54 protein-coding genes and 1 tRNA gene (1 of these 55 running past the window's edge) are annotated in these 57539 nt (G+C 57.6%); 16 read left to right on the forward strand and 39 right to left on the reverse strand.

The features are described from left to right. Positions 1–599 precede the first annotated feature (599 nt). The 10 genes from F0155_RS13920 to F0155_RS13965 all read right to left on the reverse strand — a co-directional run bounded on the left by F0155_RS13920 (position 600) and on the right by F0155_RS13965 (position 9543). Positions 600–1610 (reverse strand): Ldh family oxidoreductase, encoded by a 1011-nt coding sequence (locus F0155_RS13920; protein ID WP_150525142.1) that lies wholly within the window; start codon positions 1608–1610, stop codon positions 600–602. A 48-nt stretch (positions 1611–1658) separates the two neighbouring features. Continuing rightward, the gene (locus F0155_RS13925) at positions 1659–2837 is read right to left on the reverse strand and encodes a UxaA family hydrolase (protein WP_150525143.1); all 1179 of its coding nucleotides are present in this window, start codon (positions 2835–2837) and stop codon (positions 1659–1661) included. Between the two features lie 12 nt (positions 2838–2849). Further along, complete coding sequence (locus F0155_RS13930) at positions 2850–3140, reverse strand: UxaA family hydrolase (protein WP_150525144.1); 291 nt, start codon at positions 3138–3140, stop codon at positions 2850–2852. Next, positions 3133–4146: a zinc-dependent alcohol dehydrogenase gene (locus tag F0155_RS13935; protein WP_150525145.1), complete on the reverse strand. Its 1014-nt coding sequence runs from the start codon at positions 4144–4146 to the stop codon at positions 3133–3135. Before F0155_RS13935 ends, F0155_RS13930 begins: the two co-directional genes overlap by 8 nt. Then, positions 4143–4904 carry an SDR family NAD(P)-dependent oxidoreductase gene (locus F0155_RS13940; RefSeq protein WP_150525146.1) on the reverse strand — a complete coding sequence of 254 codons (762 nt, stop codon included), beginning with the start codon at positions 4902–4904 and terminating at the stop codon, positions 4143–4145. Before F0155_RS13940 ends, F0155_RS13935 begins: the two co-directional genes overlap by 4 nt. 1 nt (position 4905) lies before the next feature. Next, positions 4906–6213 (reverse strand): histidinol dehydrogenase, encoded by a 1308-nt coding sequence (hisD, locus tag F0155_RS13945; protein WP_150525147.1) that lies wholly within the window; start codon positions 6211–6213, stop codon positions 4906–4908. Positions 6214–6222: 9 nt separating this feature from the next. Further along, positions 6223–7554: a TRAP transporter large permease gene (locus F0155_RS13950; protein WP_150525148.1), complete on the reverse strand. Its 1332-nt coding sequence runs from the start codon at positions 7552–7554 to the stop codon at positions 6223–6225. Between the two features lie 13 nt (positions 7555–7567). Continuing rightward, positions 7568–8083: a TRAP transporter small permease gene (locus F0155_RS13955; protein ID WP_150525149.1), complete on the reverse strand. Its 516-nt coding sequence runs from the start codon at positions 8081–8083 to the stop codon at positions 7568–7570. A gap of 108 nt (positions 8084–8191) precedes the next feature. Then, positions 8192–9334: a TRAP transporter substrate-binding protein gene (locus F0155_RS13960; protein ID WP_150525150.1), complete on the reverse strand. Its 1143-nt coding sequence runs from the start codon at positions 9332–9334 to the stop codon at positions 8192–8194. 26 nt (positions 9335–9360) lie between these two features. Beyond that, the gene (locus F0155_RS13965; RefSeq protein ID WP_150525151.1) at positions 9361–9543 is read right to left on the reverse strand and encodes a hypothetical protein; all 183 of its coding nucleotides are present in this window, start codon (positions 9541–9543) and stop codon (positions 9361–9363) included. A gap of 152 nt (positions 9544–9695) precedes the next feature. Here F0155_RS13965 and F0155_RS13970 point away from each other — a divergent pair, with 152 nt between their 5' ends. Continuing rightward, positions 9696–10733, forward strand: a complete 1038-nt coding sequence (locus F0155_RS13970) for a LacI family DNA-binding transcriptional regulator (protein WP_244303517.1) — start codon at positions 9696–9698, stop codon at positions 10731–10733. A 22-nt stretch (positions 10734–10755) separates the two neighbouring features. Here F0155_RS13970 and F0155_RS13975 read toward each other — a convergent pair whose 3' ends face one another. The 11 genes from F0155_RS13975 to F0155_RS14025 form a co-directional block, all read right to left on the reverse strand. Continuing rightward, positions 10756–13197 (reverse strand): GcvT family protein, encoded by a 2442-nt coding sequence (locus tag F0155_RS13975; RefSeq protein ID WP_150525152.1) that lies wholly within the window; start codon positions 13195–13197, stop codon positions 10756–10758. A gap of 22 nt (positions 13198–13219) precedes the next feature. After that, a complete protein-coding gene (locus F0155_RS13980) occupies positions 13220–14788 on the reverse strand; it encodes a trimethylamine methyltransferase family protein (RefSeq protein WP_150525153.1) in 1569 nt (522 codons plus the stop codon). A gap of 33 nt (positions 14789–14821) precedes the next feature. Beyond that, entirely contained in the window at positions 14822–17263 is a 2442-nt protein-coding gene (locus F0155_RS13985; protein WP_150525154.1) for a GcvT family protein, read from the reverse strand. Positions 17264–17287: 24 nt separating this feature from the next. Further along, on the reverse strand, positions 17288–17845 hold the full coding sequence (locus tag F0155_RS13990) for a helix-turn-helix domain-containing protein (RefSeq protein WP_150525155.1): 558 nt from the start codon (positions 17843–17845) through the stop codon (positions 17288–17290). 263 nt (positions 17846–18108) lie between these two features. After that, the gene (locus F0155_RS13995) at positions 18109–19503 is read right to left on the reverse strand and encodes a glutamine synthetase family protein (RefSeq protein WP_150525156.1); all 1395 of its coding nucleotides are present in this window, start codon (positions 19501–19503) and stop codon (positions 18109–18111) included. Then, positions 19500–20876 carry an aspartate aminotransferase family protein gene (locus tag F0155_RS14000; protein ID WP_425299941.1) on the reverse strand — a complete coding sequence of 459 codons (1377 nt, stop codon included), beginning with the start codon at positions 20874–20876 and terminating at the stop codon, positions 19500–19502. Before F0155_RS14000 ends, F0155_RS13995 begins: the two co-directional genes overlap by 4 nt. Before the next feature lie 712 nt (positions 20877–21588). Further along, positions 21589–22899, reverse strand: a complete 1311-nt coding sequence (locus tag F0155_RS14005; RefSeq protein WP_150525157.1) for a TRAP transporter large permease — start codon at positions 22897–22899, stop codon at positions 21589–21591. A gap of 5 nt (positions 22900–22904) precedes the next feature. Next, a complete protein-coding gene (locus F0155_RS14010) occupies positions 22905–23438 on the reverse strand; it encodes a TRAP transporter small permease (RefSeq protein WP_150525158.1) in 534 nt (177 codons plus the stop codon). A gap of 140 nt (positions 23439–23578) precedes the next feature. Then, entirely contained in the window at positions 23579–24559 is a 981-nt protein-coding gene (locus tag F0155_RS14015) for a TRAP transporter substrate-binding protein (RefSeq protein WP_150525159.1), read from the reverse strand. A 48-nt stretch (positions 24560–24607) separates the two neighbouring features. Further along, positions 24608–25852 carry an NAD(P)/FAD-dependent oxidoreductase gene (locus tag F0155_RS14020; protein WP_150525160.1) on the reverse strand — a complete coding sequence of 415 codons (1245 nt, stop codon included), beginning with the start codon at positions 25850–25852 and terminating at the stop codon, positions 24608–24610. Then, positions 25849–26976 carry an enolase C-terminal domain-like protein gene (locus F0155_RS14025; protein ID WP_150525161.1) on the reverse strand — a complete coding sequence of 376 codons (1128 nt, stop codon included), beginning with the start codon at positions 26974–26976 and terminating at the stop codon, positions 25849–25851. The genes F0155_RS14020 and F0155_RS14025 overlap by 4 nt, the downstream gene beginning before the upstream one ends. Before the next feature lie 108 nt (positions 26977–27084). On the opposite strand from F0155_RS14025, the gene F0155_RS14030 reads away from it, so the two are divergent. After that, entirely contained in the window at positions 27085–27984 is a 900-nt protein-coding gene (locus F0155_RS14030) for a LysR substrate-binding domain-containing protein (RefSeq protein ID WP_150525162.1), read from the forward strand. Between the two features lie 21 nt (positions 27985–28005). Here F0155_RS14030 and F0155_RS14035 read toward each other — a convergent pair whose 3' ends face one another. Then, positions 28006–29694: a thiamine pyrophosphate-binding protein gene (locus tag F0155_RS14035; RefSeq protein ID WP_150525163.1), complete on the reverse strand. Its 1689-nt coding sequence runs from the start codon at positions 29692–29694 to the stop codon at positions 28006–28008. A gap of 128 nt (positions 29695–29822) precedes the next feature. Here F0155_RS14035 and F0155_RS14040 point away from each other — a divergent pair, with 128 nt between their 5' ends. Together F0155_RS14040 and F0155_RS14045 are read left to right on the forward strand one after the other, a co-directional pair. After that, a complete protein-coding gene (locus F0155_RS14040; RefSeq protein ID WP_150525164.1) occupies positions 29823–30515 on the forward strand; it encodes a GntR family transcriptional regulator in 693 nt (230 codons plus the stop codon). Further along, positions 30512–31234 carry an aspartate/glutamate racemase family protein gene (locus F0155_RS14045; RefSeq protein ID WP_150525165.1) on the forward strand — a complete coding sequence of 241 codons (723 nt, stop codon included), beginning with the start codon at positions 30512–30514 and terminating at the stop codon, positions 31232–31234. Before F0155_RS14040 ends, F0155_RS14045 begins: the two co-directional genes overlap by 4 nt. A 373-nt stretch (positions 31235–31607) precedes the next feature. Here F0155_RS14045 and F0155_RS14050 read toward each other — a convergent pair. The 4 genes from F0155_RS14050 to F0155_RS14065 form a co-directional block, all read right to left on the reverse strand. After that, positions 31608–31684, reverse strand: a tRNA-Arg gene (locus F0155_RS14050). Positions 31685–31901: 217 nt separating this feature from the next. After that, entirely contained in the window at positions 31902–33380 is a 1479-nt protein-coding gene (locus tag F0155_RS14055) for a sensor histidine kinase (RefSeq protein ID WP_150525166.1), read from the reverse strand. A gap of 38 nt (positions 33381–33418) precedes the next feature. Then, positions 33419–34849: a dihydrolipoyl dehydrogenase family protein gene (locus tag F0155_RS14060; RefSeq protein WP_150525167.1), complete on the reverse strand. Its 1431-nt coding sequence runs from the start codon at positions 34847–34849 to the stop codon at positions 33419–33421. A 44-nt stretch (positions 34850–34893) separates the two neighbouring features. Continuing rightward, positions 34894–35715: a TVP38/TMEM64 family protein gene (locus F0155_RS14065; protein ID WP_150525168.1), complete on the reverse strand. Its 822-nt coding sequence runs from the start codon at positions 35713–35715 to the stop codon at positions 34894–34896. A 335-nt stretch (positions 35716–36050) separates the two neighbouring features. On the opposite strand from F0155_RS14065, the gene rpmH reads away from it, so the two are divergent. The 9 genes from rpmH (at position 36051) to F0155_RS14110 (ending at position 44974) form a co-directional block, all read left to right on the forward strand. Then, a complete protein-coding gene (rpmH, locus tag F0155_RS14070) occupies positions 36051–36185 on the forward strand; it encodes a 50S ribosomal protein L34 (RefSeq protein ID WP_068311851.1) in 135 nt (44 codons plus the stop codon). Positions 36186–36251: 66 nt separating this feature from the next. Beyond that, complete coding sequence (gene rnpA / locus F0155_RS14075; protein ID WP_150525169.1) at positions 36252–36647, forward strand: ribonuclease P protein component; 396 nt, start codon at positions 36252–36254, stop codon at positions 36645–36647. A 6-nt stretch (positions 36648–36653) separates the two neighbouring features. After that, positions 36654–38462, forward strand: a complete 1809-nt coding sequence (yidC, locus tag F0155_RS14080; protein ID WP_150525170.1) for a membrane protein insertase YidC — start codon at positions 36654–36656, stop codon at positions 38460–38462. A gap of 181 nt (positions 38463–38643) precedes the next feature. After that, positions 38644–39324 carry a CatB-related O-acetyltransferase gene (locus F0155_RS14085; protein WP_150525267.1) on the forward strand — a complete coding sequence of 227 codons (681 nt, stop codon included), beginning with the start codon at positions 38644–38646 and terminating at the stop codon, positions 39322–39324. A 9-nt stretch (positions 39325–39333) separates the two neighbouring features. After that, positions 39334–39981 carry a ribosome biogenesis GTP-binding protein YihA/YsxC gene (yihA, locus tag F0155_RS14090; protein ID WP_150525171.1) on the forward strand — a complete coding sequence of 216 codons (648 nt, stop codon included), beginning with the start codon at positions 39334–39336 and terminating at the stop codon, positions 39979–39981. A 76-nt stretch (positions 39982–40057) separates the two neighbouring features. Further along, positions 40058–42220, forward strand: a complete 2163-nt coding sequence (locus tag F0155_RS14095; protein ID WP_150525172.1) for a diguanylate cyclase domain-containing protein — start codon at positions 40058–40060, stop codon at positions 42218–42220. Positions 42221–42345: 125 nt separating this feature from the next. Next, positions 42346–43233 carry an acetylglutamate kinase gene (gene argB, locus F0155_RS14100; RefSeq protein WP_150525173.1) on the forward strand — a complete coding sequence of 296 codons (888 nt, stop codon included), beginning with the start codon at positions 42346–42348 and terminating at the stop codon, positions 43231–43233. Beyond that, on the forward strand, positions 43230–43970 hold the full coding sequence (locus F0155_RS14105) for a pyrimidine 5'-nucleotidase (protein WP_150525174.1): 741 nt from the start codon (positions 43230–43232) through the stop codon (positions 43968–43970). Before argB ends, F0155_RS14105 begins: the two co-directional genes overlap by 4 nt. A 140-nt stretch (positions 43971–44110) precedes the next feature. Beyond that, complete coding sequence (locus tag F0155_RS14110) at positions 44111–44974, forward strand: LysR substrate-binding domain-containing protein (protein ID WP_150525175.1); 864 nt, start codon at positions 44111–44113, stop codon at positions 44972–44974. Positions 44975–44988: 14 nt separating this feature from the next. On the opposite strand, the gene F0155_RS14115 is transcribed toward F0155_RS14110, so the two are convergent. Further along, entirely contained in the window at positions 44989–45897 is a 909-nt protein-coding gene (locus F0155_RS14115; protein ID WP_342212477.1) for an EamA family transporter, read from the reverse strand. Positions 45898–46132: 235 nt separating this feature from the next. Here F0155_RS14115 and dapD point away from each other — a divergent pair, with 235 nt between their 5' ends. After that, on the forward strand, positions 46133–46981 hold the full coding sequence (dapD, locus tag F0155_RS14120) for a 2,3,4,5-tetrahydropyridine-2,6-dicarboxylate N-succinyltransferase (RefSeq protein WP_150525176.1): 849 nt from the start codon (positions 46133–46135) through the stop codon (positions 46979–46981). A 151-nt stretch (positions 46982–47132) separates the two neighbouring features. On the opposite strand, the gene F0155_RS14125 is transcribed toward dapD, so the two are convergent. The 4 genes from F0155_RS14125 to F0155_RS14140 all read right to left on the reverse strand — a co-directional run bounded on the left by F0155_RS14125 (position 47133) and on the right by F0155_RS14140 (position 50243). Next, positions 47133–47831, reverse strand: a complete 699-nt coding sequence (locus tag F0155_RS14125) for a class I SAM-dependent methyltransferase (RefSeq protein ID WP_208999280.1) — start codon at positions 47829–47831, stop codon at positions 47133–47135. A gap of 193 nt (positions 47832–48024) precedes the next feature. Next, positions 48025–48618 carry a hypothetical protein gene (locus F0155_RS14130; RefSeq protein ID WP_150525178.1) on the reverse strand — a complete coding sequence of 198 codons (594 nt, stop codon included), beginning with the start codon at positions 48616–48618 and terminating at the stop codon, positions 48025–48027. A 2-nt stretch (positions 48619–48620) separates the two neighbouring features. Continuing rightward, positions 48621–49799, reverse strand: a complete 1179-nt coding sequence (dapE, locus tag F0155_RS14135) for a succinyl-diaminopimelate desuccinylase (RefSeq protein WP_150525179.1) — start codon at positions 49797–49799, stop codon at positions 48621–48623. Positions 49800–49811: 12 nt separating this feature from the next. Continuing rightward, the gene (locus F0155_RS14140; RefSeq protein ID WP_150525180.1) at positions 49812–50243 is read right to left on the reverse strand and encodes a DUF805 domain-containing protein; all 432 of its coding nucleotides are present in this window, start codon (positions 50241–50243) and stop codon (positions 49812–49814) included. Positions 50244–50494: 251 nt separating this feature from the next. Between F0155_RS14140 and F0155_RS14145 the strand changes: the two genes are divergently transcribed. Beyond that, complete coding sequence (locus F0155_RS14145; RefSeq protein ID WP_150525181.1) at positions 50495–51310, forward strand: DUF2189 domain-containing protein; 816 nt, start codon at positions 50495–50497, stop codon at positions 51308–51310. Here F0155_RS14145 and truA read toward each other — a convergent pair. From truA to def, 5 genes are read right to left on the reverse strand one after another with little or no spacing between them, the layout of a single operon-like run. Further along, on the reverse strand, positions 51307–52134 hold the full coding sequence (gene truA / locus F0155_RS14150; protein ID WP_150525182.1) for a tRNA pseudouridine(38-40) synthase TruA: 828 nt from the start codon (positions 52132–52134) through the stop codon (positions 51307–51309). The two genes, F0155_RS14145 and truA, sit on opposite strands and share 4 nt — an antisense overlap. Positions 52135–52140: 6 nt before the next feature. Then, complete coding sequence (locus tag F0155_RS14155; protein WP_150525183.1) at positions 52141–52680, reverse strand: GNAT family N-acetyltransferase; 540 nt, start codon at positions 52678–52680, stop codon at positions 52141–52143. A gap of 21 nt (positions 52681–52701) precedes the next feature. Then, positions 52702–53637, reverse strand: a complete 936-nt coding sequence (gene fmt / locus F0155_RS14160; RefSeq protein WP_192913820.1) for a methionyl-tRNA formyltransferase — start codon at positions 53635–53637, stop codon at positions 52702–52704. 54 nt (positions 53638–53691) lie between these two features. Then, the gene (locus F0155_RS14165) at positions 53692–54324 is read right to left on the reverse strand and encodes a MarC family protein (protein ID WP_150525185.1); all 633 of its coding nucleotides are present in this window, start codon (positions 54322–54324) and stop codon (positions 53692–53694) included. Positions 54325–54356: 32 nt separating this feature from the next. Beyond that, complete coding sequence (gene def / locus F0155_RS14170) at positions 54357–54881, reverse strand: peptide deformylase (protein ID WP_150525186.1); 525 nt, start codon at positions 54879–54881, stop codon at positions 54357–54359. A 127-nt stretch (positions 54882–55008) separates the two neighbouring features. On the opposite strand from def, the gene F0155_RS14175 reads away from it, so the two are divergent. Beyond that, positions 55009–56193, forward strand: coding sequence for a DNA recombination protein RmuC (locus F0155_RS14175; protein ID WP_425299953.1), 1185 nt, complete (start codon positions 55009–55011; stop codon positions 56191–56193). Here the strand turns inward: F0155_RS14175 and F0155_RS14180 are convergent. The 3 genes in view from F0155_RS14180 to F0155_RS14190 are tightly spaced (at most 60 nt apart) and all read right to left on the reverse strand, a layout consistent with a single transcriptional unit that may run on beyond the window. Then, the gene (locus tag F0155_RS14180) at positions 56190–57059 is read right to left on the reverse strand and encodes a C40 family peptidase (RefSeq protein ID WP_150525188.1); all 870 of its coding nucleotides are present in this window, start codon (positions 57057–57059) and stop codon (positions 56190–56192) included. The two genes, F0155_RS14175 and F0155_RS14180, sit on opposite strands and share 4 nt — an antisense overlap. 39 nt (positions 57060–57098) lie before the next feature. Continuing rightward, complete coding sequence (locus tag F0155_RS14185; protein ID WP_150525189.1) at positions 57099–57449, reverse strand: MarR family transcriptional regulator; 351 nt, start codon at positions 57447–57449, stop codon at positions 57099–57101. A 60-nt stretch (positions 57450–57509) separates the two neighbouring features. Beyond that, positions 57510–57539 carry the 3' end of a leucyl aminopeptidase family protein gene (locus tag F0155_RS14190; RefSeq protein ID WP_150525190.1) on the reverse strand. Its footprint extends 1365 nt past the window's final position, so only the last 30 of its 1395 coding nucleotides appear in the window; its start codon lies off the right edge, out of view — the gene reads right to left on this strand; its stop codon occupies positions 57510–57512.

Below are 57539 nucleotides of genomic sequence, written 5' to 3' on the forward strand. Positions count from 1 at the left end.
CAATCGGCTTCCTTGTCTGAAAGATCAGCGTACCTGCGTAACTCTTAAAACGTCCTAGCCTAAGCCAGAACCGCAAGACCCACGCCGCCTACGCTTCCCTTCCTTCAAATATCAAATTGTCAATGAACATGAGACACAAATCTCACCAGGCTTACATCTCGTAAACTCAACAAAACCTATCAACCACCCAACCTTGCGATCAGGCCAATCAATCCGATTTTCCAGAATTTAGAGCGCAGCGCCCTGTCGCCAGCGACGTTGCCGCCGTCGATGAACCGGGTTATAGGCCCACCAACTCACCCAGTCAACAACCAAATCCAAAAAAATCAAACTTTCTCAAAAACAAACAAAAATACCCTGTGAACAACACGGGACAAAAGCAAGAAAATTTAATTGATTCAATAGTTTAATCAAAGAAATGGGGGGGGTTTTTGACAGTGTGTGCCAGCTCAGAATGTGCGCTTTTGGGCCCTTATACGAGGCCGCCGCTGGGGCACTTGCATCCGGGGTGTTTTTAGCCAGCGCTCGGCTTGGTCGAGGTACGGAGTTCTACCTGTTCAGAAGGCTTATGCCCTGGTTCGAGGGCGGCTCTTATTGGCTCAGGTCCCATCGGCAATGATGGCTCGGATTGCCTGAATGTAGTGAAGAGGGACATCGAGACCGCCCTTTTCAGCCATCTTTCTGGTGGCAATTCGCCGGGTTCCGGGCACGCGTGCGCCCTCCATCGCGGCGATTTCCTCCAGCATCTGCTGCAAACGGCCTTCAAAGCCGCTTTGGTCCATGGGTTTCATGGCGATCAGGAACTGACCAACAGCTGGTGGAGGTCCGTCCGCTGAGAAAAACGACGACGCCTCAGTGCTGCGGGCTGCACCGACCATGACCGTAGAGAGGATCTCGACCATCAGGGCCAAGGCAGTTCCTTTGGCCTCGCCGATCGGGACCATCGTGCCTTCAAGCGCGGCGACGGGGTCCGTTGTTGGTTGCCCGTTCCGATCAAGTGCCCATCCTTCGGGGATCGGCTTGCCGCTCTTGCGGGCATTCATGATCTTGCCTCGCGCCACTTTAGACAAGGACAGGTCAATCACGAGAGGATCTGTCTCTCCGCGCGGCGCGGCAAAGGCAATGGGGTTCGTTCCGAAGATCGGCTCGTTGCCGCCCCATGGCGCCATTGAGGCCGGAGCGTTTGCAACCATGATGGCGACCAGCCCCTTTCGAGCGAGCCTCTCCACCTGAATGGAAAGTGCTCCACAATGATGCGAGCGATAGATGCCCATCGTTGCGCAGCCATGCTTAAGCGCGAGATGCCCACCTTCTTCGATAGCGCGATCAAGGGCCGGGTAGGCAAAGCCATGTCCGGCGTCGACCAGAAGGCTCGTGGTTCCAGCCAGATGCGTGGATACCTCGGCATTCGCCGCAATCTTCCCCGAACGGACCTGCGCTATATAATCCTCGACACGGGAAAATCCGTGCCCCACCTGACCTTCTGCCTCCGCCGTCACGAGTGCAACAGCGACGGACCGCGCTACGGGAGCGGGCACGGAGGCGGCACGGAAAGCGGCGTCCACAAGATCCGTTGCTTGTTGCACGCTCAGGTGTTCAGTGTCTGACATAATCAGGAATCCTTACGGGTGGTCAGGTCATGACCACCCATCTCAGGATTATGCGCTTCGGTAAAGCTTGGTCATCGAGAATTCACGGTGACCAAGTGCTTCGGCAGCCGTGTGACGCCCGTTGGCCGTGCGGCGGATCATGTCGATCAGCTCGTCACCAGCCTGGTCAATGGTCATTTCGCGGCGCAGGATGCCGGAAACGTCCACGTCAACATGCTCTGCCATCGTGCGGACAGTTCGCGGATTGGCGGTGATCTTGATCACCGGCACGATCGGGTTGCCGATCACGTTGCCCTGCCCGGTCGGGAAGGTGTGGATCACCGCACCACCAGCTGCCATCAGCGTCACGCATTCAGCTGCAGCTGAAGAGCTGTCCATGAAATAGAGCCCCTTGCCGGATTGCGGCGCTTCCGCCGGACCCAAGATGTCGATGTACTGGGACGTGCGGCCGATCTTTTCCAGATTGCCGAGAGCCTTTTCCTCAATGGTGGTCAGGCCACCTTCGATGTTGCCCTTGGTCGGCTGGCTGTCGGAAAGGTCGTCTGTCTGGTGGGCGAAGATCACCTCGTCCTGATAGGCCTTCCACATCTTGTACCAGCGCTCGCCAACTTCCTCGTTGATCGCCCGCTTCTGACAAATGTGCTCTGCACCGGTGATTTCCGATGTTTCCCCGAAGAAGCCATAGATGCCTTCGGGAAGCAGTTTGTCGTACATGTTGCCGACGGTCGGGCAGGAACCGAGACCGGTGGTGGTGTCACTTTCTCCGCATTTGGTGGAAACCCAAAGCTCGGAGATGTTGCACTCTTCGCGCTGAAGTTCAGATGCCCAATGGACGTATTCCTTGGCTTTCCAGCTCGCCTGACGGATGGTTTCCAGATCGCCCTTCTGTTCGATAGAAATGCCCCAAACCGGCTTGCCGGTCTTGGCGATGCCATCAACGACGCGCTGGGTCCAGCCCGGCTCGATGCCGATCACGACGACAGCGGCTACGTTCGGGTTCGCACCGGTGCCAATGATGGTGCGGAAATGAAGGTCCAGATCCTCACCAAACTGCAGGCGGCCATAGGCATGCGGAATGGCCATGGTGCCCTTGATGTTGTTGGCAACCGCCTCGCAGGCCGCGTTGGAAATATCATCCAGCGGCAGGATCACAACGTGATTACGGACACCGACACGACCATTTTCGCGCCGGTAACCCATGAAGGTCATGTTTGAATATTTCGACATGGCAGCAGCTCCTTACCAGCGCTTCGTCTTGCAGTTATGGGTATGCACGTGGCTGCCTTTCGGAATGTCGGCGATGATCTTGCCGATGTCCTCGCCATACTTGATCGCCGTATCGCCGTCTTTCAGGTCCTTGAGGGCAATCTTGTGCCCAATCGGCACATCAGCACCTGCGGTCAGGCGGAACGTCGAGTTGTCATGGGTGACACAGCACAGCATATCCGTGCCGGCTGTCAGCCCCTCGACAACGACCACACCGACATTATCGGCGTGTTCATGCACGAGAAGGTGCGGGATTTCAGACATCTTTGTCTCCTGTCATGTCTGGCTTGAGCAGTATTTTCGGAGAGGCAACGCGGCCGGACCGCAAATCGGCAAAGGCCGCTGCCCCTTCTGAAAGGAATCGGGTTTCAACCCAGTCGAGAGGCCCGAGGCGGCCATCGAAGATGGCTTTCGCCGTGGCCCGGAAATCCTCGACGGTGTAGGTGTAGGTTCCGATGAACGTGATTTCCTGAAGGGTCATGCGGCGGATATCGAGGCCGCCCTCCCCTGATCCGAGACCGATGTGGCTGATCACTCCGCCCGGACGGGTAACCGCCGAGGCAAGTTCGCGCGTCGGCGCATATCCAACGGCATCGATTACGAAATCAAAATGTCCCTCGGTCTTGACCTGTTCAGGTGTCAGGACACGCAGGCCGCACTTTCTTTGAAGGAAGGCGGAGCGGAGCGTATTCGGCTCTACGACGGTGATGTTGTCGATCCCTTGCGCCCCAAGGCAAAGAGCTGCCCCCAGACCGATGGCACCGCCACCGATTACAAGCGCGCGGGCTCCATCAGCATGGTCTCCCAACGCCCGTTTCCCAAGGCGCACGGCATGCCAACCGCAGGCCAGCGGCTCGACCAGCGCTGCCGCATCATCGGATGCATGGTCCGGCACCTCTTCCAGATTGGATACCGGCATGGCGAGGAATTCGGCAAATCCCCCCTCGCGCGGCGGCATGGAGATGATCTGCCGATTTGGACAGAGATTCTCCTGCTTGCGCAAACAGGCCGCGCAGGTACCGCAAGCAACGAGCGGATTGACCGTGACCCTTTGCCCGGCGTTCGGGCCTGATAGGACCGTTCCGGTAACTTCGTGGCCGAGGATCAACGGGGCAGGCCTGCGTTCGTCATGCCCGAGATAGGCATGCATGTCCGATCCACAGATACCGGTTGCGGCGACCTTGATCAGAACCTCACCTTCGCGAGGCACCGGATCTGCGGCATCCTGATATCCGAGCTGTTCCGGACCGTTGTAAACCAGTGCTTTCATTTTGCGGTGAACCCTCCGTCGACCATGAGAACCTGCCCTGTCACGTAGTCTGAGGCAGGAGAGCATAGAAACAGAAGTGGGCCATCAATGTCTTCCAACCGCCCGTTGCGCCCGATGCAGGTCTGTGCCGCATTGCGAGCAGCCCGGTCCGCATCGCCGAAGACGGCTGCGGTCAATTCTGTCGGAAAAAAACCCGGTCCGATGGCATTGGCCGTGATGCCATGCGCGGACCAGGCCTCGGCCATGGCCCGTGTCATCTGACCGACACCACCCTTGGAAGCGCCATAGGCGATCCCGCCGGGAAAGGCCCTTGTGGTTTGAAGCGAAGCAAAGTTGACGATACGGCCCCATCCTCTTTCTTTCATGGCAGGCACCAGTGCCTGAGACAGGAAGAAGGGGACCGTCAGATTGAGGGACAAGGTGATGTCCCATCCCTCTTCAGTCACGTCATCGGCTGCTTGCCGCGTGTTGATGCCCGCCGCATGCACAATGATGTCAGGCGCTCCGAAAGGAGCTGCGATGTCCGCTGCCAGCTTGCCAAGACCAGTGCGGTCAGACAGGTCCGCGACCACGGCCGCAGTCTCTCCCCCCGCCTCCGCTCGCCAGCTTTCCAGATCCGGCGCGCGTCTAGCGACGCCCACGACCTTGGCACCGCTACGCGCCAGGACGGTGGCCGCACGTCGCCCCAGTCCGGAGCTTGCTCCGGTCACACAGGCGATCCGGCCTGAAACATCAAAGAGGCTGGCGGATTGGCTCATGTCACGCGCCCGCGGTCAGGTCGAATTGCTCGTCTGGAAAATACTTCTTCAGACGAATATCTGCCGTGCGCGCATGCCCTTCCATGCCTTCAAGACGAGAGATGCGAGCCGTTGCAACAGCAACAGGCTTTGCACCTTCACGGGTTGCCCGCTGCCAGGTCACGATCTTCATGAACTTGTGAACGGACAGACCGCCGGTATAGGTGGCTGCGCCCGAGGTCGGCAGAACGTGGTTTGTGCCGGAAGCCTTGTCGCCGAATGCAACTGTCGTTTCCTCGCCAAGGAACAAGGACCCGTAGCAAGACAGGCGCCCCAACCACCAATCGAGATCCCTGGCCTGAACCGTCAGATGCTCCGGGGCATACTGGTCCGATGTTGCGGCCATGATTTCGCGATCAGCGCACAGGATCACTTCTGCATAATCCCGCCATGCTGCGGCAGCGTTCTCCCGGTTGACGTCCGGAAGGTCTGCGATCAGCTCGGGAACAAGACGCATGACCTCTTCCGCCAGCGCGCGGTTATCGGTAACCAGCCAGACCGGCGAGTTGTAGCCATGCTCTGCCTGTCCGACGAGATCGGCAGCGACTACCTCAGCATCGGCTGTTTCATCTGCAAGGATCAGACTGTCGGTCGGTCCAGCGAACATGTCGATACCGACGCGGCCAAACAGGATACGCTTGGCTTCGGCAACGAACTGGTTGCCGGGACCGGCAAGGATATTTGCCTTGGGCAGGCCAAAGAGACCGAAGGCCATGGCAGCAACACCCTGCACACCGCCCATGGCGAGGATCTGATCCGCACCACACACCTTTGCGGCATAGACAATGGCCGGGTTGATACCGACGCCCGGCCGCGGCGGTGAACAGGCGATGATGTTCTTGCAGCCGGCGACCTTGGCGGTCGTGACGGTCATGATTGCCGACGCGATATGGCTGTAACGACCACCCGGGATGTAACAGCCGGCGGTATCGACCGGGATGCATTTTTGACCGGCAATCAGGCCCGGAACCACTTCGATTTCGGTATCGTGGCAGCTTGCCCGCTGTGCTTCGGCAAAGCGCTTCACATTGGCAGCGGAAAACTCGATGTCACGCTTGAGTTTTTCCGGTACCAGAGCTGCGGCCGCCTCGATTTCGGCATCCGTCAGAAGGACGTTGCCTTCATACTTGTCGAACTTGGCGGCATATTCCTTTGCCGCCGCGTCGCCACCGGCCTCGATTGCTGTCAGGATTTCCTGCACGATCCGGGTCGTATCCGAAGCATCGCTTCGTGATGTCATGTTTGCTTTTTTCAAATACTCGACAGACATGGGCCGGTCCTACTTGTAAGCGTCAGGGAGAAGGGTCGTGGAGATCTCGGGCACATAGGCGATGAGCAGCGTGACCCCGAGCATGAAGAACACGAAGGGCACGGCCCGCGCGGCGATCTTGAGGATGGATTCCCCAGTCAGGCCCGAGACGACGAAGAGATTGAGACCAAGCGGCGGTGTGATGAAACCAACACCCAGGGCAGTGATCATCATGATGCAGAACTGGATCTCGTTCATGCCGATATTATCCGCCAGCGGCTTCAGGATCGGCGCGAGGATCACAATGTTCGGCGTTGTCTCCATGACACAACCGGCTGCAATCAGGATCGCGATCATCAGGAAGATCAGGATGGCCGGATTGTCGGTCAACGACGTCACGGAGTAGACGAAGCCCTGCGGCACGCCCAAAATTGCCAGTGCCTGAGCAAGCGGCAGAGAGAAGGCGATGATCGGCAGGATAACCCCATTGACCTTGGCCGAGCTGACCAGCATCGCCGGAAAGTGAGCCAGCTTGAGCGTGCCGAGCAGGAAACCCATGGCAATGGTCACGACCACAGCGACCGCACCGGCTTCTGTCGGCGTCAGGCGTCCTGAGAAGATGCCGTAGAAGATAATCCCGGGGACGATGAACGCATACCAACCGGACTTCAGCGCCTTGGTGACATTTGCCCACCATTCACCAACGCTCATGCGCCCGCTGTCCTCATAGGAGTGAATGCGGTTCATGACGATGTTGGTGACAAGGATCGATACAAGGATCGCAATGCCGGGAATGAGTGCCGCCTGAAACAGGGTGGAGGCAGATATCCCGAGCACGAGGCCGATAATAATGTAAGCGATCGACGGTGGAATAAGGATACCGGTACAGGCACCCGCCGCCACCAGCGCACAGGCATAGGGGCGCGGGTATCCGCTTTCGACTAGACGGGCGATGGTCATGCGGCCAACGGCAGCAGCGCCCGCAGCGTCCGATCCGGAAATCGCCGAGAACATTCCGCAGACAAGAACTGTGGCCGAGCCAAAACCGCCCTTCGTCCAGCATGTCAGGGCTTCCGCGACATCCAGAAATTTGCGGCTGAGACCGGTGCGTACGAGCACGTCTCCGGTCAGGATGAACAGCGGAACCGCGGTCAGGGCAAAGTGATCGATGCCGTGAAACAGGCTCTCGCCGATCAGTGAGAGGGGAAGTGCGCCGGAGATGACCAGCATCGCGATTGCAGCGGCGCCAATGGCGGCCCAGACCGGGACGGCCAGTGCCACGAGCCCGACGAAGATCAGAACCGGGCCATAGAAATCCCAGCCGAGTTCCACCGATTGGTCCTGAAGGTGTTGCCAAAGCATGTTTCAGCCCCCCTCAGTCAAACAGCTTGTCGCCTTCATAAACGGCATTGCCGTTTCGAAGGTCGCGCAAGTCACGAAGAAGGGACTGGATCAGCCGGATGATAACCAGCGTGAAACCAACGGGAACAGCCAGCAGGAACCAGACTTGCGAAATGCGCAGGCCGTGGGTCACCGATCCGAACTTGGCAGAGACGAGCACCGTTTCCATTGAGTAGTAAACGGCGACAACAGCCACGGCGAGCATCACGAGATCGCCAAAGATATAGAGAAGTGCCTTCGCCTGCGGCCCTGCATAGTGCATCAGCACGTCGATGCGAATGTGGCCACGCTCCTTGACGGCTGCGGCCGCGCCGATCCACGCAAGATAGATGAAGCTGTAGCGGACGATTTCCTCTCCCCAGATGGAGGAGTAGGCAAACACTTCACGCCGAACCACTTCTATGAACATGGTCAGCACAATCATGACGTAGAACACGAGCAGCGCCCATCGCTCGGCGTTCTGATCCAGGGCATGCAGAATTCTTGACATAGCCTCTCCCCCTTCGGCACGGCGTAATTGACCGCCCACCGAAGCCCGTGGCTCTCAAAAAAGGAATGAATGGGCCGAAGACGAAGCTCCGGCCCGAATAGATGCCGATCAGGCGTCGTGGACGTAGTAGCGACCACGGGTGTTTGCGGCGTCTTCCAAACGTGCGAATGCTTCCATGGACCCGGCCAGATCGACCTTGAACTGGTCCCACTCGGAACGCTGGTAGCCACCGGTGTCCTGCCATTCGGCCAACTGGTCCTCGGACAGGGAATGGAACTCCACGCCTGCCTTGGTAAGTTCGGACATTGCGTAGGAACGGGCGGCCGGAACCTTGGCAAGGTTCTGCTGCGAGGTCACTTCGCCGGCAAACTCGATACCTTCCTGCACGTCTGCAGGCAGGCTGTTGAACCACTCGAGGTTCATCGAATAGACCTGACTGTCCGGAACAGCCTGAGTGAAGGTGACGTGGCTCAGGATATCCTTGAAGCCAAAGACATACAGCGCGCCAACGGACGGATCGAGCGCATCTGCAACACCCTGCTTGATCGCGGATGGTGTTTCACCCCAGGCAACCGGCGTCGGGTTCGCGCCGACCATGCGGTAGTATTGCTGCAGCATGGCAGAGCCCGGTACGCGGAACTTCACCCCATCCAGATCTTTCGGCGTGATGACAGCATTGCCACCCTTGCGAACGGCGACAACACGCGGGTCGATCACGACATAGAACAGGGCCTTGAAGCCGGAGGCTTCCACCTTCGGGTGGACTTCCTTTTTCCAGGCGTCGGAAGTTACAAGATTCGTGAAGCGCTGGTTGGAACCGCAGAAATACGGCATGTTGATCAAGTCAACAGCAGATGCGAACGGCGCAAAGTTGGACAGCGAGTGCTGAGCTGCCTGAATGGTACCGCTCTGCACGGCCTGAGCCAGAGCACCACCGGCGCCGAGCTGACCGCCTGGAGCGAGCTTTACATAAACTTTGCCGTTGGTCGCGTTCTGGATATTTTCCTTCAGGTCCAGCTGCATGATCGGGTAGCTGCGGGACGCGCCGAGCACGTAGGCGGTCGCAATTGTCATTACATGAGCAGCAGCTGCCTCACGCTCACGCTCTTCCTTGGCGGTCTGCGCAGCAGCTTCATCTGACCAGAGAACTCCTCCAGCTCCTGCCACCAAGGCAGCCGTGAACCCGCCGGTTCCGGCAAGTTTCATAAAATTACGACGCTCGGCCGACTTCAGCTCGTTTCTATCGGTCATTACATTCCTCCCAGTTTCACTCGCATTCAGTTGCTCGCTTCGTGCTCGTCCTCCTCCTTCTTAAGAACGGCCACCACAAAGGCGATCGACGTCGCAAACAACAAAATCATTTCGCCAACGCTACCCAGGAAGGGAGAGCCTCCGAATGAACCAATCGTGACGTTGACCAGGAAAACGGCAAAGAATGCCATTGACAACAAGAGCAACATAAACACCTCCCAGCACCCGCATAACCTCGCGGCAATTGCCAATGTAAGCGCTTACATTTCGATTGGCAAGCGGGAAATTGCTTGCCCATCACACCAAGCAATGTATTCAAGGACCATGCGGTGCATGGCGACACCGGACGAAGCAGGTTTGAATGATGACAACGGGACCAACAAAGAGGGAAACCTCCATTCCGACGCTGGCGGACGTGGCGCGTGAAGCAAACGTATCCACGGCGACCGTTTCGCGTTGTCTCAACACACCAAGTCAGGTGTCCAAGCAAACGCTTGACCATGTGATGGCAGCAGTTGATCGACTGGGGTATGCGCCGAACTTCAGTGCACGTGCGCTTGCCGCCCGACAAACCAAGACCATCGGCGCCATCATTCCGACCATGGAAAACGCGATTTTTGCCCGCGGCATTCAGGCATTTCAGGAACGGCTGCGCGATCACGGCTTCACTCTGTTGGTTGCCAGCTCGTCCTACCAGACTGACATTGAAGACGAACAAATCCGCACGTTGACGGCGCGCGGGGCCGATGCCTTGTTGCTGATCGGCTATCATCGGAATGAGGCCCTCTACGAGTTTTTGGAAAAGCGGAACGTGCCTGCGCTGATTGCATGGGCATGCGACCCCTCCTCGCAGCGCCCGGCCATCGGCTTCAACAACCGCCATGCGATGAAGCTGCTGGCAGACGAAGTTCTGAAGAAGGGCCATCGACGACTTGCCTTCATCTCTGCACCAACTGCCTCCAACGACCGTGCATTGAACCGTGTCGAAGGTGTCCGCAATGCGCTGGTGGCCTTTGGCCTTGATCCGGCCGGGATGCCGATCATCGAGACGCCCTACTCCATCGAGAACGGCGAACGGGCCTGCGCGACGTTCCTTGATCTTGATCCAAGGCCCACAGCGATCATGTGTGGTAACGACGTTCTGGCCGTCGGCGCCCTGCGCGCTGCCATTCAACGCGGGTTGCGTGTTCCCGAGGACATCTCGATTACCGGCTTTGATGATATCGAACTGGCAAGTGTTGCACCGGTTCCCTTGACAACCGTGCATGTTCCGCACCGACGGATGGGCAAGCAGGCAGCCGATATCCTTGTGCAGATGCTCAAGGGCGAAGCGCCCCATCCGCATACGGAACTCGATACGGAAATCTGTTATCGCGGGACACTTGGCCCCGCGATCTGATCCGCCAGACATTTGTCGATTGTCAGACCTTTACCCGCTCGGACTTCGGATCGTACATGGGCTTCAAGGACGCCTCGGCCTTCACCCGCACGCCCGCGATCTCGATCTCGTAGCTGGATGCCAGAAGCTCTTCGGCACTCTCGCCCTTGCATGGCAGATATCCCATGCCGACCGCGCCGCCCAGCGCGTGACCATAACTTCCGCTGCTCAGAAAGCTGACGACCTCGCCGTCCCGAATGATGGGTTCGGCGTGATAGAGCATCGGTTCGGGGTCTATCAGCAGGAACTGCACGAGCCGCTTTTCCAGTCCGTCATCCTGCTTGCGCAGTACAGCGTCGCGTCCGAGAAAATCCGGTTTTGATTTCTTGACCGCAAAACCGAGACCCGCTTCCAAAACGTGGTCCTCGCAAGTGATGTCATGACCAAAATGGCGGAACGCCTTTTCGATGCGGCAAGAGTCCATCATGTGCATGCCGCAGAGCCTTGCATTCATTTCCTGTCCGGCTTCCCACAACGTTTCGAACACGTGCGCGGCCATATCTGAGGACACGTAGATCTCCCAGCCGAGTTCCCCGACATACGTCACCCGGTGTGCCCGGGCGAGACCCATGCCGATCTCGATTGGTTGCGCGGTCCCGAACGGATTTGTCTCATTGCTAAAGTCATTTGGCGAGATGGCCTGAAGAAGCCTGCGGGAATTGGGGCCCATGACAGCCATCACGGCCTCTCCGGCCGTCACATCGGTGATCACGACGCGATGGTCTCCGGCATGGCGTCGCAGCCAGGTTTCATCTGCCAGTCGGGTCGCGGCCGGAGTGACCACGAGGTATGCGGTTTCCGACAAGCGGGTCACCGTCACATCGGCCTCTATACCGCCACGCGAGTTCAGGAATTGGGTGTAGACGATCTTGCCGACAGGAACGGAGTAATCTCCGCCGCCGACATAGTTGAGAAACGCCTCCGCATCCGGCCCCTCTACCCTGATCTTGCCGAAGGAGGACATATCGTAGATACCGATATTCTCGCGGATGGCCATGTGCTCGCGAGCTGCGTTATCAAACCAGTTCTGGCGCTTCCAGGAGTAGCGATATTCGCGCTCCTGACCTTGGTCCGCGTACCAGTTGGCGCGCTCCCATCCCGCCAGCTCTCCGAAAACCGCTCCGCGCGCTTTCAGATGTTCATGCAAGGGCGTCCGCCGAACGCCTCTGGCCGTTGCCTTCTGGCGATAGGGGAAGTGATCAGCATAGAGCAACCCCAGCGTTTCCTTTGAGCGTTCGAACAGATAGTGCTTGTTGCCCTGAAACGGTTGCATGCGGGAGATATCAACGTCGCCGAGATCAAACGGCTTCTGCCCGCTGTCCATCCATTCCGCCAAAGCCATGCCGGCGCCGCCAGCCGACTGGATGCCGATCGAGTTGAACCCCGCAGCCACCCAGACATTATCCATTTCCGGTGCGAGCCCGAGGAGATAGGCATCGTCGGGTGTGAAGCTCTCCGGGCCATTGAAGAAGGTATGAATACCCACCTCGCCCAGCAACGGCATGCGATTGATCGCAGCCTCCAGAATGGGTTCGAAATGATCGAAGTCCTCAGGAAGCTGATCAAACTCGAAACTGTCAGGAATGCCGTCCATCCCCCATGGCTTTGCGTTGGGCTCAAAAGCCCCCAGCAGCATCTTGCCTGCGTCTTCCTTATAGTAGGCGCATTCGTCCGGCACCCGCAGAACCGGCAGGCGCCCCAGACCCGGAATACCATCGGTGACAATATAGAAGTGCTCGCACGCATGAAGCGGCACATTGACGCCCGCCATCCGGCCCACCTCGTGCCCCCACATGCCGCCGCAATTGACAACGTAGTCGCACTCGGTGAACCCGTTTTCGCCCTCTGCCTGCCAATCGACACCCAGGACGCGCCGACCTTCCTTGCGAATGCCGGTAACCTTGACCCGCTCCAGCACCTTGGCCCCGCCCATGCGAGCACCCTTTGCCAGCGCATGGGCGATATTGGCCGGGTCACCCTGACCATCCAGCGGCAGGAACACCCCGGCCACAACATCGCCGGTGTTCAGATGCGGGTATTTTTCCTTCACTTCGGCGGGAGTGATTTCCCCCACCTCCACCCCGAAGGCCCTCGCCATGGACGCTTGGCGGAAGATTTCCTCCTTGCGCTCTTCTGTAAGAGCCACGGTAATTGACCCGCAACGGCGGAACCCGGTCGCAACGCCGGTTTCCTCTTCAAGCCGCCCATAGAGTTCCTGGCTGTATTTCGCCAGCCGGGTCATGTTCTGGGTCGCCCGAAGCTGGGCAATCAGACCTGCCGCATGCCAGGTCGTCCCCGCTGTCAGCTGCTTACGTTCCAGCAGCACAACATCGGTCCATCCCTTTTTTGTCAGGTGATAGGCGACAGAGCAGCCAACAACACCGCCGCCAATGATGACGACACGGGCTTTGGAAGGAGGCGTCATGACGAGGTCTTTCCTGTCTTGATTAGATCGCAGCGCTTTCGGGACGTTTCAGTTCGGCAAGGGGAAGGCCTGACGCTCTCAGCGCGGCTTCGGTCGCCGGGTCAATCTGGTGCCCGTCCTCGCTCAGGATTGCCTTGAGACGCGCGTTGGCTGTGTCCAGCAATCGCGGTTGGCCGCGTTCCACCCATTCCTTCGGGCTGAAGCGGTCGGCAACTTCCGGATAGACGTACTCCGTCTGCATCAACTCCAGCGTCTGCGCGTGGCCGAGATAGTGACCGGGCCCCTGAAGAACGACCTGCTTCATGACGCTGATATCGACGAACTCGTCCCGCACCTCGACGCCGCGCACGCAGCGCTGAACCTGACCCAGCATGTCATTGCCCAGAACAAGGGATTCAAGACAGAATCCCAGGAGCGAGGCATGCATTCCCACGGCCTCATAGACCATATTGAGGCCTGACAAACCGGTCATCACATTGCTGATCGCCTGCTCCCAACCCGCCTGCATATCGGGTAGTTTGGAATCGGCGATCCCCGCCGCCGCTCCGCCCGGAAGGCCGTAGAACTGGTGCATTTGCGCGCAAGCTGCACTCAACAGAGCCTGTTCGCCGCTGCCTCCGGACATGGCCCCGGTTCGAAGATCGCTGACAAAAGGCCATGTTCCGAAGATTGCCGGGTGGCCCGGCTTCATGGCGTTGACATAGACAACGCCAGCCAGACACTCGGCAACCGCCTGAACAACCGCCGTTGCAATCGGCGCTGGTGCCGTTGCTCCCGCTTGCCCGGCGGAAAGCAGCAGAACAGGCATGCCGCCGCGAATACAGGCTTCCATCACTTCGCAGCTTTCCTCCGCAAAAGTCAGCGGCGGCACAACGAAACAGTTGGAATTGGAGACAAACGGACGCTCTCGCCACGCTTGCTCACTTCCGGCGAGGATATGGAGCATTTCCATGGCCTTGCCGACATTATGGGTGTTGATGAAGGATACGCCGACATGTTTCGTCGTTCCGGCACAGGCGCCATAAAGCGTGTTCAGGTCCAACTCGATCGATGACTCGAACTCCCGGCACACGACAGGCCGTTGGTAGAAATGGACGTTGCCGAGCTTTTGCACGACCCGCGCCGCATCATACATGTCCTGAACGGTCGGATTTCGATAGTCACCGGTGAAGGGATCGACGATATGCACCGCCGCCCCCGCCGTTCCATAGTGAACATTGGTTCCGTGCAGGTGCAGATCAAATTTGGGATCGCGGCCATGCAGTGTGATGTTGCGCGCGGCCTTGCCCAACATGTCCTCCACCAGAGACCGGGAGAACCGGATACGGCCATCCTCCCCTTCCGTCGCACCGGCCTCGGTCAGGATCTTGCGCCCGGATGCAGGAGCCTTGCCCATACCGATGACCTCGAGAGCCTGAAGCGCGGCCTCGTTGATCCGTTTGACATCGGCTTCCGACAAGGGCCGGTATTGCCCGCCCGGCAAACCGGGGCGAACGGGACGAACGGCCTCGTCCAATGGACGGGCCCGTGCAGCCGTCCGGGCAGCTCGCCCACCGGACCGGCGTCTTTGCTTTACATCACCTTCGGACATGAATAGCCCTCCAACCCCTCAGCCAAATGCATTTCAAGCCCTGAGGCGCTCGTTTTCCGGATCCCACAGAGGTTGATCCGGTTGGACGACGGCCTTGTGGCGTTTCCCGTAAATTTCGATTTCCAGTTCCGTCCCCGGCGCCGCACACTCGGTGCGGACGACGCCGAGCGCGATGGATGCGTTGACGCGGTATCCCCAGTCGCCTGATGTCGACTCCCCGACCAGCTTGTCGCCGTTCCAGATGTTGGCCATGTAGGGGGCATCGCAGTTGTCTGCGTCGACAACCAATGTGACAAACCGTTTGCTGAGACCGTTTTCGAACTCCGCTTGCAAGGCCGCCTTGCCGGGAAAGTTCTGTGGCTTGTTGAGGTTCACAAATCTGCCAAGCCCACCCTGAAACAGGGTGTAGTCCGTCGACAGATCGCCCTTCCATGCACGGTAACCCTTTTCGATGCGAAGAGAGTTGAGCGCATACATGCCAAACGGCACCGCGCCGCCGCCGAGAACCGCGTCATAAATGGTCGGCATGCCCTCGAAGCTGGCGTGGACTTCCCAGCCAAGTTCGCCGGCAAAGGAGACGCGCACCAGCATGGCGGGTTTCCCGGCAACCGTTGCCTGCTGATGGGTGAGCCATGGAAGCGACAAGTCAGCTTCTGCAATTTGGTCAAACAGTGCGCGCGACTTTGGCCCGGTCACGATCAGCGTGGTGAATTCCCGTGTCCGGTCGACAAGGCTGAGCCCCTCGGGAAGGGCAGAATTCAACAGCTCGAAATCATGCCATTGGGCGACACCCGCGGTGATCAAGGTGAAATCGTCCTCGCCATGGCGAAGGACCGACATCTCGGTCAGGATACGTCCGCGGTCATCCGCAAAATAGGCCAGATTGATGCGTCCGGCTTTCGGCAGCCCGCCTGTGATCTGCCCCCGAAGCCACTCTGCAGCCCCGTCGCCGCTCAAGTTGAAACGGGAGAAGCCCGGGAGATCCAGAACGCCTACGCCATCGCGAACCGCTTCACACTCTTCCCGGATTCGCTGGGCCCACGGGCCAGACCGAGCCCAGGTTTGAGTTGCTTCTTCGGACAGATCATCTCCGGGTTTTGCAAACCAGTTGGCCCGCTCCCAGCCATTGTATGGCGCCATCTGGCCGCCCAGCGCCTTGACCTTGTCATGCATCGGCGAAACCTTGCGATCGCGCCCTGTCGGCCAGACATGCTTGGTGAAATGCATCGCATATTCATGGCCGTAAACTTCCATGGCCTTGTCGATGCAATATTGCCGGTCGGTATAGTCCGTGTAGCGGCGGGGATCGACGGACCACATGTCCCATTCGGTCCGGCCATGCATGACCCATTCTGCCGCAACCTTGCCGCCGCCTCCGCCCTGCGCGATCCCGAAGGTAAAGGAGTGGGCGTCAAAGGCATTGGGAACGCCGGGCATCGGCCCGATCATCGGGAGACCGTCCGGTGCATAGGGGATCGGGCCATTGATGTTCTTGCTCACGCCCTGCGTACCCAACAGCGGCACACGGGCCATCGCGTCCTCAATGTACCATTCAAGCCGGTCCAGATCGTCCGGATAGAGCTGGAAACTGAAGTCATCCGGCATCGGATCGCTGGCTGATATCCATTCGGCCCGGCAGCCCCGTTCATAGGGCCCAAGGTTGAGACCGGATGTTTCCTGCCGCAGATAATAGGACGTGTCGACATCGCGTAGCAGCGGCAACTTGCGCCCGTTGGCCTTGCTCCAGGCCTCGATTTCCGGGATCGGTTCGGTCAGGAAATACTGGTGGCTCATGACAATCGCCGGGACCGGCCGCCCGCCAAAGGGGATGAACCACTCACCGACCCGAGGCGCATAATAGCCTGCGGCGTTGACCACATATTCGCAGCGAATGCTGCCCTGCTCGGTGTGAACGATCCACTCGCCGTTTTGACGGTCGACGCCAGTCGCCGGTGCAAATCGGACGATCTTTGCCCCAAGGTTCCGGGCGCGGCGGGCAAGCGCCTGCGTCACCTGTGCCGGGTCAATATCGCCGTCGAGCGGGTCCCAGAGACCGCCTTCCAGTTCGTGGATTTCCATGAAGGGATGGCGCGCCTGCAGTTCTTCGGGCGTACACATTTCCATAGTAAGGCCCATGTGCCGCGCCATTCCGGCAACACGCTCGAATTCCATCATGCGCTCGTGGCTGTGGGCGAGACGAACAGACCCGGAGACATGATAGTTGATCGGATAATCGGGATCGGCAGCCAGCTCGCGATACAGCTCAAGGCCATAGCGCTGCATGTTCATGACACCATAGCCGGTCGAAAAAGTCGGACAATTCCCGGCTGCATGCCATGTCGACCCTGCGGTGAGCTCGTTCTTTTCCAGAAGGACGCAGTCGGTCCAGCCTTCCTTGGCCAGATGATACAAGGTGGAAACACCGACGATCCCGCCGCCGATGATGACGACCCGTGCAGTAGATGGAAGAGACATGTAGGCTCCCTCTCCAGAGCTTTGTCAGTATACCGGCGGCGAAATGACCCAGATCGCCACAGCCGGTTCCGAATATGGATTTTCCCAGCGAAACGAAGCATCGCGAATGCGAAAGCTGTCTCCCGCCTCGATGGTGAAGACATCATCGTTCAGCCAGATATCGAGCTTGCCCGAGACCAGATAGGCCACTTCCTGCGTGGGCCGGCGCGTCATTTCCCTTCGCGCAGATCCTGGCTGGAAAGTGGAATGGATCATCTCGAAACTGTCTGTCAGGTCCGGCGAGATCAGGGTTTCCACGAGCCCCCGGTCGCGCTCGCCGATCACCCGCCTCGCGCTGGCGCGCACCACGCGTCCACGTTCGTTTTCCGGCGCGACTGCGTTCCCGAAGAAAAGCGAAAGGGGAACCTCGAAGACATCGGCGATCAGGCGCAGATCCGACATGCGGGGAATGGAAATGTCCCGTTCGACCTGTGACAACCAGCCGACAGACCGACCCAGTCTTTGTGCCAATTCCTCAAGCGTGACCTTTCGCGCTGTTCTGAGCGCGCGCAGGTCTTCGCCAAGGCTGTTGGTTTCTGTCATGAATGGCCGCCATGAAATTTTGGCCATTTTTTTCACGTATGATGAAAATCACAAGATGATTTTCATCAATGTCGTTTTTCAAACAGTTTTCGACGCTTTCATAAAGAAAATCGTCCGGTGCACAAAAGTGTCTCCGTGACACTCCGCTGCGGGATTTTGTGGTGGAACCACCGCGCATGATTGCACAAAAAAGCGGGGCGACAGTTCCTGCCACCCCGCATTCTATCCGGCTTCACCCAATTGATGGTCAGCGATCGCGCCCGTCAGACCGTATGCATGTAGAGATCATAATCAAGCTCGGACACTGTTCTTGCAACGCGCGCATATTCGGCGGCTTTCACGGCCGTGAAGGTGCGGTGCATGTCCTCGCCCAAAGCATCTTTCAGGAAAGATGATGCCTTGGCGGCCTCGATGGCAGAACGCCAGTCACGCGGCATGTCCGCATCCTGGCCCTCAGCATATCCGTTCCCGGTCGTTTCTTCCCCGGGATCAATCTGATGCTTCAGACCATGGCGGATGGCAGCCAAAATGGTTGCCCCGACAAGATAGGGATTGGCGTCCACACCCGCCGGCCTGTGTTCGATCCGCCGGGCCGTAATGGAACCAGCGGGAATGCGCAGGGCGACAGATCGGTTGTTGACACCCCAGCTTGTTGAGACCGGGGCATAGGACTGGCTGGTAAAGCGGCGCCAGCTGTTTGCATGGGGAGCAAAGACCAGCATGGATTCAGCCATGGTCGCCTTCATGCCGCCGAGGGCATTCAGCAGGCGGGGATTCCATGTGCCCGGTTCGGCTTCGATGAACAGGTTTTCGCCCGCCTTGTTTTGAAGCGAGACATGAAAATGCATGCCCGACCCCGCATAGCGCTCGATCGGCTTGGCCATGAAACAAGCCGTGACGCCAAAGCGACGGGCGGTCAGCCGCACGATGCGCTTCAGCCGAACGAGATCATCCGCAGCTTCCAGAACGTTGGTGCGATAGTGCAGTGTCAGCTCGTACTGGCCCGGCGCGTATTCGGAAATCACGGTCTCCGCGCGGATGCCCGCTTTAGCTGCGGCAGCATAAACCTCGGAGAACAACGGCTCCATGCCGTGCAGGTGATCAACGGAATAGACTTCGGTCTTGGAAGACCGGCGACCGTCCAGAACGGCATCCGCCGGACGAACCCGGCCTTCTGCGCCCCTGTCGTTGGCCAGCAGAAAGAATTCCAGCTCAAATGCGCCGGCCGGATAGAGCCCTTCCGCCGCCATGGCCTCGACCTGTCTCACCAGCGCATGACGCGGGTCAGACGTCATCGGAGCACCTTCCAGCGTGTAGAGCGACAGGAAGACTTCCCCCCGTGGCGGGTTAGTGCCGTGGAGCGGCACAAGCGATCCGGGGATCGGCCACGCGCGAAGGTCTCCGTCCCCCTGATCCCATATCAGGCCGGTCTCGTCGACATCCTCGCCGCAGATATCAAGCCCAAGGATCGAGATCGGCAGATGACGGCCAGACGTGTAGATCGACAGCAATTCATGCCGCCGGATGATCTTCCCCCGGCCAATGCCATTGCTGTCATGCAGAATGATGTCGAAGGCCTCAATGTCCGGATGGGCCGCAAGGAAGGCTTCCGCCTTTGCCACAGTCGCGCCGGACGGGCATGCAATTTCACCACTCATGCAAGAAGCTCCGAGGTAACATCATCAAATGCGGCAATCAGCCTGTCGATCTGTGCGTTGGACGTCGCCGGACTGACAAGCATCATGTTGTGGAACGGCGCGATCAGGCAGCCCCTGTTGACGAGCGCCAGATGCAGGGCCCGTTCGAGTGCCGGTTTGTGGGCTATGTAACTTTCCGAACCGTTACGCAGCAAGGTCGGGTGGCAGACAAACTCCACCCGCGCACCGACCCGCACCACATGCCACGGCAATTCTTTTTTGGCGATCACGGCCTGAAGCCCGTTAGAGAGCCGTTCGGCCCCTTTTTCCATATGGGCATAGTTTTCTGGGGTCATGACTTCGGAAAGGTTTGCCCGCATGGCCGCGAATTGCAGGGGGTTGGCAGAGAGTGTTGTCCCAATCCCGGAAAAGCCGGAAGGTCGGACCTCATCATAGGCGCGGAAACGCTGCGCCACAGCCTCGCTCATCCCCCAGATGGAGGCTGGCAGCCCACCGGCCACCGGCTTTCCGGCAACGAACATGTCCGGTTCCAGGCCATGGGTGCGCGTATAGCCGCCAAGGCCGGAGGATATGGTGTGGGTTTCGTCGATGATCAGCAGAACATCGTGCTTGCGCGTCAACCGGCGCAGTTCGTGATGATATCCCGGATCCGGCAGCACCATGCAGCAATTGGTCATGACCGGTTCGGCCAGAACCGCAGCAACATCACCTTCCGCCAAAGCGGCTTCAAGCGCGGCAAGATCGTTGAATTCGATCACCTTCGAAGTCTGCGAAAGGTCTGCTACCTGTCCCACAAGAGCCGGGCGCTCCACTGTCCTGCCGTCGACATTGCGCACCAGCGCGTCATCCACCGCGCCGTGATAGCAGGCCGCAAAAAACAGCACCCTTGGCTTTCCAGTGACAGCGCGGGCAATCCGCATGGCGAACCGGTTGGCATCAGACGCAGTGGTGGCGATCTGCCAGCGGAACGGACCGAATTTCTCGGTCAGCAACGCGCCAACCTCCAATGCATCCTCGGTTGGCAGCATGTAGGTCAGACCACGCGATGCCTGCTCCGCAATCGCCTTGGCAACCGGTTCCGGCGAATGGCCGAACATCGATCCGGTGTCACCCAGACAGAAATCGTCCAGTTCGTTGCCATCAATGTCCACAAGGGTCGCGCCCTGCGCCTTCTCGACAAGGATGGGAAAGGGCTGCGGCCAGTCCTTCATCCAGAGCATGGGTACATTGTCGAGAAACCCTGAATTTCGTGCTTCCAGGCGTGCCCGACTTTTCGGGCGTTTTACAACATACCGCGCGGTTTCGCTTTCGAAGACTTCGGCGATACGTCCGGGCTCGACCCCCGCCACCTTTTCCCCAGCCATATCCGACATGACCTGACAAACTCCGCAAAAAGCGCGCTGCGCCTCACACTTGGGTTCAAAATCCCGCGCAAATTATAATGTGATCACATTTTTTGCCAGCGGAAATTCGAATAGAGGACGCGAGGTGGCAAGCCTCCACAGGTTCATCAAGAACCAATCAGATCGAAAAGGGTACGACACATCAACCACGAGGCAGGGCCCACCAAGGGCGCGCGCGTATCAGCCTGGTAACCCCACACAAGATCAGGGCAATGTGATCACGAGACAAACATGCGCGTACTGCCAGGGATAAGGAGGCTGCTCGCGGAAGAGAGGGCGACTCAGCAACACGCATACAACGCACGTACATGATGGCCGTTATGCATTTAATGAAAGGAATGGCGCACCCGACAGGATAGAGGTGGCCGTTTGCGATTGTAAAACTTCAGATATTTTCCGACTGACGTTCGAGTTCGCCCAAGGCCTTCGTATGCTTAGAAACAGACCTTTGAACCGATGCTGTGGATGCCCTCCGAGCGGCATCTTGTATGCCATGATGGTTCCATCGACCCTTTCGGTGTATGTATTGATGACGGGATCAGCACGTTGGCGCTCCGCAATCAAATTTCACGCTCAGATTGCGTTTGGCAAGTCGGCCAGCAGGTTCTCTCATGCGCTGCCGAACCTTGTCGGTTCTTACTTCGATCGGACAAGCGCCAACAACATGCTGCGTGAATTATTTTTAGCCCGGACCTTGCCGGATATTGTTTGGCAGCCATGTTGCTATTTCCGGGAAGGCGATCAGCACGAACACCATCAGCACCATGATCAGAAACATCGGGATTCCCGCACGTGCGATGAAGCCCATTTCATGATTGGTCATCCCCTGCAGAACGAAGAGGTTGAACCCGATCGGGGGCGTGATCTGGGCCATTTCGACAACCACAACAATGAAAATACCGAACCATATCAGATCGATACCCGCCTGCCGCACCATGGGCTCCACCACCGCCATGGTCAGCACGACGGAGGAAATCCCGTCCAGGAACATGCCAAGGATGATGTAGAACACCAAAAGCGCCATCAGGAGTTCGAACCGGGATAGCTCCATTTGCGCAATAAGGTCCGCTAACCCGCGTGGCAGTCCGGTGAACCCCATCGAAAGCGACAGGAATGCTGCGCCAGCGAGGATCAACGCAATCATCGCGGAGGTTCGGGTTGCCCCCATCAGGCTTTCAGAGAAGGTTTTCCAGCTGAGCGAGCCCTGGCTTGCTGCCAGTATCAGGCTACCGATAACGCCAAAGGCCGCGGCCTCTGTTGCCGTTGCGAATCCGAGATACATCGACCCGATGACAAGCACGATCAGAAGAATGACGGGAAGCAGAAAGCGTGAGTTTTGGATCTTTTCCCTGAAGCTCATTCCCGGCTCGATGGTCGGGTTCCAATTCTTCGACACCTTGGACATGATTGCCACATAGGCCATGAACATGCCGGCCAACACGAGACCTGGCAAAATTCCGGCGAAGAACAGTTTGGAAATGGATTCATTGATCGTGACCCCATAGACGATCAGGGTCAAAGACGGCGGGATCATCAAGCCGAGCGTCGCCGCACCGGCCAGTGTGCCGATCACCATCGTTTCCGGGTAATTTCGCTTTCGCAGTTCCGGTATCGACATCTTTCCAACGGTTGTCAGCGTGGCCGCGCTTGAACCCGAAACTGCGGCAAAAACCGTGCACCCAACAATGTTGGTGTGCACCAGCCCGCCCGGCAAACCGGCCATCCACGGGCTCAGACCCCGAAACATGTCTTCCGATAGTCGCGTTCGATAGAGGATTTCGCCCATCCAGATAAACAGCGGCAATGCCGTCAATGTCCAGCTGGAGGAGGAGGACCATATGGTCGTCAGCATAACATCGCCGACCGGCCTGCTCGTGAACAGCTCCATGCCAACCCAAGCGACTCCCATGAGCGCCAACCCGACCCAGACGCCGCTGCCGAGCAACACAAAGAGAACAAAGAGAAACAGGATGATGATCGAGAAGTCTTCCATGGCGCTTACTCCCCGAAACTCTGGTCAACAAGATCGCGATTGATCCTGTGTCGGCCGTCAAACAACAGATGAACAAGGTGATCCGTCAGCGCAATTGCCATGATGATTGCCCCGGCCAGCATGAAGGACTGGGGGATCCACAAGGGCGTACGGTCCTGTCCCTGACTTATATCGTTGATCAGAATGGAGAAATTCACAAAGCGCCAGCCGAACCACACAAAGTACCACATGATCACTGCGCTGATGCCGAAGCACCAGACATCGATCCAGCGCGCCACTTTTGCCGGAACGGCATGCAGCAGGATGGAAACGCGGATGTGGCAACCTCTGTTCAGGGCATTTGCGAAGGCGAGAAAGGATGCCGCCGCCATGAAGTATCCAGCATATTCGGGGATACCAGGCGCGACTTCACCAATCCAGCGCGCGAGCATTTGCAGAACAATGAGAACCAGAATTGCGATCAGGCAAATAGCCGCAAGAACACCAGCTGCCAGATACAGAAAGTCAAGCCCGGACCGGAGCTTTCTGAGCGTCCCCATAATACCCCCCACGTGTGTTTCTTGTTGCCTGCCGGAGAACTGTTTGAGACCGCGGGCGAACCCGGCGGATCCATTTTGCAGCAGGAAATGATCTTCATGGAATCGGGCGACCGGATACCGGCCGCCCAATCGGGAGGGGCTTACTGCATGGCCTTGAAGGCGTCGACAATCGCAGCACCTTCTTCGCCAGCTTCTGCCAACCATTCATTGGTCATGGTGACGCCGATTTCCTTGAGCTCGTTGACCATTTGCTCGGATGCCGGACCAACCTTCATGCCGCCATCACGCAGTCCCTGCAGGGTGAATCCGGTGTATTCCTTGGCACGCCAGTTGCCGGCATATTCGGCCAGTTCGGCGCAGCCGCGGATCACATTCTTGTTCTGGTCGGAGACGCCGCTCCAGACCTGAGAATTGACCATGACATAGTTGCGCGGCAACCAGGCATCGACCTCGTAGAAATAGTTCAGAGATTCCCAGACCTTGCGGTCGTAGCCGGTGGAGCCGGAGGAAATCATGGATTCAGCAACCCCTGTCGCAAAAGCCTGGCTGATTTCCGCCGCTTCGATAGTCACCGGCAGCATGCCTGTCAATTCCGCGATGCGGGATGTTGCGGTATTGTAGCTGCGGAACTTGATCCCCTTCATGTCGGCGACGGAGTTCACTTCATTCTTGAAGTAAAAGCCCTGCGGCGGCCACGGTACGGCGTAGAGAAGCGTCAGGTTCTGGGCTTCGAGCACTTTTTCCAGGGACGGCTTGGCTGCTTTCCAAAGTTTGTCGCTGGCATCAAATGATGTTGCCAGAAAAGGAATGGAATCGAACCCGAACAGGGCGTTTTCATTTGCATGACCCGACAGAAGCCGCTCACCGATCGGCACCTGGCCGGTCTGGACCGCGCGCTTGATCTGCGCACCGGGGAACAAGGAACCGGACGGGTGTGTCACGATTTCAATTTCACCGCCAGTACCAGTCGTCACGCACTTGGCAAATTCTGCACCAGTAGCAGAATGATAGTTGCTGGCCGAATAAGCCATCGGCATGTCCCACTTTTCGCCGGCAAATGCCGGAGTGGCAGCTGCAGCGACCAGTGCTGTCGTGGTCAGAACCTTGGTCAAGAATTTCATTTCATTGCTCCCTTTGGTTGGTATTGCAGGCGGTTCCCATCGCTCTTGTTATTTCTGGAACCGAACTGCCGAATATGGCGACAGATCCAGATTGGTTATTTTGTCCGAGATCATTTGTGCTAAGAGCCGACCGGTTTTTGCTCCCCCCGTCAAGCCAATGTGATGATGGCCGAACCCCATCCAGATGCCTTTTCTTCCCGGGGCACGTCCGATCACGGGGATTGAATCGGCCGGAGCCGGCCGGTGTCCCATCCATTCAACTTCCCGTTTCCAGGTCAGCCCAGGCATCGCAGCCCTCAAGTTACGTCGTAAAAGTTCGAACGGCTCTTTGGTGGGGGATGCGTTCAGCCCGCCAAATTCCACAACTCCAGCAAGCCTTATCCGCCCTTCCATGGGCGTGATGACGAATTTGCCGCTGGCCACCATCACCGGCGAGCGGGGCATGAAATTCGGCTCCCAAAGCTCCAGATGATATCCGCGCTCGCTTTCCAGCGGCACATCCAGGCCAAGCTGATCGGCAAGCGGCTTTGACCAGGCGCCGGTAGCTATCAAAACATCATCTGCCGCAATCGGCTTGTCGTCCGTCTCAACCAAGACGGTTCCGTCATCGAGTGTGTTGATGCCTCGCACCTCAGCCTTGATGATTTCGGCTCCATTAGCCTGAGCATAAGCCGCAAGTGCCTTGACGTATGCCCCCGGATCGGTGATCCGGCCATGGTCCTTCAACCTCGCTGCGAAGCCGATTTCCGAGGAATAGGCATCATCATATGCCGCAAGAGCTGTCCCCTCCAGTTCTTCCCACTCGAACCCGCAGGAAGCCCGCACCGACCAGCCAAACGCATCTTCTTCAAAATGCGCGCGATCCCTATAGAGAAACAGATAATCAGCCGGGACAATGAAGTGTTCGGCACCGGTCCCTGCAGCCAACGCCTGATGCTCGGCCAGGCTGTCCCCGACAATCTGCGAAACTGCCTGAGCGATCCGCTTCACATCGGTTTCATTGGCATGCGACAGATATCGGACCAGCCAAGGCAGAAGTTTTGGCAGGTATCCCCATTTCAGAAAGAGTGGCTGATCAGGCGAGAACAGCATTCGCGGCGCTTTGCGCAAGAGGCCGGGAACGGTTACAGGGACCATCGAACAGGATGCCAACACGCCCCCGTTGCCATGGCTCGCGCCTTCGCCGGGGCCTGCCTTGTCAATGAGGATGACGTCGTACCCTTCCCGTTGCATCCAGATTGCAGTCGAGACGCCGATTATGCCCGCGCCGACAATTGCAAGCGTCTTGCTCATGCAGCCACCTTTGTCACGGCATAATGGTCGAGGCGGTCCCTATCCGGTTGAATGCCGAGGCCGGGTCTGTTTGGCACGAGCACATGGCCGTCTTTGACGGCAAATGGCGTTTCCAGAATGTCCTCCTTGAGGAAATAGCGCGCTTGATAGAACTCACAGCCAAGCGTGATTTCAGGTGTCGCGGCGATCATGTGAGTGCCCGCGAGATGGGCAAGACCGGATTCGAACATATCGCCCCCATAGGCTTGCAAGCCTGCAACCGCTGCCATTCGGGCAACATCCTGGGCGCGCGTCAGGCTGCCTGCCTTCATGATCTTGATCGAGACACCGTCGCAGATGCCTTCGCTGATCGCCCGTCTCATGTCCTCCGGTCCAAAAACAGACTCGTCAGCCAGGAGAGGAACATCGATGGCTTCCCGTAAACGCGCCATGAGGGCGAACTGGTCCTGGCGAACCGGCTGTTCGATGAAATCCGGCTGAAATTTGGCAACATCGACAACACGCTTGAAGGCCTCGTCAATCGCCAGTCCCTGATTGAAATCCACCCGAACCTTCAGCGAGGGATAGTCACGGCGCAAGGCTTCGAGCCGCATGATATCGAAAGCATGGTCCTTGAAGCCTGCCTTCACCTTCACGATCCCGACACCATCCTCAACAAGGCGATCCAAGAGAAGGCGATCCTTTTTGAAATCAGGATCTGCAATCGAAACAGACAGGGGAATGGAGGATCTGCAGCGGCCTCCCAGCAGAGCCCAGACCGGTGCAGCAAGGATTCTACCCGTCAGGTCGAGCAAAGCCGTATCCAGAGCTGCCTTCGCCTCGCTCGCGTGGGCAACAGCTTTTTGTGCATCCGTCATGATCGCAGAGCGATCACCAACCCGTCGACCGACAACCAGCGGCCTTATGTAGCGTTGCAGCGCTGCAAGGCTTGCTTCCGGGGAACCGGTGAAAACTGACCAGGGAGAGGCTTCCCCCCAACCGACATTGCCACTTTCGCTGGTGAGGGAAAGGACAATTATCTCGCACGCACCTTCGACAGTTCCGATGCCGTGGTCGCGCCGAGAAAGGACCGGCAGCGACAGATGCCAGACGTTCATTTCGGTGATCTTTTGATCAAGATCCATGGTCTCCTCCCCAAAATTGACAGTGCCCCCTCTGGAGTATCATTTCAAATACGATTAATTTAATCAGCCATCATCTTTTGTGATGACTTGAATTCAAGGCAGGCCAACATGCCCCTGAGATTTCGCCAGCTTCAGGCATTTCATGCCATCATGGATACCGGCACGGTAACGGGAGCTGCGGAACTGCTCGGAATTTCCCAACCGGGTATCTCCAATTTGCTTGCGCAACTGGAACGCCAGACACGCCTGAAGCTCTTTGAAAGAGCAAAGGGGCGGCTGCAGCCGACACCCATAGCGGACATGCTGTTTCGGGAGGTGGATACCGTGGTGCGCGGCCTTGAGCATGTGAGCCAGGCAATCCAGGATCTGCAAAACAAGCAGGCGGGCCAACTTCAGGTGGCTTCACCTCACCTGCTGTCCTTCGGATTCATGCCCGCCGAAATTGCGCGCTTTGCCAAAAACAGTCCGGACCTGCTGATTTCGTTTCAATCGCAGTATTCGTCAAAGATCCAGGAATGGGTCATGGCCGGTCTGTTTGAAATCGGTGTCTGCGAAATGCCGGTTTATCACGATGCTCTGACCCGGGAGGGTTTTCATTTCGAGACTTTTGCGGTCTTGCCCGAAGGGCATCCTCTGGGAATACATCAGGTTCTGACGCCTGAACTTCTGGACAACCAGCCCTTGATCGTCATGGGGCCGGAGCACATGACGCACCGACGAGCAAGGGAAGCCTTCGAAAGCCGGAACGCGGGATGGCGACCGCAAATTCACACCCACCTGTCCGAAAACCTTCTGAGTTTTGTCAAACAGGGTATGGGCATTGCGCTCATTGATCCGTTCACCATCCATTTTGACCGCGAACCGGGCTATATCATCCGCCGATTTGAACCCGCGGTCATGCTTGACCTTGCGATCATAACAGCCCGCAACCGAAGCCTGACCCCTGTCGCACAGGCATTCTTGACGCAACTTCGACAGAGCCTGGCTTCCTTCTCGCTCCAACCCTGACGTGAAGGGTGTTCGGGCTCTCTACGAGACCCACTCGGAGACCGGAGCAGCCGCTTCGTGGAGTGGCTGGGATATCACGTCCACCAGTGTCGGGCCGTCATGATTGAGGGCTTCAGCCAACACCCTTTTCAAATCTACCGGATCTTCAACCCGCCAACTCTTCACACCAAACGCTGATGCCACCGCCGCATGATCAGTCCGGTTGAAATCCACATTGTAGAAGCGTTGCCCGAAGCCTGAGTTCTGCCCGGCCTTGATCCACCCGAATGTCGCATTGGAAAAGACGATCGATGTAATCGGCATGTTATACCGCACCATCGTCTCAAATTCCCCGCAGGCGAAGCCGAAGCTTCCGTCACCCATTGCAGCAACGGTCTTCACTCCGGGTCGACCGACATGAGCCCCCATGGCGGCAGCAATCGAATAGCCCAGAGCACCATGGGCCCGGTTCGTTATGAAATGGCGACCCGGCTTTCGCCAACGATAGTACGCGCTGAAATAGGGGCACGGGGTTCCGGGATCAGCGACAATGATGGCATCGTCCTCAAGCAGATCCATCAATACCGCCACGACCGTTTCAGGGCGGATGGGCCTTTCGCCAGATGTCGCCAGCCGGTTGAAGTGATCCAGTTTTGTATCCCAGGCAGCCTTTGACCTTGAAACGCCATTCTGGTGGGAGATGTCCGGCATCTCCGACAAGGTTGTGGCGAGCGCGGTCAAAGCCAAACGAGCATCCGCATTGATGGCAACAGCTGTTGGATAGTTTGCCCCGATCACCATCGGATCGCTGTCTATATGCAGGATCACCTTGTCCTGGAGGGGTGACCGCCATCTCTCTGTCGTTACCGAACCTGCACGACAACCGACAAACAGGACAACATCCGCAGCATCAATCACGGCGCGGGTCGCCTGACTGCCGCCATTCGAGCCGACTACACCCAAAGCGAGTGGATCGGTCTCCGCAATGCTTCCTTGCCCGGATACGGTGGTTGCCACCGGCACCTGAAGCAATCGGACAACTTCTGCAAGGGCCTCTTCAGCTCCGGACAATACCGGCCCACCGCCACAAATTATGACTGCACTTCCGGCCTTCGAGAGAATACGTGCCGTTTCAGTGACCGCCCCGGGATCAGGAGCTGCCCGCTCAGCAGGAAAACAGCAATGCCGCGCATCCGCCCAAAGCTCGGTCTCATCCACCGATGCTTTTTGAGTGTCAAAGGGAAGAGAAAGGTGAGCTGCCCCCGGGGTTCCGGTTGTCATCGCCCGAAAGGCGGCCCGAACCTGCGCGGGCAGTCGGGAGGCGTTATCAAGTGAGGCATTCCACTTTGTAAGTGGCTTGAAAAGCGAAGTCTGATCAAGTTCCGTCAGCGGATATCGCCCGCGGCTGGTGGTGGCTACATCGGTCGTGATGGCCAGGATCGGAACTGAACTTTCATTTGCCTCGACGACTCCGGGCAAGATGTAGGTCGCGCCTCCTCCGGATGGTCCTTCGCAAATGCCGGGTTTGCCTGTGACGCGGGCATAGCCATCGGCCATGTATGCGGCATGCCGTTCATCTCTGGTGAGGAAGTGTGTTATCCCGTGGTCGAGCCTGAAGAGCGCATCATAGAAGGGCAGCGTCGTGTCCCCGCAGAGGCCGAAGATCTCGGTCACCCCATGAGCTTCCAGCATCCGCACCATTGCTTCGGCACCAGTCAAATGGTTGCTCATCACACACTCCCCTTACTGAATTCAGTTCTGTATACAAGCTTGCATATTGTCAAAACTTGGCGAATGTGTCACCACAAGAATGCAAGCTGTATTGACCTCCAACGCAAACCCCGATGCTGGAACAGGCGATGTCGGAAATCTATTTTCAGATCAAATCGATGGTGGTGGGGTTCCGTTTGCGACCAGGCGACCGATTGAACGAAAGTGTCTTGTCGCGGGAACTGGGAGTATCGCGTACGCCATTGCGTGAAGCGCTCAATCGCCTCGTTGCGGAAGGTTTGATCGAAGCCCGCCCCGGCGAAGGGTTCTATTGCCGCAAACTGGATACCGAAGGGGTCTATGCCCTTTATGATCTTAGGGAGGCTCTGGAGGTTGCGACAGTCGAGCGGGCTTGCAAGCGGGCGAGTGAGGAAAGCCTTGCCGCTCTGGCGACTTGGCTGACCGAAATGGGAATGGATGTTTCCGGTCTGACCGTGGCTGAAGCCTGCGAGCGAGACGAAGCCTTTCATGTCAAGATCGCGGAGCTTTCAGGCAATCCGCTCCTGGTCGCTGAGCTGAAAGCCCTCAATGAGAAAATCCGCTATCTTCGCTGGGTCCAGCTTGACGAAGCCAGACTGAAATCGACAAAGGACGGCCACAAAAAGGTAATGCAGGCGCTTCTCGCGCGGGATTCCGAGGCGGCAATCAACGCCATGCGAGATCATATTTCCCGCCGCCTGGATCAGGTCAAAGAGGCAGTCAGCAAGGGAATTTCGAGCATTTACATGGACCAGACAGACGCGCTTACAGGGCGCGTTCTGAATTCGCAGGATGTCGCATGATCGTCACAGGTGGAAAAACTGTTTACGGTGCAGCTGTAGGCATCTTGATGCTCGAGGCCAGATTTCCGCGCATTCCCGGAGATATGGGCAATGCGCAAAGCTGGCCGTTTCCTGTCATGTACAAGGTGGTCCGCGGCGCTTCTCCGGACCGCGTTGTCCGGCAAAAGGCAGACGGGTTGCTGGGCGCATTCATTGATGCGGCCCGCGAACTTGTCGCTGACGGTGTGGACGGCATCACCACCAATTGCGGTTTCCTGTCACTGTTTCAGGAAGAACTCTCTCAAGCTATTCCTGTTCCGGTCATCACGTCATCCCTCTATCAGGTGTCCATGGTCAACCGGCTCATGCCAGCAGGCAAACGCGCTGGCATCCTGACCATTTCAGGATCAACACTCACGCAAGCCCATCTGGATGCCGCAGACGTTCCGGCAGGAACGCCGGTCGGATCAACCGAAGGCCTGAGAGAATTCACGCGGGCAATCCTCGACAATGAGCTGACCCTGAATGTGGAATTGGCCCGCGAAGACAATGTTCAAGCCGCCATATTGATGAAGGAAAAGCACCCGGATTTGGGCGGATTTGTCCTTGAATGCACCAATATGTGCCCCTATGCGGCAGACATTGTCGAAGCAACCGGCCTGCCTGTTTGGTCGATGGTCAGCTTTGTGGAATGGTTCCATTCCGGCCTTGCCCCGCGGCGCTTCCAAAAATCGGATTAGCCCCCTGAAAGTGGTTCACCAACTGGGATAGGTTTTCCCGCAAATTGGAAGATCAACGATGGCCGGGAAAAGCGAGCAGCCCGAAGAGAGTATCCAAGCTCCGGCAAGTTGAAGTGCCGCAAGGACAAGGCACAACGATTGCCGGCGCCAAGAATAAATCAACGGAAATTACAACTGAGATGGTTGTTCAATTCACCAAACTGCTGCGAAAGAGCGTCAGCAATGGCTTGACACATTCCGCACAGCATACGTTGAGGCCATGTTGATCAGATCGAGGTCAACAGCAATGAGATTGTGATTTCCGGCAAACGCGAAAACTGCAAGAGGCCATGTTGAAAAACATGGCAGCTTTAGTAGCAGCGATATTGAGGAATGGCGCACCGGGGAAGATTCGAACTCCCGACCCCCAGATTCGTAGTCTGGTGCTCTATCCAGCTGAGCTACCGGTGCTTGCCTGATCCGATGGATGAAGCTTCAATTTGCTTCCGGATCGTGTTTTTGGGTCCGGGGCGGCGTGGCCACCCGCTGAACTGGGCGCATCTCTATAGTGGCCTCAGATTGTTTGCAAGTGGAAATTCAAACTTTTTCGCCAGACAATCGAATTTATTGATCAAGACATTGTTTTCATTATTCAAATAGCTTCTCCACATGTTACGCAGCGCCAGATTCACCCCTTGGGCAGCGTAAGGCAAAAGCATGTGCCCGTCGGGCTGTCCTCAAGGCTGATCTGCCCGCCGTGGGCCCGCACCAACTCGGCGGCTATCGCCAGACCGAGACCGATGCCATCCTTTTTCGGACCGCTGTGAAATGCCTTGAACAGGGAGGCTTTGATATTTTCCGGAATGCCCGGTCCGGTGTCGCTGACGCGGATTGTTACCGCGTCCGCGCCATCAAGTGCCGTGATGGCGATGCGTTTGACGACGACATCGTCTTTCCGGTCACCTTCCAGTGCCTGTACCGCGTTTCGGCTGAGGTTCATCAACACCCGGAAGAGGTGATCCGGGTCAGCATTGAGCTCCAACTGCGGATCCACCCCATTGGAGAATTCGATGCCGCCACGTTCGGATAGCCCGAGGACATCTGCCACATCGCCCACGACCTTGGAGAGTTTGATCACCCTGCGACGTGGCGGCTGCTCCTGCGCCTTGCCGTAGGACATGACGGCCTGCGTATAGTTGATGGCGCGATCCAGCGTTGCCAGAATTCTGGGAGCCAGCCTGACCACAGTGGGGTCATCGACCTGTTCGATACGCTCCAGAAACAACTGGGCTGAGGCGAGCAGGTTTCTCAGATCGTGATTGATCTTGGAAACCGCCAGACCGAGGTCCGCAAGCCGCTGTTTCTGCATCAGGCTTCGCGACAGAACCGACTGCATTGCAGCGAGACGGACTTCCGCTTCCCCCAGTTCGTCATTACGCCCGCTTGGCGTGAGAACGCGGGATGCATTTTCCGGCTCCTCGGAAAAACGTTCCATATTGGCAGTCAGGCGCTGAAGGGGACGAACGAACAGCGCACGAAGGCTGATATAGACCAGCGACGCCGTGATTGCTGAAATGAAGAGGGACAGCGCCAGAATCCGACCGGAAAACGCCAGCATGTCCTGTTGCAGAAGCCGGACGGGAAAGACAACATCAACGCGGTCTGTATCCCCCATGCGCCCCATTCCGACGACCCGCATCATGCCATCACCACGATACAGCAGCACCTTGAAGCTTTCGATGACCGCCATCCAGGGTGTTTGCTTTTCCATGCTCACATGGAATGCGATCTGGTTTGGCATTTCCGTCATGGCAATCAGCCGTCGCGTACTGCCTTGATCGAGGGAGATTGCGACCGCCCCTGTCGTTCTCAAGAGCTGCTCCTGAAGCCGCGGCGCGATTGTGTTCGTTTCCGCAAGCACTGACGCTGCAACACCAGCCGTGGTCAGACGATCATTCAGCCATGTATTGCGAAAATTGGCGACCGAAGGGACATAGATGAACACTTCGGACAGCATCACGAAGAGGACGGTGAGGAGCAGGAGTTTTCCGGAAAGCCCGCCAAGGCGCGATACCGGGGCCGTTTTAAGCCGCAGGGCCTTCAACATGCCGGGGCGTGCCTTCTGCACATTGTCAGATCCGTCCAGCGGACCACTCTCATGCTTCATGCGTCACCACTTCCTTGCCAGGCCGGATTTCGAATCTCTCATCCAAAAGCTCGCAAGACTGCCAGCATCTTCCGCAGCCATGGCTTGCCTGGCAAGTCCGCATAATAGGAAATCGACGCCCGCCGCACCAGCTCGCCCAATGTCGGATAGGGGGACACAAAACCGGCGAGGTCCTTTACGGTCAGTTTTTTCGCCACGGCGAGGGATAGAAGATTGATGATCTCCCCAGCCTGCGCGCCAACAATGTCTGCTCCAAGCACCCGCCCCTTCGGACCAACGACAAGTTTAAGGCGGCCCTTGGTCAGACCTTCTGCCTGGGCGCGGTCATTCCCGGAGTAATCTGCTGCGAGGACGCGAACCTTATCGCCATGAACCTCCCGCGCTTCCTTTTCCGAAAGACCAACATGTCCAAGTTCCGGCGAGGTATAAGTCACCCACGGAATGATGCTGCGATCTTCCTTTGCCGGAAGGCGGAACAGGATGGATCGGATAACCAGCCCGGCATGGTAACCGGCAACATGGGTGAACTGCAGACCGCCGGTGACATCGCCGACAGCGTAGACTTTGCGATTGCTGGTTCTCAGGTCGCTGCCTACCTTGATGCCACGGCGATCAAAATTGATTCCGGCAGCCTCCAGACCCACACCTTCCACATTCGGGCTACGGCCAGCGGCGACCAGAATATGGGTCCCGACGGTTTCTCCTGCCCCCTCGTCCGTGGACATCCATTTCACGACGATCTCATCGCCGCGCTGTTCCACTGCCTCGACAGAAGAGTGTTCCTTCAGGTCCACCCCTTCAGCGCGCAACTGATCGAGAACGATAGCCGCTAGTTCCGGATCGTCCTTCCCGAGTGCTTTCTGCCCTTCAATCACCGTCACCCGGCTTCCCAACCGGCGATGTGCCTGAGCCATTTCCAGACCAATTGGTCCGCCACCGATGATGATCAGATGGGCGGGCGCCTCGCGCAGCTCGAAGATATTCTCGTTGGTGAGATAGGGAACGGTATCCAGACCAGAGATTGGCGGAACAGTTGCCGTCGAGCCGGTCGCGACAACAAAACGGCGTGCCCGGATCTCATGTTTGTCCGTCACCACACAGTCAGGGGAAACGAAATGGCCGTGGGACTTTATGACGGTCACGCCAAGACCCTCAAAGCGCTCGACCGAATCATGCGGCTCAATGGCAGCAATGACGCTGTGAACGTGGTCGTTGGCCTTGGGAAAATCGATGCCTTCGAGTTTTGCGTTGACCCCGAAGGCGGCAGCTGAACGAACAGAGCGGGCTGCCTTGGCCGCAGACAGCAGAGCCTTGGAGGGAACACATCCGGTGTTCAGGCAGTCCCCGCCCATCTTGCCCTTTTCGATCAGCACCACATCCACACCGAAGGCAGCGGCGGCGGCCGCGACCGAAAGCCCCCCTGAGCCTGCCCCAATGACACAAATGTCCGGCTTTAGTTCTGTTCTCATTGTTGCCCCTGATTGGATTGGTGTCGTTGGAGGTGAAAACAGACCTAGCTGGCCCGCCAGCGCTTGATCGCGACCGGAATGAGGCTTGCAACGCCCAGCGCGAAAAACGCTGCGAGCAGTTGCGGCGTAACAAGAGCTCCGACCTCGATCTGGCAGGTTCCTGTCGCGGCACATCCCGGATTTGCAGCCTCCTGCGCGGCCACGACACTGTCAAGGCCAGCGCCGATGAAGGCGAAGGCAAAGGTTCCCGGAAGGATGCCGACGGCTGTCGAAAGGACATAGGTTCTCAAGGGCACCTGAAAGAGTGCCGGTGCAATATTCACGAGCCAGAAGGGGAAGACAGGCGTCAGACGGAGGAAGAGCAGATAATTGAAGGCATCGGAGCGAAAACCGCTGGCCAGTTTTTCCACAAATGGCCCGGCTTTTTGCGTCAGAAACGCTCCGAAGGACGAGCGCGCCACAAGGAAAATGACCGTTGCCCCCATTGTGGCAGCCACCACGGTTGTCGCCCCGCCAACGATCCAGCCAAAGAGAAAGCCTCCACCGATCGTCAAAAGGGAGGCACCGGGAAAACTGAGAGCGACCGCGGCGACATAAATCACAAAGAACAGACCAAGGCTGAACACAAAGCGCTCATTCACATAGGCCATCAGGTTCTGGCGCTCGCTGATCAGTGAGGAAAGGGACAAAAGCTCATGCCAGCCCTGGCTGAATCCAACGACCATCAGCACTCCAAGGCCGATGAGCGGCCCCCAGGATTTCAGGAAGCTTCCCTTCTGAGCCGAGGCGGTCATCCGGGCCGGTTCACCGGAACCCGATTCTCCACCACTTCCTTCGGTATCATCCAGTTTTTGCTCAATGGTCATACGCATGGTTTCCCGGCTCGCCGCCCCTCCAAAAGAGCGCCAGCATGTGTCTTTCCTGCAGATGTACATCATTTGTCTTGAGGAAAAGACACTATCACCGACAAGTTATTGCTCCACACCACTCGATCACTGCGGCGTGAAGAGTGGTTTAACGACGGTTTTTGCGCTGTGTGCGTTGACTTGCCGTCGCACGGACCGTATAAGCGCGCACGACTGGAACACGCATCCGAGCTGTCGTGGGCCCCTGTGGGCTATTTTCGATCAGCGTATTCGGATGGTTTCTCCAAAATTCTTTATCGAAAAAGGGCCGCGTGGGTGACACGCGGGGTAGAACAATGAAGCGTACGTATCAACCGAGCCGTCTTGTCCGCAAGCGCCGCCACGGCTTCCGCGCGCGCATGGCAACCAAGAACGGACGTCAAGTTCTGGCTCGCCGCCGCGCCAAGGGCCGCAAGCGTCTGAGCGCCTAATCGGCCAACCCGCTAGCGGCGCAGCCGGTTCTGCTTGCTACCGCAGCACAGACATTGCAGCCGCAAATGGAAACTCTCAAAAAGCGCGCCGAATTCATAGCGGTCTCCAAGGGAGGTCGCGTTGGACGGCGCGCTTTTTTGATTCAGGGTCTGCCGAACAAGGACGCCGTCCCCTCCCGGGTCGGGTACACCGTTACCAAGAAGACCGGAAATTCGGTCGTGCGCAGCAGAATCAAGCGACGCCTCAGGGCCGCTGTTGCCGCGTTGGACGCCGGTGACATTCCGAATGCGGCCGATTTTGTTCTGGTGGCGCGACAGGATGCCCTGTCGACACCCTTTAATAAACTGGTCACAGACCTCAAATCAGGTCTGGTGCAAGTGCTCGATCCGCAAACGCCTCGCGGTCCGAGAAATCCGCGGAAACCCGCACACCGGTCAAATTCGAGCAAAAAGCAGAGGTAAGTTCCGTTGTTCTCAGAAAACCGCAACACACTTCTTGCGATTGCGTTGTCCCTCGCTGTTCTCCTTGCCTGGCAGTACTTTGTTGCCCAGCCCCAGCTCGAAAAGCAGCAGGCTGCTTTACTGGCCCAACAGGAAGCGCAGCAGGCTCAAACGGACCCGCAGCAACCTTCGGCCCAGAACGCTCCCGGCTCGATCGAGGCTAATGCGCCCGCAGCTGGCAGCCAAACGCAATTTCAGAGCCGTGAACAGGCAATCGGCGCCACCGCCCGCCTGCAGATCGACACACCACGTCTTTCGGGCTCCATCAACCTTGTCGGTGGACAACTGGACGACATTCGGCTGAAGAACTACCACGAGACTGTCGACAAGAGCAGCCCGACAGTCGTTCTGTTCTCGCCGAAGGGCAGTCCAAACCCGTTCTATGCCGACTATGGCTGGGTGAGCGACCCGGGCGCTTCTGTTTCCCTGCCAGGTCCTGACACTGTCTGGTCCGTGGACGCCGGTGCTCAGCTGACACCGTCGACACCAGTGACCGCCAGCTATGACAATGGGGAAGGCCTGACCTTCAAGCGGACGTTCTCAATCGACGAGAACTACATGTTTACCGTCACACAGAGCGTTGAAAACAACTCCGCTGCGGCCGTGACGCTTTATCCGTATGGCCTCATTGCCCGCAAAGGCAAGCCGAAGACGGCAGGCTTCTACATTCTTCATGAGGGCCTTCTCGGGGTCTTCGGAGAAGAAGGTCTGAAGGAAGTCGACTACGACGATCTCGCCGAAACCGGCTCTGAGCGCCCTGCTCCGGTTGACCGCGGATGGCTTGGCATCACCGACAAATACTGGGCTGCCACCCTCATCCCGCAGCCGGGCGAAACCTTCCAGCCGAGCTTCACGCACTCGAATGCCTCCGACAACTATCAGGCGGACTTCCTGGGCGGAGCAACCACAATCGAATCCGGTTCGACGGGTGAAACCAGCTCGTATCTCTTTGCAGGCGCAAAGGAGACCAAGCTTCTCGACGCCTATGAAGAATCCCTGAATATCGAGCGTTTCGAGTTGCTGATCGACTGGGGCTGGTTCTACTTCCTGACGAAGCCGATGTTCTTCGCCATCGACTGGCTGTTCCATGTGTTTGGCAACTTCGGTGTTGCGATCCTGCTGGTAACCGTCATCATCAAGGCGTTCTTCTTCCCGCTGGCCAACAAGTCCTATGTTTCGATGAGCAAGATGAAGCTTGTTCAGCCTCAGATGCAGGAAATTCGGGATCGCTATGCCGATGACCGGGCCAAGCAACAGCAAGCGCTGATGGAGCTTTACAAGAAAGAGAAGATCAACCCGCTGGCCGGCTGCTTGCCGATCCTGATCCAGATCCCGGTATTCTTCGCTCTCTACAAGGTTCTGTTCGTTACCATCGAAATGCGCCATGCGCCGTTCTTCGGCTGGATCCAGGACCTTTCGGCTCCAGACCCCACCAGCCTGTTCAACCTGTTTGGTGCGATTCCGTGGGATCCGCCGCAGCTGTTGATGGTTGGCATCTGGCCGCTGATCATGGGTGTCACCATGTTCGTCCAGATGAAGATGAACCCGGCCCCGCCCGATCCGACCCAACAGATGATCTTCACCTGGATGCCGATCGTCTTCACCTTCATGCTGGCGTCTTTCCCGGCAGGACTCGTGATCTACTGGGCCTGGAACAACAGCCTCTCGATTGCTCAGCAATGGGTCATCATGCGTCGCCAGGGGGTCAAGATCGAGCTGTTCGACAACTTGAAGTCGACGTTCAAGCGAAAACCAAAGCCCACAGAAGACAGCTAGACCTGCTGTCCTTGCAAACCAGGATCGGGCCCGCTATTCAGTGGGCCCTGTTCTTTTGGAAGGCTCGTTACATGAACCACTGATGCAGGACCTTTTCCGCAAGGCGAAATGCCCGATGGCAGGTCACACGCGCACGCAGCGCCAAACCGGTTCCCTTGCTCCTGCATTCCAAGGTGGCTTCATGCAGACCCCTTCTCCCGATACGCTTCACCCCTTCCACGGCGAAACCCATACGGTTTTCCTGAAGAACGTCATTACCCGGCCCAACATCGAAGTGGGCGACTTTACCTATTACAATGATCTTGACGGGGCATCCGCGTTTGAAGACCGCAATGTCCGGTATCACTTCGATTTCATTGGCGACCGATTGGTCATCGGAAAATTCTGCGCGCTAGCCCAGGGAACGACCTTCATCATGAGCGGCGCAAACCACGCGATGACAGGCTTTTCAACCTATCCGTTCCACATATTCGGCGATGCATGGCGCGAAGGGTTTGATGAGCGGACCATATTCAATCACATTCGAGGCGATACCGTCGTTGGGAATGACGTCTGGTTCGGGACCAATACGACGATCATGCCCGGTATACGCATCGAGTCCGGCGCGATCATCGGGGCAGAGGCCGTCGTAGCGAAGGATGTCCCTCCCTATGCCGTCGTGGTCGGAAATCCCGGCAGGGTCGTCAAACTAAGATTCGCGCAGGCAACCATCGACCGCCTGCTGGAAATTGCATGGTGGGACTGGCCTCTTGGCAAGATCACCCGCCATCTGGGTGCGATTCGGGCTGCCGATATTTCAGAACTTGAAATCGCGGCGACGGATGACGACACAGGGCTCGACGCCCCTTCAAAGGCAATGTAGAACGCGGGCATGAGCGAAGATGAAAAATACTCTCCTGAAGAGCTTGAGCGCGGACGCCTTCTGTTCGCCCGTCCCTGGACATTCCAGACAAGCGTCACGGAAATGGCCAACCTACCGGACTTTGCGGACACGGAGATTGCCTTTGCCGGGCGGTCCAATGTGGGCAAGTCCAGCCTGATCAACGCCTTGACCGGACGAAAGGGACTGGCGCGAACTTCCAGCACGCCGGGACGCACCCAGATGCTGAATTTCTTTCATGCACCTGACACACCGCTGACCATTGTCGACATGCCCGGCTACGGCTACGCGCAGGCTCCAAAGGACCTGGTGGACGCATGGACGCGTCTCGTCTTCTCCTATCTTCGCGGTCGACCGAACTTGCGCCGGGTTTTCCTGCTGATCGACAGCCGTCACGGCCTCAAGAAGAATGACCTCGAAACCCTGGATCTTCTGGATAAGGCTGCGGTTGTTTATCAGGTCATTCTGACCAAGGCGGACAAGATCAAGAAACCTCAATTGGCCCGTCTGATCACTGAGACACAGGCTGCGTTGTCAAAGCGCGTTGCAGCCTATCCGGAGATCATTGCCACATCGTCCGAAAAAGATTTCGGCATCGATCAGGTACGTGCTGAAGTGTCCCGATTTACGGACTGTTAATTCTATTCAGCAACAAGTGACGTAATTTCTGACAAGGTAAGACTGACGATTATTTTGGGATATTGGGGGAGATTGCGTGCCCACCACAAAGAGCGGCGATGCGCTTGATGTCGTCGGAGGGGATCTGAAACAGCCCGTTTCCACCCTTACGCGTGAAACGGACAGTATTTCAGTCGGCAGTATGCCCGCTGAAAACTCTGTCCGGTTTCTAAATTCTCATATTCGCCAGACTGTGGAAGCGGCCTTTGTCCTGCTTGCCGTTCGCGATACCGCCGGGCAGTGGCAGCTTGTCCCGGAAATCGGCACCCTGCCGAAAAGCGAAGGCGCTCTTTATTCTCTTCCTTTTGATACGGAAGATGTTCAGCATCTCGTCATTGATACCGCAGACCTTGCAGAGGCTGCGGACCTGATCCCGGCAGAAGTTTCTGCGCTGTCCAGCTTTCCGCTGCAAGGTGCCAATGGCTGCAAATCCGGCATTCTGCTTTTGGGTTTCAATGCACTTCATTGGCACCAGATTGACGAGATACAACGCCGCGCTGCTGTTGACCTTCTGACGGTTCTGGCCGAGCTGCTCTCTCAGCAAGTGAAACTGCAGTGTCTGGAACAGCATCTGGCACTCGCAGCTGACTGGATCTGGGAAAGCAACGCTGCAACCGGCACCTTCCGGGAAACGGCAACCCGGCTCACCGATACAGCCGGTCATCCTCGCTGCTCCGCCCGCCCCTTTGACCTCATTCTATCCAATCCGAAACACAAGCTCAGGCATGAGAGCCTGATGGAAGGGCGTTCCTCTTTCAAAAATGTCCGCTACACGTTGGACAACAGCGACACTCCCCTCTCCTTCAGCGTTGACGGTGAACCGGTTTTCGACGGGAATGGCAATCATACCGGGTTTCGTGGTGTCGTACGGGACGTTACCGCAGAAGAAGCGCAGAATCTCGAAATCGGGTATCTGGCAACCCATGATCCTCTGACGGGGCTTGCGAACCGGGCCGCCTTCACCAGCTGCCTCACCGATGCGTTTGAGGCTTGGCTGGAAAACGGTGACCGGGCAACGCTCTTCCATCTCGACCTCGACAATTTCAAGCCTTTGAATGACACCTACGGGCATGCATTCGGGGACCAAATCCTTATTGCAATCGCCAGACGTCTGGATACCGTGCCGTCCATGGAAGCGACGATTGCCCGGCTTGGCGGCGATGAGTTCGCGATCTTCGACCCGGCTCTCTTCACCCGTCCGGCTATCGAGGAATGCGCCCGCAAGATCGTAGACGTTCTGGCCGAACCGCTGGTCATTGCAGGCACGCAGGTTCGCCTTGGCGGCAGCGTCGGCATATCGATCCTGCCGGAAGACGGCGCCAACGCAGAGCTCCTTCTCGGCAATGCGGACCTTGCTCTCTACGAGGCAAAGCGCGCGGGGCGAAACAGGTTCCAGTTCTATGATTCCACCATGCGCCAGAAGGTGGAAGCCCGGGAGCGGACCCGCAATGCAATCGGTCAGGGGCATAGACGCGGTGAACTTGGGACGGCCTATCTGGGCATTCGCGAGCTTGGGACTGATGCGATATTGGGAGCGGAAGCCATTTTGACGTGGCAGAACGCCGAAGGCATTCCAAGCAAGATGCGCACCCTGAGGGGCGCCCTTGCCCAGACAGACGAAGCGATGGAAATCGGAAACCATTTTGTTCGAAGCGCCTGCGAACAGATGTCTCGCTGGAACCGGACCCTTGGTCGGGACATGGTCGTATCCGTCGCCCTCAATCCCGTTCAGGCCAAGGATCCGGACCTTGCCCGCAATATTCTGACAATCGTCGAGGAAACGGAACTGGGATACGCCAATCTGCAGGTCAATATTCTGCCCGAGAGTCTTCGAGGTGATTCCGGGTCGCTGACGCGCAACTTGCTGCAGCTTGCTGAACAGGACGTCATTCTCGGCCTTGTGGACTACGGCTCACTGATGGTCAGCCCGTTCCACTATGTCTCAAGCGGAATCACCCACCTCAATCTGGACCTTTCGCAGATCGATCCTCTGAAGCACCGCTCCAGTGTAAGTTCGCTGGGGGCAGCGCTTGTGGGCTTTGCGACACAGCTTGGTTGCGAAGTCTGCATCAGCGGTTACCAGTCCTATATGAGCACCGCCGAGCTTCTGGAGATCGGCGGAAAGAGCTATTCAAACCGAAGCATGGATTTTGCGCTTACCCCGGATGCTTTTGGCGAAAGGCTTGCTGCTACCTCCTGAATTCATAAGCCTTCTTTGCACCTGTACGGTGAAAAGGCTGCAGCGGAAGGTTTGTGGTCTTCAGGCAAACCGGGTATAGAGCTTGCCCGGATAGTTTTTCTAACGTCTTGCGAGTTCTTCCTGAAATGACCGAAATTAATCCCCACGATCGCGCCCATGTCATCGCTCAGGCCCTGCCCTACATGCAGCGTTACGACAACAAGATGGTCGTGGTGAAATACGGCGGACATGCAATGGGCGACCCGGCACTGGGCGCTGCCTTTGCGCGCGATATCACTTTGCTGCAGCAGTCCGGGGTCAACCCGATTGTCGTTCATGGCGGCGGACCGCAGATCGGCAAGATGCTGACCCGCCTTGGCATCGACAGCGAGTTCCGCGCCGGCCTCAGAGTCACCGACAAGCCAACCATCGAAATCGTGGAGATGGTTCTGGCCGGGTCGATCAACAAGGAAATCGTCCAGTTGATCAACGCGGAAGGTGGCCGAGCGATCGGTCTGTGCGGCAAGGACGGCAATCTTGTTACAGCCAAAAAGCTGGAACGCACGATGGTTGATCCGGATTCGAACATCGAGAAGGTCGTGGATCTCGGCTTTGTGGGCGAACCTGCCGAAGTCAATCCGACCGTACTGAAGCTTGTCCTGAAGGAAGAAATCATTCCGGTGATCGCCCCCGTCGCACCCGGCAGCGATGGCAGCACCTATAATGTCAACGCGGACACGTTCGCAGGAGCCATCGCAGGAGCTTTGAATGCAACGCGCCTGTTGTTCCTCACCGACGTTCCCGGTGTTCTCGACAAGGAAGGCAAGCTGATCAAGAGCCTGACCGTTGCCAAGGCCCGCGAACTGATCGCTGACGGTACTATCTCCGGCGGGATGATCCCCAAGGTCGAAACCTGCATCGAAGCGTTGGGACGCGGAGTGGAAGGCGTCGTCATTCTGGACGGCAAGGTAGAGCACGCGGTTCTGCTTGAACTCTTCACCGATCGCGGCGTAGGGACGCTGATCTGCCCGTGACCGGCCGACGCAAGCTCCCGCGGGAGGGCAGACACGCCCACCTGAATGATCTGCGGACATTCAAGGGCGTCGAGGCCTGGGTCTTTGATCTCGACAATACCCTCTATCCAGCGGACACCGACCTCTTCAGCCAGATCAACGAACGGATCGGGGCTTATGTAGCCGAACTTCTCGGTCTTGACCGGGATGCTGCGGAAGTGCGCCAGAAGGCCTACTACAAGACCTACGGCACCACCTTGCGCGGCCTCATGATGGAACATGATGTTGATCCGGACGACTTTCTCGCCAAGGCACACGACATCGACTATTCGGCCGTAAAGCCGAACGTCGCCCTGCAGGGCGCCATTCGCTCATTGCCGGGAAAGAAGTATATCTTCACCAATGGCGACCGGCCGCATGCCGAGCGGACCGCGGCTGCCCTCGGGATCACGGACCTCTTCGACGACATTTTCGATATTGTGGCTGCTGGTCTTGTTCCAAAGCCCAATCGCGAGACATACGACCTGTTCCTGAAAAATACGGGCGTGTCTCCGGTTCGTGCAGCCATGTTCGAGGATTTGTCCCAGAACCTCACGGTGCCACATAAACTGGGTATGCGGACGGTCCTCGTGGTTCCGCCCAATACACGCGACATGTTCCAGGGTGACTGGGAAATGGAAGGCGATCGGGCTCCTCATGTCGATTTCGTGACAGACGACCTGACCGGGTTCCTGAAGGCTGTTCCGAAAGACCTCTGACAGCCGCGATCTGCCATTGCCGGAGGCAAGCGGATGCCGAGGCCAAGGACCATCCAACGGTTTCTTGCAGCAAAGGCTTGGAGTTGCTGACCTTTGATGCCTAAACTCCGCCAATGTGACGCGGCAAAGAGTGGATGACGATGGCTTCCCTGCGAGCTCTACATGCCTTTTCCCTGCTGGCCAAACTGGGGCGGGCTTCGCTTGCCGCTGAACGGCTGGGCGTGTCTCCTTCTGCCCTGTCCCATCTGATGCGCAAGCTGGAAAGCGAACTGGGCGCAACCTTGATCCTCAGGGATGGCCGCGGCCTGAACCTTACGGAGGAAGGCCAACGCCTCGCGCATGGGCTCGGCGATTCCTTCGACCAGATCGAGGAGGCGGTAGACACCTTTCGGCGCAGGGGACGAACAGAGCTGCGGATCAGCACCGTTTCCACCCTCGCAACCAGATGGCTGATCCCAAAGCTGCCTGAATTCCAGAAACTTCAGCCGGACGTGGAAATCCTTCTGTCTGCTTCCACCAGAACAGTCGATCTGGACCGCGAAAACTATGACTGTGCCATACGCCTTGGCAAGGGCAACTGGCAGGGCGTCGAAAGTGTCCTTCTGTGGCAGGAACACCTTGCTGTTGCCATGGCCCCTTCCCTCCTTACTGACGCTATTGCCAGCGGACCGCAGTCCCTGTCAGGCATCCGTTTGCTGCACACTGCGTCGCGCCGGGGCGACTGGACCCGGTGGCTCGGCGGAAACGGTCTGGCGCCTGCGGAAACGGCAAGCGGCATGGTGCTGGAAAGTCGCGACCTTGCCATTCAGGCGGCCATCGCCGGCATGGGGGCCATCGTCATCGACAAGAGATTTGTAACCCGCGAGGTTTCTGCCGGACATCTGGTGCACCCGGACTGGCCGGTTGTTGAACTGGACACGGGTTACTGGTTCGTCCGTTCGCCGCATCGCCCGCAATCCCGGCAGGTGGCCGCGTTCAGGGAATGGTTGCGCAGCGCCGCCTGAAGATGAGCCTTCCATCAAATCGAGAGAACCAACACGGCGACCGATCCGGCAATCAGGACGCATCCGAGCACCTCGGCGGGCAGAATTTTCTCCCGAAACAGGAGGACAGATGCGGCGAGCGTAAAAACCAGCTCGATCTGCGCCAATGCCCTGACATAGGCGACCTGTTGCAACGTCATCGCGGTGAACCATCCGATGGAGCCTGCAACCCCGGCAAACCCCACCCAGAGGCTAGTCCGCCACGTGGTAAGACTGCGGTGCAATTCGTCGCGCGCACGAAATGCCATCCAGATGCCCATGATGGCTGTTTGGAACAGGGTCGCGCAGACAAGGGCAAACCCGGCGCGCATAAAAAGGTCACCTTCCAGACTGAGGGAAGCCACCCTGTAGGAAGCGGCGGATAGACCAAAGAAGGCGGCCGAAGCGAGGCCGATCAAGGCGGGTTTTCCAAGCAGTGCCGCCCGGATCGACTGGGCTTCGAGTTTCCGCCGGGCAAGCGAAATCACGATCACGCCGACAACTCCGATCACAATCGCAAGCCCCGGCAGAGGGCCAACAAGCTCGCCCAGAAACAACCAGCCAAAAGCTGCTGCGAGGATCGGTTCGGTCTTTGAATAGGCCGTTCCCACGGTGAAGTTCTTGAAGGAGAACAGGCTGACCAGCAGGAATGTTGCCAGTATCTGCGCGATCCCACCAACAATGACACCGCCTGCAAACGTGAGGTTTGGAGTTGGCAGATCCATCCCGAAGATCGCATGGAGAACCGCAACGTAGACTGCGGCGAAAGGCAACCCGTAGCCGAAACGTATGAAGGTTGCCCCTGTTGTCCCGATTTGTCCTTTCAGGTGCTTTTGCAGGGCTGAACGGACATTTTGGGAAAAGGCGGCGAAGATTGTAATCGGGATCCACAGATCCATTGTCATACCTGTTTTCGGCTTGAGAATTGTTCAACCATCATGCCGTCGGACCTATCCCGTTCTCAATTGAGCTTACCACCTTGCGCCGTGAGCAGAGCTCAATTCGAGGTTGGCCCTGGCGGTCCATATGCGCATCAACGCAACCGAAAGGACGTCATTTGCCTTTCCCTTGCTTGACAGCGCGATGAAGGACGGCTTAGGTCCGCCCACTCATTTGATACTCGCGGAGACACGCCTGCCCATGACCCATGATCTTGCGCAACTTGAAAAAGTAATCGACGCTGCGTTCGAAGACCTGTCTGCCATCGACACCCATACGACCGGTGAAGTGCGGGATGCCGTCGAAACGACGCTGAACCTTCTTGATCGCGGCCAATTGCGGGTTGCCCAAAAGGTGGATGGGAACTGGAAGGTCAACCAGTGGGCCAAGAAAGCTGTTCTTCTGTCCTTCCGCCTCAACGCGATGGAAGTGATCAAGGGCGGGCCAGGCGATGCGACCTGGTGGGACAAGGTGCCGTCCAAGTTTGACGGCTGGCGCGGTGTGGACTTTCAGGAAGCCGGCTTCCGTGCGGTCCCGAACTGTACCGTTCGCCGCTCGGCCTTTATCGGCAAGGGCGTCGTGCTGATGCCGTCCTTCGTCAATCTCGGCGCTTATGTCGATGAAGGCACGATGGTCGACACGTGGGCCACGGTTGGCTCCTGCGCACAGATCGGCAAGAACGTTCACCTGTCAGGCGGCGTTGGCATCGGCGGCGTTCTCGAGCCGCTTCAGGCCGGCCCGGTGATCATCGAAGACAATTGCTTCATTGGCGCCCGCTCCGAGGTCGTGGAAGGCGTTATCGTGGGCGAAGGCTCCGTCATCTCCATGGGCGTCTTCATCGGCCAATCCACAAAGATCGTTGACCGTCAAACCGGCAAGATCCACATCGGCAAGGTTCCGCCCTATTCTGTGGTAGTCTCCGGCTCCCTGCCGGGCAAAAACCTTCCGGGCGAAAACTATGGCCCGAGCCTCTATTGCGCTGTCATCGTAAAAACGGTTGACGAAAAGACCCGGTCGAAGACCTCCATCAACGACCTGCTGCGCGACTGAGCCACCTGTCGCTCGGCAAACAAAGCCTGTCCCCTCCAGATACAGGGCAGGCAAGCATTCTTGCAAAGAGCACATAGATGAAACAGGAAAGGCCGCTGCACATTCGCAGCGGCCTTTTCTTTTGCCTTGGATAATTGCAGGAGCGACCTGATCAGCCGACGCTCGCAACCGCCCGTTCTCGGCCCGCGTCGACCTGTTCGACATTATCGTTTCGAGGCCCGGCTTTTCTCCGGTCAACGACCTTGGGGTGGCGGACGGCTATCAGCGCCTTCGTGAACCCCATGAATTTCTCGCGGCGGATTTCCGCGTCGCTGAACAGACACCTCATCTGGTTGAAGTCCAGCAGTTTCGCATCCTCGACGATTTGCATCGCGGAGTTGACCGAGTCCGCCTTCGGGTAAAACCCTGCCTTGGTGAGCAGGTGGAGCCGATAGGTGATCTGGTCAGGCAGCCAGTGAATGAAGGGCATGCGCGCATGCGCTTCTATGGGGAACCAGAAATTCGGTGTCTGGATGAAGTAGCTCTTGCCCACACGGCGAACTTCTGCGGCAAAATCGGACATTGCCCGCCAGCCACCAACATGTTCGATACAGGAATTCGAGAAGACAATGTCGAATTGCTGATCCTGATAATCGCTCAGGTTACAGGCATTGCCTTTCACACAGCGAACATTCGGCATGTCCGGAGACGCGAGCTGGTCAAAGGTGTTGATGCAGAGCACTTCGACCTTGGAAAGATCAAAGGCGTTTCCCCACGTCTGCCAATACTCGACCGTCCCGCCCAGATCCAGGATCGTGCAGGACTGGTTCGCCTCGACATACTCGTCAACGAGCTTGAGAAAAGCAGCCATCCGGTTTTTCCGGAAAGAATTGGAAGTCGATGTCGGCGAAATGTCCATGGGCTTTTCACTCGTTGGGTCACGTGCACATATTATTTAGATATATTGTCGATTGTCCCACCTACAACATCAAGTGGTATTTCTAACACTTTGTTAACTGGTTAATCTTGTTAAATATCAATATGATATGTCAATTTAGGCAATGTCACACCGGCATCAGCCGGTCGACAGCGGTCTGAATGAAGATCGACAGGGTGAAATCCAGGATCACGATTGCAAGGGCCAGCGCCACGGAGGGGCCAAGCATCATCCGTGTGACTTGGAACCGGTACCACAGGATCATCACCAGCAGGCAGAGCCATGACAGATACATGATCCCACCGGGCATAACGCCTCCCAGATACAGACAAGCCGTCAGCACATACGGGATCGACACAAACAGGCTCGTCCAGTTTCGAACCGCAATGAAGGCGGGATAGGTCCCAGTGATCCCCAAAGGCCTTGCCACAGCCGCAAGCAGGACAGGCAACGCAAGCCAGTCAAGGACCAGACCGACCAGTCTGGCACTCCAGAACGCGGTAGCCTGAAAATCCTCCGGCATGAGGTCGGTTTCTGTGAGGATCAGTTGCTTTTCCGCGACCGAAGTGACCCAGAACAGCGGCAGGAGAAGCACCAGAACCAGAAAGGAACGCCAAAAACCCACGACCGAAAGGTCGAACCATTTGAGGCCTTCCTCGCGGTTGAGAAACAGGAGCCATGATCCCTTGAGGGAAGCCTCGATCTCCCGTACCCCAATCATGATCAGGCAGTCCTGCCTTGGGCGAAATAATCCTTGAGGAACTGCAGATAGACCCGCGTCAGGCTGTCCAGATCATCAATGGCCACATGCTCGTCGATCTTGTGCATGGTCTGGCCAACCAGCCCGAACTCGACCACCGGGCAGTAATTCTTGATAAAGCGCGCGTCCGATGTGCCGCCCCCGGTCGAGAGCTCCGGGGTTCTGCCTGTTTCCGTCTGAATGGATCGCGACAAGGTCTCGATCAGGGCCTCATCCCTGGTCAGGAAAGATTCGCTGCAGTCTCGCTTGAAGGTAAGGGTCCAGTTCAGGCCGTCAGGAGCCGCTTCCTGCAGGGTTTGCGTGACCTTGCCCTTCAGGCTGTCCAGTCCCCATTGATCATTGAAGCGAATGTTGAAATTCGCGGTGACCTTGGCCGGAATGACATTGAATGCCTTGTTGCCTACATCAATCGACACAATCTCCAGATTGGATGGCTGAAACCGTTCATTGCCGTCATCCAGCACCATGGCGTCAAGACCGCCGAGCAGCTTGACCATGCCCGGAATGGGGTTGTTGGCAAGATGCGGATAGGCCGCGTGTCCCTGCGTTCCGATAACCTCAATGATTCCGGACAGGGAGCCACGGCGGCCAACCTTGATGGCATCGCCAAGCACATCCGGGTTCGTCGGCTCCCCGACGATACAGGCGTCAAAAAAGTGTCCTTGCTGTTGTGCCCATTCCAGCAGTTTCACGGTGCCGTTGACCGCGGGGCCTTCCTCGTCTCCGGTGATCAGGAAGGAAATCTGCCCGCCGAAATCCGGCCCAGACTCTTCGACATAGGAAAGCGCTGCAGCCGCGAAGGCGGCAATGCCGCCCTTCATGTCCACGGCACCGCGACCAAAGAGCCGCCCATCCTGAATATCGCCTTCAAATGGCGCGTGGGTCCAAAGGGTATTGTCACCGGGCGGCACGACATCCGTATGACCGGCAAAGACAAAATGCGGCTTTCCCGTACCAATGGTCGCAAAGAGGTTTTCCACGTCCGGCGTGTCCACGTCGCTGAATGTGACCCGGTCAACGCGAAAACCGGCGGCTTCCAGAAGTGACTGAAGTGAGGAAAGAGCTCCCCCTTCGTCCGGAGTTACGGACGGACAACGAATGAGATCACGCGCAATGCGGACGGCGGAAGACAGATCAGTCATCAGCGATAAGGCTCACGAATTGGGGCGACGGTAGTAGCTATTGGCTTCGGGGCCATAGCGATTTGGTCCCTGCGCACTTGGCAGCATGCCAAAGATGGCGACAGCCAGAAGGTTCACCAATGGAACAAAAACAAGAAGCGCCGCAAACCCGGTGATGCCAGCGTCCTGACAGCGTTTGATCACAAAGGCCAGCTCAAGCCACTGCAGGATAAAAAAGAGGTAGGGGAAGAGCGGATTGGATTCCATGAAATGCGCGAGCGTCAGGGTCTCAAGATCCGTGCTTGCATCCAGTGAAACCCACCAAAGGCGAATTGCTATCCCGATAACGACCCAAATGAAGCCGAACCCCATCCAGTAGGCCTGACGGCCCAGACGACCGAAGGGGCTGAGAAAAAGCCAGGCGAGACCCGGTGTGTAATTGGCTGGCGGAATATTGGAGTTCATGGAAAACCGTTCTTAGGGTGCAGGTTCACGCTTGGAGTTAGTCGCAAGTCCTGCCGGGATCAAGCGCGAAAGGCATAATAGCGGCATAACAGATCATTGGCCGCATCATCGCAAGGCCGCGCAGCTGTCCTCCTCCTAAAAATCCGAAAGTTTCTGCTCCCAGCCCTCAAAAATAACGGAAAATGCGCATTGGCAACGGCATACAGGAGGTGCATGCTTTGCTTTTGCAGCTTTTGGGAGGAAGCGCACTCATGGAAAATCAGGGAGCCGGAACATCCAGCAACCCGGAAGAAACTTTCCGCCCTGCGCCGGTGGTTCGGGCCATCACAGCCAATGACGTCATCGATGCCCTCTCTGCGGGCATTCGGGACTTCAGGACCGCGCCGCATATCGGATTGGTGATCGGACTGTTCTTCGCGCTTGGCGGAATGCTGGTCATTCTATCCGCATCCGCTCTGGGAATGAGCTATCTCAGCTATCCGCTGGCAGCGGGGTTTGTGCTGATCGGCCCGTTCGCTGCGGTTGGGCTTTATGAAGTCAGCCGGCGGATTGAAAGCGGCGCGTCGTTGAGCTGGCGGGACATCATCGGCACCATGTGGGCCCAAAAGGGGCGCGAGCTGTCATGGATGGCCTTTGTGGTGCTCTTCATCCAGATCATGTGGATGTATCAGGTCCGCCTGCTTCTGGCGATTTTCCTCGGCTTCCGATCCTTTGCCTCCTTCGGTGAGTTCATCTCGGAGGTCGTAGGGACGCCGGAGGGCCTGATGTTCCTCGCCATCGGTCATGTGGTCGGCGCTATCCTGTCGTTGATCCTTTTTTCCCTGACCGTCATTTCCTTCCCCCTGCTACTGGAGGATGACCGGGATTTCATCACTGCCATGATCACATCGGTGCGCGCAGTGGCCACGTCCCCCATTCCCATGATCGGTTGGGCCTTCGTTGTGACAATCGTCCTGATTGCTTCGATGATCCCGGCCTTTCTGGGGCTGGTGATCACATTGCCGATCCTCGGTCACACGACCTGGCATCTATATCGGAAATGCGTCGAACCGCCTGCAAAAGGCTAGTCGTCTGCCTCATCGTCAAAGGCGGCCTCCATGGCCGCCTTTTTGGCCTGCCACTCGCGAGCTGCTGCGATATCGGTCTCGACTGATCGATAGTCCACGCGGGTCAGATAAAGGCCATCTGCCGGGGCGACCGGCCCGCAAGCTTCGCGGTCCCGTGCGGCAAGTGCATTGCGGACGTCGTCTGGCGTCCACTTCCCCTCGCCCACCAGCCTGAGAGTTCCGACCATCGAGCGGACCTGATTGTGCAGGAACGAGCGCGAGGAGCATTCCGCGAGGACGATTTCGCCCTCGCGGCGCACAGAGAAGCTCTCAAGCGTCTTTTCGGGGCTTTTGGCCTGACAACGCGTATGGCGAAACGTTGTGAAGTCATGGTGGCCGACAAACACCTGAGCCGCCTCATGCATGGCGTCCGCATCCAGATCTGTCTTCACATGCCAGGCAAGGCCCAGTTCATGGGTCAAGGGAGGCACGCGGTTGTGGATGCGATAGCGGTAGGATCGACGAATGGCAGAGAAACGGGCATCGAAGCCCTCATGCATTTTCTCGCAGGCCAGAATGACCACCGGATCCGGCTGGCAATGGAAGTTCAGCGCGCCCATCACGGTCTTTTCCGGCCAGTCCCTGTCCAGATCGGCATGTGCCACCTGCCCGAGGGCATGAACTCCGGTATCGGTGCGCCCCGCCCCACCGATGGTCACGTCCTGTCCGCAGAATGACTTGATCGCCCGCTCAATGACCCCTTGAACGGAAGGCCCATTGGACTGGCGCTGCCAGCCGCAGAACGGACGTCCATCATATTCCACTGTCAGCTTGTAGCGAGGCATGGGAAGCTATTCGAACTCTTCAAAGGGCGTGGCAAAGGCAACTTCAATCGGCAGATTCGCCTGTCCGGCCTCGCTCAGGGCCAGGGCCATGAACGCATTGCCCGCATAGGGACCTGACACCTTTTTCGCCAGATCGGCATCAAACCCGAGCCGTGGAAAATAGGTTGGCGACCCCAGCACAAGCACGAGGTCTTCGCCGCAGGAACGCAGCTGCTCGAGAGCTGCGCGGATCAAGGCCGAGCCGACACCCTGCTTCTGGTAGTGAGGCCATACCGAAACCGGAGCAAGGCAGGACACTTTCAGGCCCTGCCCACGCCCGGTCGCGCGCGGTGTGACACGGCTGAAAGCGATGTGTCCCTGAAGTTTCCCGTCGCGGCTTTCAGCTACCTTTTCCAGAATCAACGCGCCGCAATGGCGCAGGCGATAAAGCAGGTTGGCTTCAGCTTCCTGCGCGAATGCAGCAACGGTCACATCGCGAACACAAGCTTCGTCAGCGATCGAGAAGTCGCGAATTTGAAGGTCTTCCGCCAGTGGGCTCTTGCTCATCTGTCCTGCTCCACCGACCCCTCAGGCCAGTTTGTCACCCGGTTTCAACTGTATGCCACGCAAAAACTCTGCGGCGGCCATCGGCTTTTTGCCAGCCCGTTGCACCTGAACGAGGCGCACCGCACCAGCCCCACAGGCAACCACGGGCGCACCATCAACGGACACGACCTCTCCCGGCTCACCCGATGCATCAGCCACCTCGGCACTCTTCAGCACCTTGAGGCGTTCGCTCTTGCCGCCGACGGTGATTTCGCACCACGCCCCGGGAAAGGGCGAAAGCCCACGAATGTGATTGTGAACCGACTGTCCGTCGCCAGCCCAGTCAATCCGGGTTTCGGTTTTAGACAGCTTGGAAGCGTAGGTCACACCATCTGCCGATTGTGCCACTTCCGTTAAGGCACCGCGGGACAAGGCAGCCAGAGCCCGTACCATAAGATCACCGCCAAGCGCTGAAAGGCGATCATGGAGATCGCCTGCGGTCATGTTCGGATCAATCGCAACAGTTTCGGACATGCAAACCGGACCGGTATCAAGCCCCTCTTCCATGCGCATGACCTGAACAGCGGTTTCGCTGTCGCCGGCCATGATCGCCCGGTTGATCGGAGCTGCCCCACGCCAGCGCGGGAGCAGTGAGGCATGAAGATTAAGACAGCCTTCGCGCGGCGCATCCAGAACAGGCTTCGGCAGCAACAATCCGTAAGCAACAACGACGGCAACATCCGCGTCTAGGTCTGCAAACTTCTGCTGTTCATCGGCATCTTTCAGGCTTTCCGGCGTAAAGACCGGGATGCCGACCGTTTCGGCCGCTTCATGAACAGGCGACTTCTTCAAGTCCATTCCGCGCCCTGCCGGTCGCGGAGGCTGGGAATAACAGGCAACAACATCATGGCCCTGACCAATGATTTCCATCAGGGTCGGTACGGAGAATTCCGGCGTTCCCATAAAGATGATGCGCAAAGACATGAGGCTCCTGAACTTTCCCGGTTTGCTGTGAGCGCCCTTATGGACCAATCAGGCCAGGCCAGGCAACAGGACCTTTAAGCTCTCAACCATCATGCCCATGGCGATTGCGGCCAGAATCATGCCCATCAGACGGCTCATGACGCTGGTGGCCGTCTGACCCAGGACACGGGACAGGAGCGGGGCGGAAAAAAAGGTGATGGCGAGAAGACCGATAGACGCAGCCATGGCAGCCACATACGCGATTTCCTGTGCTGCGCCGGTAGCCTGTCCGCGGAAGATGATCATGGTTGAAATGGTGCCCGGTCCAAGCAGGATCGGGATGGTCAGCGGATAGATCGCCGGATTGTCCTGCTCTGCGTGATGAGCCTTTTCGTCATCCGTCCCATGATGAGCCTTGCTTTGCTCACCGGATATCAGGTTCAGGGCGATCAGCAGGATCAGGAAACCGCCCGCCAGGCGGAAGGCGTCAACGCTGATGCCAAAGAGGTCGAGAATTCCGTTTCCGGCAATGGCGATGAGAACCGATCCGGCGACAAGGGCAAAGAGCAGCGTAACGACAACCTTGCGCTGACCAGCAGCATCCCGGTCAGCGGTCAGCGACAGGAAAACCGGAAGGTTCGCTATCGGGTTCATGATGGCAAACAGGGCCGCGAACATCTTGAGAAAAAACGCGGTATCCATGTGCCCTCCCGAACAGTCGCAAGCGGCTGTCGTCAGCTGGCCAGCTTGCCGCTCATCTTCGCGAACTTGGTGTATTTCTTCATCACCCGATCACGCTTCAGCTTGGAAAGGTAATCGATAAAGAGCTTGCCATCCAGATGATCAAGCTCGTGCTGGATACAGGTTGCCAGAAGCCCCTCGGCTTCCATCTCCTGATCCTCACCGTCACGGTTGAGAAACTGGACCCGAACCTTGGCCGGACGTTCCACTTCCTCGTAATATCCGGGGATCGAGAGGCAGCCTTCCTCGTAGGTCGAGAGATCTTCGCTGGTCCAGACGATTTTCGGATTGATGAAGACGAGCGGTTTTGGCGGTTTGCCGTCCTTGGCAACATCCAGAACAAACAGACGTCTGAGTTCACCGATCTGAATCGCGGCCAGCCCAACGCCGGGCGCGTCATACATGGTGTCGAACATGTCATCGACGAGTTTCTTCACGCCGTCATCGACCTTTTCGATCGGCGCACAGATCTCGCGCAGCTTTGAGTCCGGAATTGTCAGAATAGTACGTATCGTCATGAGTTTCACATAAGCAAACAGGCCGTGCGGGTCAATCACCAGCTCATGGGAAAAACCTTCAAACACACTGCAAAGTGGTGCTTGTGCAGCTGCAGCACACCCCGAATCGTTCTATGTTTGTTTCATGATGGATTCTCTCTTTATTGTCGCCGGGCACCCTGTCTCCGTTCTGGAGGCCAGCGTCGCTGGCGGCCTCTTGCTTCTGGTCATGCTGTTCTGGATCGGCCTTCGGACCCTTGGACAGATGCGCCGGACAGCAGAAAATGATGCCGCAGCGCGCGAACGCATTCATGAGCTGGAGTTTCACCTCTCGGAACTTTTAAAGTCCCAGGGCGAAATGACTGGGCGCATGCAAACGATGGCCGAGGTCTTTGGTTCGCGTCAGTCCGACCTGATGCGGGCGGTCAACGAGCGTCTGGATGGCATGGGGCACAAGCTGGGCCTCTCCATGGCGGACAGTGGCAAGCAGACCCATGAGGGCCTTAGGCAGGTGCATGAGCGCCTTGCGGTGATTGATCGCGCGCAACGGACAATCACGGATCTGTCCACACAGGTTGGAGACCTTCAGGCAATCCTCTCCAACAAACAGACACGCGGGGCTTTTGGACAGGGTCGCATGGAGGCGATCATTCAGGACCAGCTGCCGCCAAGCGGCTACTCATTTCAGGCAACGCTTTCAAACAACAACCGGCCGGACTGTCTGATCCACATGCCCAACGGCGCACCACCGCTTGCCATCGACGCCAAGTTTCCGCTGGAGGCCTATAATCTCATCCGCAGGGCTGAGACCGACGAACAGCTGAAAGTGGCCCACACCCAGTTCAGGCGCGACTTTGCCAAGCATATTCAGGACGTGAAGGAGAAGTATCTCATTTCCGGCGAGACGCAGGACACTGCGTTTCTTTTTGTGCCGTCTGAAAGCATCTTCGCCGAACTGAACGAGCGGTTCGAGGACATCATCCAGAAAGCTCACCGGGTGCGGGTTGTCATTGTCTCCCCATCCCTGCTGATGCTCTCCATTCAGGTCATTCAAGCCGTACTGCGCGACGCGAAGATGCGCGAGCAAGCCCATCTCATTCAGGCTGAGGTCGGACACTTGATGGATGATGTCAGTCGCCTGAATGACCGCGTCAACAAATTGCAGACGCATTTCCAGCAGGCCAACAAGGACATCGACCAGATCCTGATCTCAACGGACAAGATCACCAAACGGAGCCGCAAGATCGAGGATCTGGATCTCGGGCAGCCGGATGGCTCCGATGCGCCCCGGGAAGACATTTCAGCCCACCGGCCAACTGCAATTTCGGGTTAGGCAAGTCTTCGGATTGCGGTAACGGCACCAAATTCATTGGCGCCAATTCGCTCGATTGCCGCATCCAGCGGCTCGGTGGCAACGGTCATGCTGCGACCATTGGCGTGAAGCAACTGGTTAGGCCCCTGAACGATCCCCACATGCCCGCGCCAGAAAATCAGATCCCCCCGTTCCAATGCATCTACGGGGGTATCGAGCGGCAGGGCAATCCCTGCATCTTTCTGCTGCATATCGCTGTCGCGCGGAAGGCGGATACCACCTTCCGCCGCAGACAACTGGACGAGCGCAGAGCAATCCAGTCCGGCGCCGCTGCGACCTCCCCACAGATAGGGAACATTCAGAAATTGCTCGGCGACCTTTACCCAATCCTCTTCCCGGTGGTTAAGGGGCGCCAGATGATGCGCCACAACAAAGGTTCCATCAGCCAACCGCGCATAACGAAGATCACGGGTCACGGTCTCGTCACCCACAACTACCCTTGCGCCGATTGTTAGCCGCCCCTCGACTGGAAACTTGAGGTCAGGCCCTGGGTAGCGAAATGTCGTGAGAGCAGTAACACGATGGGTTGCATCACGAGGCTCTTGAAGTGCGTCAGACGAGAACCACCCGACATATCCGTCCGTTTGAAGCTGTCCCCAAGCCCAGCCTTCCGCTGTCTCGTCGAAAACGTCCACCAGCTCTCCGAAAAGCCCCTGGGTATCGATCCCGCAGTCCTTTCGAGGTTCCTTTCGAAAATCGAGAACCGGCGCAGTGATCATGCGCAGATGACCATCGACAAACCGCTTGGCTTCGACCCTGCCCTCATATGCGCGGGCTGCCAGGTCCGGACGCACCGGATGTAGTCGACGGTCGAGTTGTTCGCTCATGACTGATGGTCCAGATTTTTCGTGTAACAGGAACGCCGCCTAACGCGGCAGCTCCTTGGCCTTCTCAGATACCAGATCGCCAAGATGCTCCAGATAAAGAGACCCCTCGACGGTTCTGGTAATGATCACGTTGCGCTTGTCAGCCTCGTCCCGCTTGCGTGACAAGAGACGCAAGCTGCCAAGCGTATCAAGCGCCCTCGTGATCGCCGGTTTGGTGACGTTCAACTTTGCAGCAAGCCCCCGCACGGTATGCGGAGGCGGTTCAAGATAGACGGTCAATAGAATTGTCAGCTGACGGGCGGAGAGATCCTGTTCGCTTTCGCGAACAAGAGACAAGTTTACTTCCTGCATGAGCCGCAAGGCCTGAGAAGGCCGCAGTTCCACCGGCATGTTTGATCTCTCTACCCGTTCAAATCGGACAGATTCTATCGGAATTCCGTTTCGCTTCCGTTACATTTTTCCAGCGTAGCGTTCGGAAAT

The sequence above is a fragment of the Roseibium sediminis genome (genome assembly GCF_008711325.1).
Taxonomy (GTDB): Bacteria; Pseudomonadota; Alphaproteobacteria; order Rhizobiales; family Stappiaceae; genus Roseibium; species Roseibium sediminis.

What these genes read in the sequence shown, in the direction of transcription:
- F0155_RS13920 (WP_150525142.1), bottom strand. Translation starts at nt 1,610, where the DNA reads ATGTCAGACACTGAACACCTGAGCGTGCAACAAGCAACGGATCTTGTG.
- F0155_RS13925 (WP_150525143.1), bottom strand. Translation starts at nt 2,837, where the DNA reads ATGTCGAAATATTCAAACATGACCTTCATGGGTTACCGGCGCGAAAAT.
- F0155_RS13930 (WP_150525144.1), bottom strand. Translation starts at nt 3,140, where the DNA reads ATGTCTGAAATCCCGCACCTTCTCGTGCATGAACACGCCGATAATGTC.
- F0155_RS13935 (WP_150525145.1), bottom strand. Translation starts at nt 4,146, where the DNA reads ATGAAAGCACTGGTTTACAACGGTCCGGAACAGCTCGGATATCAGGAT.
- F0155_RS13940 (WP_150525146.1), bottom strand. Translation starts at nt 4,904, where the DNA reads ATGAGCCAATCCGCCAGCCTCTTTGATGTTTCAGGCCGGATCGCCTGT.
- hisD (WP_150525147.1), bottom strand. Translation starts at nt 6,213, where the DNA reads ATGTCTGTCGAGTATTTGAAAAAAGCAAACATGACATCACGAAGCGAT.
- F0155_RS13950 (WP_150525148.1), bottom strand. Translation starts at nt 7,554, where the DNA reads ATGCTTTGGCAACACCTTCAGGACCAATCGGTGGAACTCGGCTGGGAT.
- F0155_RS13955 (WP_150525149.1), bottom strand. Translation starts at nt 8,083, where the DNA reads ATGTCAAGAATTCTGCATGCCCTGGATCAGAACGCCGAGCGATGGGCG.
- F0155_RS13960 (WP_150525150.1), bottom strand. Translation starts at nt 9,334, where the DNA reads ATGACCGATAGAAACGAGCTGAAGTCGGCCGAGCGTCGTAATTTTATG.
- F0155_RS13965 (WP_150525151.1), bottom strand. Translation starts at nt 9,543, where the DNA reads ATGTTGCTCTTGTTGTCAATGGCATTCTTTGCCGTTTTCCTGGTCAAC.
- F0155_RS13970 (WP_244303517.1), top strand. Translation starts at nt 9,696, where the DNA reads ATGATGACAACGGGACCAACAAAGAGGGAAACCTCCATTCCGACGCTG.
- F0155_RS13975 (WP_150525152.1), bottom strand. Translation starts at nt 13,197, where the DNA reads ATGACGCCTCCTTCCAAAGCCCGTGTCGTCATCATTGGCGGCGGTGTT.
- F0155_RS13980 (WP_150525153.1), bottom strand. Translation starts at nt 14,788, where the DNA reads ATGTCCGAAGGTGATGTAAAGCAAAGACGCCGGTCCGGTGGGCGAGCT.
- F0155_RS13985 (WP_150525154.1), bottom strand. Translation starts at nt 17,263, where the DNA reads ATGTCTCTTCCATCTACTGCACGGGTCGTCATCATCGGCGGCGGGATC.
- F0155_RS13990 (WP_150525155.1), bottom strand. Translation starts at nt 17,845, where the DNA reads ATGACAGAAACCAACAGCCTTGGCGAAGACCTGCGCGCGCTCAGAACA.
- F0155_RS13995 (WP_150525156.1), bottom strand. Translation starts at nt 19,503, where the DNA reads ATGAGTGGTGAAATTGCATGCCCGTCCGGCGCGACTGTGGCAAAGGCG.
- F0155_RS14000 (WP_425299941.1), bottom strand. Translation starts at nt 20,876, where the DNA reads ATGTCGGATATGGCTGGGGAAAAGGTGGCGGGGGTCGAGCCCGGACGT.
- F0155_RS14005 (WP_150525157.1), bottom strand. Translation starts at nt 22,899, where the DNA reads ATGGAAGACTTCTCGATCATCATCCTGTTTCTCTTTGTTCTCTTTGTG.
- F0155_RS14010 (WP_150525158.1), bottom strand. Translation starts at nt 23,438, where the DNA reads ATGGGGACGCTCAGAAAGCTCCGGTCCGGGCTTGACTTTCTGTATCTG.
- F0155_RS14015 (WP_150525159.1), bottom strand. Translation starts at nt 24,559, where the DNA reads ATGAAATTCTTGACCAAGGTTCTGACCACGACAGCACTGGTCGCTGCA.
- F0155_RS14020 (WP_150525160.1), bottom strand. Translation starts at nt 25,852, where the DNA reads ATGAGCAAGACGCTTGCAATTGTCGGCGCGGGCATAATCGGCGTCTCG.
- F0155_RS14025 (WP_150525161.1), bottom strand. Translation starts at nt 26,976, where the DNA reads ATGGATCTTGATCAAAAGATCACCGAAATGAACGTCTGGCATCTGTCG.
- F0155_RS14030 (WP_150525162.1), top strand. Translation starts at nt 27,085, where the DNA reads ATGCCCCTGAGATTTCGCCAGCTTCAGGCATTTCATGCCATCATGGAT.
- F0155_RS14035 (WP_150525163.1), bottom strand. Translation starts at nt 29,694, where the DNA reads ATGAGCAACCATTTGACTGGTGCCGAAGCAATGGTGCGGATGCTGGAA.
- F0155_RS14040 (WP_150525164.1), top strand. Translation starts at nt 29,823, where the DNA reads ATGTCGGAAATCTATTTTCAGATCAAATCGATGGTGGTGGGGTTCCGT.
- F0155_RS14045 (WP_150525165.1), top strand. Translation starts at nt 30,512, where the DNA reads ATGATCGTCACAGGTGGAAAAACTGTTTACGGTGCAGCTGTAGGCATC.
- F0155_RS14055 (WP_150525166.1), bottom strand. Translation starts at nt 33,380, where the DNA reads ATGAAGCATGAGAGTGGTCCGCTGGACGGATCTGACAATGTGCAGAAG.
- F0155_RS14060 (WP_150525167.1), bottom strand. Translation starts at nt 34,849, where the DNA reads ATGAGAACAGAACTAAAGCCGGACATTTGTGTCATTGGGGCAGGCTCA.
- F0155_RS14065 (WP_150525168.1), bottom strand. Translation starts at nt 35,715, where the DNA reads ATGACCATTGAGCAAAAACTGGATGATACCGAAGGAAGTGGTGGAGAA.
- rpmH (WP_068311851.1), top strand. Translation starts at nt 36,051, where the DNA reads ATGAAGCGTACGTATCAACCGAGCCGTCTTGTCCGCAAGCGCCGCCAC.
- rnpA (WP_150525169.1), top strand. Translation starts at nt 36,252, where the DNA reads ATGGAAACTCTCAAAAAGCGCGCCGAATTCATAGCGGTCTCCAAGGGA.
- F0155_RS14085 (WP_150525267.1), top strand. Translation starts at nt 38,644, where the DNA reads ATGCAGACCCCTTCTCCCGATACGCTTCACCCCTTCCACGGCGAAACC.
- yihA (WP_150525171.1), top strand. Translation starts at nt 39,334, where the DNA reads ATGAGCGAAGATGAAAAATACTCTCCTGAAGAGCTTGAGCGCGGACGC.
- argB (WP_150525173.1), top strand. Translation starts at nt 42,346, where the DNA reads ATGACCGAAATTAATCCCCACGATCGCGCCCATGTCATCGCTCAGGCC.
- F0155_RS14110 (WP_150525175.1), top strand. Translation starts at nt 44,111, where the DNA reads ATGGCTTCCCTGCGAGCTCTACATGCCTTTTCCCTGCTGGCCAAACTG.
- F0155_RS14115 (WP_342212477.1), bottom strand. Translation starts at nt 45,897, where the DNA reads ATGACAATGGATCTGTGGATCCCGATTACAATCTTCGCCGCCTTTTCC.
- dapD (WP_150525176.1), top strand. Translation starts at nt 46,133, where the DNA reads ATGACCCATGATCTTGCGCAACTTGAAAAAGTAATCGACGCTGCGTTC.
- F0155_RS14125 (WP_208999280.1), bottom strand. Translation starts at nt 47,831, where the DNA reads ATGGCTGCTTTTCTCAAGCTCGTTGACGAGTATGTCGAGGCGAACCAG.
- F0155_RS14130 (WP_150525178.1), bottom strand. Translation starts at nt 48,618, where the DNA reads ATGATTGGGGTACGGGAGATCGAGGCTTCCCTCAAGGGATCATGGCTC.
- dapE (WP_150525179.1), bottom strand. Translation starts at nt 49,799, where the DNA reads ATGACTGATCTGTCTTCCGCCGTCCGCATTGCGCGTGATCTCATTCGT.
- F0155_RS14140 (WP_150525180.1), bottom strand. Translation starts at nt 50,243, where the DNA reads ATGAACTCCAATATTCCGCCAGCCAATTACACACCGGGTCTCGCCTGG.
- F0155_RS14145 (WP_150525181.1), top strand. Translation starts at nt 50,495, where the DNA reads ATGGAAAATCAGGGAGCCGGAACATCCAGCAACCCGGAAGAAACTTTC.
- truA (WP_150525182.1), bottom strand. Translation starts at nt 52,134, where the DNA reads ATGCCTCGCTACAAGCTGACAGTGGAATATGATGGACGTCCGTTCTGC.
- F0155_RS14155 (WP_150525183.1), bottom strand. Translation starts at nt 52,680, where the DNA reads ATGAGCAAGAGCCCACTGGCGGAAGACCTTCAAATTCGCGACTTCTCG.
- F0155_RS14165 (WP_150525185.1), bottom strand. Translation starts at nt 54,324, where the DNA reads ATGGATACCGCGTTTTTTCTCAAGATGTTCGCGGCCCTGTTTGCCATC.
- def (WP_150525186.1), bottom strand. Translation starts at nt 54,881, where the DNA reads ATGACGATACGTACTATTCTGACAATTCCGGACTCAAAGCTGCGCGAG.
- F0155_RS14175 (WP_425299953.1), top strand. Translation starts at nt 55,009, where the DNA reads ATGGATTCTCTCTTTATTGTCGCCGGGCACCCTGTCTCCGTTCTGGAG.
- F0155_RS14180 (WP_150525188.1), bottom strand. Translation starts at nt 57,059, where the DNA reads ATGAGCGAACAACTCGACCGTCGACTACATCCGGTGCGTCCGGACCTG.
- F0155_RS14185 (WP_150525189.1), bottom strand. Translation starts at nt 57,449, where the DNA reads ATGCCGGTGGAACTGCGGCCTTCTCAGGCCTTGCGGCTCATGCAGGAA.